The organism is Aeromonas sp. R10-2 (genome assembly GCF_040908445.1).
Lineage (GTDB): Bacteria > Pseudomonadota > Gammaproteobacteria > Enterobacterales > Aeromonadaceae > Aeromonas > Aeromonas veronii.
In genome coordinates, this window is sequence record NZ_JBFODS010000102.1 from 55,415 (window position 1) to 110,462 (window position 55,048).

The 55,048-nt window shown below is 59.7% G+C and carries 56 protein-coding genes and 2 pseudogenes (2 of these 58 cut by a window edge); 35 read left to right on the forward strand and 23 right to left on the reverse strand.

Annotation, left to right across the window (positions count from 1 at the left end):
* Together AB5Y97_RS20175 and AB5Y97_RS20180 are read right to left on the reverse strand one after the other, a co-directional pair.
* A protein-coding gene (locus AB5Y97_RS20175) for an amino acid aminotransferase (protein ID WP_201947016.1) crosses the window boundary here: on the reverse strand, positions 1–337 show its 5' portion. 860 nt of this gene lie to the left of the window's left edge; only the first 337 of its 1,197 coding nucleotides appear in the window; its start codon is at positions 335–337; the stop codon falls past the left edge of the window.
* Between the two features lie 127 nt (positions 338–464).
* The gene (locus AB5Y97_RS20180) at positions 465–740 is read right to left on the reverse strand and encodes a metal/formaldehyde-sensitive transcriptional repressor (protein WP_201947018.1); all 276 of its coding nucleotides are present in this window, start codon (positions 738–740) and stop codon (positions 465–467) included.
* 71 nt (positions 741–811) lie between these two features.
* Here AB5Y97_RS20180 and dmeF point away from each other — a divergent pair.
* A pseudogene (gene dmeF / locus AB5Y97_RS20185) lies at positions 812–1,784 on the forward strand (CDF family Co(II)/Ni(II) efflux transporter DmeF).
* A gap of 46 nt (positions 1,785–1,830) precedes the next feature.
* Here the strand turns inward: dmeF and AB5Y97_RS20190 are convergent.
* Positions 1,831–2,244, reverse strand: coding sequence for a hypothetical protein (locus tag AB5Y97_RS20190; protein WP_005348835.1), 414 nt, complete (start codon positions 2,242–2,244; stop codon positions 1,831–1,833).
* A gap of 261 nt (positions 2,245–2,505) precedes the next feature.
* Between AB5Y97_RS20190 and pulA the strand changes: the two are divergent.
* Positions 2,506–6,571, forward strand: a pseudogene (gene pulA, locus AB5Y97_RS20195) (pullulanase-type alpha-1,6-glucosidase).
* A 210-nt stretch (positions 6,572–6,781) separates the two neighbouring features.
* Here pulA and AB5Y97_RS20200 read toward each other — a convergent pair.
* The gene (locus AB5Y97_RS20200) at positions 6,782–9,235 is read right to left on the reverse strand and encodes a zinc/cadmium/mercury/lead-transporting ATPase (protein ID WP_368158868.1); all 2,454 of its coding nucleotides are present in this window, start codon (positions 9,233–9,235) and stop codon (positions 6,782–6,784) included.
* 184 nt (positions 9,236–9,419) lie between these two features.
* Here AB5Y97_RS20200 and tpx point away from each other — a divergent pair, with 184 nt between their 5' ends.
* Complete coding sequence (tpx, locus tag AB5Y97_RS20205) at positions 9,420–9,920, forward strand: thiol peroxidase (RefSeq protein ID WP_005341463.1); 501 nt, start codon at positions 9,420–9,422, stop codon at positions 9,918–9,920.
* A 58-nt stretch (positions 9,921–9,978) separates the two neighbouring features.
* On the opposite strand, the gene AB5Y97_RS20210 is transcribed toward tpx, so the two are convergent.
* Positions 9,979–10,806, reverse strand: coding sequence for a transporter substrate-binding domain-containing protein (locus AB5Y97_RS20210; protein ID WP_368158870.1), 828 nt, complete (start codon positions 10,804–10,806; stop codon positions 9,979–9,981).
* A gap of 144 nt (positions 10,807–10,950) precedes the next feature.
* Between AB5Y97_RS20210 and AB5Y97_RS20215 the strand changes: the two genes are divergently transcribed.
* On the forward strand, positions 10,951–12,171 hold the full coding sequence (locus AB5Y97_RS20215; RefSeq protein ID WP_368158873.1) for a DEAD/DEAH box helicase: 1,221 nt from the start codon (positions 10,951–10,953) through the stop codon (positions 12,169–12,171).
* 2 nt (positions 12,172–12,173) lie between these two features.
* Here the strand turns inward: AB5Y97_RS20215 and AB5Y97_RS20220 are convergent, their stop codons facing one another.
* The 3 genes from AB5Y97_RS20220 to AB5Y97_RS20230 form a co-directional block, all read right to left on the reverse strand.
* Positions 12,174–12,959, reverse strand: a complete 786-nt coding sequence (locus AB5Y97_RS20220) for a hypothetical protein (protein WP_368158874.1) — start codon at positions 12,957–12,959, stop codon at positions 12,174–12,176.
* Positions 12,956–14,272 carry a sphingomyelin phosphodiesterase gene (locus tag AB5Y97_RS20225; protein WP_368158876.1) on the reverse strand — a complete coding sequence of 439 codons (1,317 nt, stop codon included), beginning with the start codon at positions 14,270–14,272 and terminating at the stop codon, positions 12,956–12,958. Before AB5Y97_RS20225 ends, AB5Y97_RS20220 begins: the two co-directional genes overlap by 4 nt.
* Before the next feature lie 201 nt (positions 14,273–14,473).
* Positions 14,474–15,304 carry a CPBP family intramembrane metalloprotease gene (locus AB5Y97_RS20230; RefSeq protein WP_279499014.1) on the reverse strand — a complete coding sequence of 277 codons (831 nt, stop codon included), beginning with the start codon at positions 15,302–15,304 and terminating at the stop codon, positions 14,474–14,476.
* 120 nt (positions 15,305–15,424) lie between these two features.
* On the opposite strand from AB5Y97_RS20230, the gene AB5Y97_RS20235 reads away from it, so the two are divergent.
* Positions 15,425–16,162 carry a substrate-binding periplasmic protein gene (locus AB5Y97_RS20235; protein ID WP_368158878.1) on the forward strand — a complete coding sequence of 246 codons (738 nt, stop codon included), beginning with the start codon at positions 15,425–15,427 and terminating at the stop codon, positions 16,160–16,162.
* Between the two features lie 67 nt (positions 16,163–16,229).
* Here AB5Y97_RS20235 and AB5Y97_RS20240 read toward each other — a convergent pair whose 3' ends face one another.
* Positions 16,230–16,526, reverse strand: coding sequence for a hypothetical protein (locus AB5Y97_RS20240; protein ID WP_005340323.1), 297 nt, complete (start codon positions 16,524–16,526; stop codon positions 16,230–16,232).
* Between the two features lie 53 nt (positions 16,527–16,579).
* Positions 16,580–16,954: a YacL family protein gene (locus tag AB5Y97_RS20245; protein ID WP_031227767.1), complete on the reverse strand. Its 375-nt coding sequence runs from the start codon at positions 16,952–16,954 to the stop codon at positions 16,580–16,582.
* Between the two features lie 209 nt (positions 16,955–17,163).
* Here AB5Y97_RS20245 and AB5Y97_RS20250 point away from each other — a divergent pair, with 209 nt between their 5' ends.
* From AB5Y97_RS20250 to AB5Y97_RS20280, 7 genes are all read left to right on the forward strand, one after another.
* Complete coding sequence (locus tag AB5Y97_RS20250) at positions 17,164–18,279, forward strand: sugar diacid recognition domain-containing protein (RefSeq protein WP_204382214.1); 1,116 nt, start codon at positions 17,164–17,166, stop codon at positions 18,277–18,279.
* 118 nt (positions 18,280–18,397) lie between these two features.
* Positions 18,398–19,660 carry a GntP family permease gene (locus AB5Y97_RS20255; RefSeq protein ID WP_005340326.1) on the forward strand — a complete coding sequence of 421 codons (1,263 nt, stop codon included), beginning with the start codon at positions 18,398–18,400 and terminating at the stop codon, positions 19,658–19,660.
* A 9-nt stretch (positions 19,661–19,669) separates the two neighbouring features.
* Complete coding sequence (locus tag AB5Y97_RS20260) at positions 19,670–20,803, forward strand: glycerate kinase (protein ID WP_113740084.1); 1,134 nt, start codon at positions 19,670–19,672, stop codon at positions 20,801–20,803.
* Between the two features lie 232 nt (positions 20,804–21,035).
* Positions 21,036–21,599 carry an NnrU family protein gene (locus AB5Y97_RS20265; protein ID WP_257696347.1) on the forward strand — a complete coding sequence of 188 codons (564 nt, stop codon included), beginning with the start codon at positions 21,036–21,038 and terminating at the stop codon, positions 21,597–21,599.
* A 58-nt stretch (positions 21,600–21,657) separates the two neighbouring features.
* On the forward strand, positions 21,658–22,194 hold the full coding sequence (locus tag AB5Y97_RS20270) for a glutathione peroxidase (RefSeq protein WP_257696346.1): 537 nt from the start codon (positions 21,658–21,660) through the stop codon (positions 22,192–22,194).
* 82 nt (positions 22,195–22,276) lie between these two features.
* Positions 22,277–23,212, forward strand: coding sequence for a LysR family transcriptional regulator (locus tag AB5Y97_RS20275; RefSeq protein ID WP_257696378.1), 936 nt, complete (start codon positions 22,277–22,279; stop codon positions 23,210–23,212).
* A gap of 182 nt (positions 23,213–23,394) precedes the next feature.
* On the forward strand, positions 23,395–24,591 hold the full coding sequence (locus AB5Y97_RS20280; protein ID WP_257696345.1) for a NupC/NupG family nucleoside CNT transporter: 1,197 nt from the start codon (positions 23,395–23,397) through the stop codon (positions 24,589–24,591).
* A 101-nt stretch (positions 24,592–24,692) separates the two neighbouring features.
* Here the strand turns inward: AB5Y97_RS20280 and AB5Y97_RS20285 are convergent, their stop codons facing one another.
* The 5 genes from AB5Y97_RS20285 to AB5Y97_RS20305 all read right to left on the reverse strand — a co-directional run bounded on the left by AB5Y97_RS20285 (position 24,693) and on the right by AB5Y97_RS20305 (position 27,689).
* Positions 24,693–25,112 (reverse strand): DUF4426 domain-containing protein, encoded by a 420-nt coding sequence (locus tag AB5Y97_RS20285; protein WP_005340339.1) that lies wholly within the window; start codon positions 25,110–25,112, stop codon positions 24,693–24,695.
* Positions 25,113–25,155: 43 nt separating this feature from the next.
* Positions 25,156–25,458 (reverse strand): DUF167 family protein YggU, encoded by a 303-nt coding sequence (gene yggU / locus AB5Y97_RS20290; protein ID WP_005340341.1) that lies wholly within the window; start codon positions 25,456–25,458, stop codon positions 25,156–25,158.
* Complete coding sequence (locus AB5Y97_RS20295) at positions 25,458–26,009, reverse strand: YggT family protein (RefSeq protein ID WP_005340343.1); 552 nt, start codon at positions 26,007–26,009, stop codon at positions 25,458–25,460. Before AB5Y97_RS20295 ends, yggU begins: the two co-directional genes overlap by 1 nt.
* Before the next feature lie 11 nt (positions 26,010–26,020).
* Positions 26,021–26,845 carry a pyrroline-5-carboxylate reductase gene (gene proC / locus AB5Y97_RS20300; protein ID WP_368158882.1) on the reverse strand — a complete coding sequence of 275 codons (825 nt, stop codon included), beginning with the start codon at positions 26,843–26,845 and terminating at the stop codon, positions 26,021–26,023.
* 142 nt (positions 26,846–26,987) lie between these two features.
* Positions 26,988–27,689 (reverse strand): YggS family pyridoxal phosphate-dependent enzyme, encoded by a 702-nt coding sequence (locus AB5Y97_RS20305; RefSeq protein WP_368158884.1) that lies wholly within the window; start codon positions 27,687–27,689, stop codon positions 26,988–26,990.
* A 39-nt stretch (positions 27,690–27,728) separates the two neighbouring features.
* Here AB5Y97_RS20305 and tapT point away from each other — a divergent pair, with 39 nt between their 5' ends.
* The 4 genes from tapT (at position 27,729) to AB5Y97_RS20325 (ending at position 31,342) form a co-directional block, all read left to right on the forward strand.
* The gene (gene tapT / locus AB5Y97_RS20310; RefSeq protein ID WP_005340354.1) at positions 27,729–28,763 is read left to right on the forward strand and encodes a type IVa pilus ATPase TapT; all 1,035 of its coding nucleotides are present in this window, start codon (positions 27,729–27,731) and stop codon (positions 28,761–28,763) included.
* A 28-nt stretch (positions 28,764–28,791) separates the two neighbouring features.
* Complete coding sequence (gene tapU / locus AB5Y97_RS20315; RefSeq protein ID WP_005357951.1) at positions 28,792–29,901, forward strand: type IVa pilus ATPase TapU; 1,110 nt, start codon at positions 28,792–28,794, stop codon at positions 29,899–29,901.
* Between the two features lie 47 nt (positions 29,902–29,948).
* Positions 29,949–30,722: a peroxide stress protein YaaA gene (gene yaaA, locus AB5Y97_RS20320; RefSeq protein ID WP_252413205.1), complete on the forward strand. Its 774-nt coding sequence runs from the start codon at positions 29,949–29,951 to the stop codon at positions 30,720–30,722.
* A 194-nt stretch (positions 30,723–30,916) separates the two neighbouring features.
* A complete protein-coding gene (locus AB5Y97_RS20325; protein WP_005340360.1) occupies positions 30,917–31,342 on the forward strand; it encodes a hypothetical protein in 426 nt (141 codons plus the stop codon).
* A 360-nt stretch (positions 31,343–31,702) separates the two neighbouring features.
* Here the strand turns inward: AB5Y97_RS20325 and AB5Y97_RS20330 are convergent, their stop codons facing one another.
* Both AB5Y97_RS20330 and arfB read right to left on the reverse strand, forming a co-directional pair.
* Positions 31,703–32,194, reverse strand: coding sequence for a methylated-DNA--[protein]-cysteine S-methyltransferase (locus AB5Y97_RS20330; protein WP_139410921.1), 492 nt, complete (start codon positions 32,192–32,194; stop codon positions 31,703–31,705).
* Between the two features lie 30 nt (positions 32,195–32,224).
* Positions 32,225–32,641, reverse strand: a complete 417-nt coding sequence (gene arfB, locus AB5Y97_RS20335) for an alternative ribosome rescue aminoacyl-tRNA hydrolase ArfB (protein ID WP_021230947.1) — start codon at positions 32,639–32,641, stop codon at positions 32,225–32,227.
* Between the two features lie 201 nt (positions 32,642–32,842).
* Here arfB and glnK point away from each other — a divergent pair, with 201 nt between their 5' ends.
* The 5 genes from glnK to AB5Y97_RS20360 all read left to right on the forward strand — a co-directional run bounded on the left by glnK (position 32,843) and on the right by AB5Y97_RS20360 (position 38,238).
* The gene (glnK, locus tag AB5Y97_RS20340; protein ID WP_005341406.1) at positions 32,843–33,181 is read left to right on the forward strand and encodes a P-II family nitrogen regulator; all 339 of its coding nucleotides are present in this window, start codon (positions 32,843–32,845) and stop codon (positions 33,179–33,181) included.
* 258 nt (positions 33,182–33,439) lie between these two features.
* Positions 33,440–34,447 (forward strand): Fe(3+) ABC transporter substrate-binding protein, encoded by a 1,008-nt coding sequence (locus tag AB5Y97_RS20345; RefSeq protein ID WP_368158904.1) that lies wholly within the window; start codon positions 33,440–33,442, stop codon positions 34,445–34,447.
* A gap of 39 nt (positions 34,448–34,486) precedes the next feature.
* The gene (locus tag AB5Y97_RS20350; RefSeq protein ID WP_368158887.1) at positions 34,487–36,112 is read left to right on the forward strand and encodes an ABC transporter permease; all 1,626 of its coding nucleotides are present in this window, start codon (positions 34,487–34,489) and stop codon (positions 36,110–36,112) included.
* Positions 36,113–36,194: 82 nt separating this feature from the next.
* A complete protein-coding gene (locus AB5Y97_RS20355; RefSeq protein WP_368158889.1) occupies positions 36,195–37,229 on the forward strand; it encodes an ABC transporter ATP-binding protein in 1,035 nt (344 codons plus the stop codon).
* A 103-nt stretch (positions 37,230–37,332) separates the two neighbouring features.
* Complete coding sequence (locus AB5Y97_RS20360) at positions 37,333–38,238, forward strand: Dyp-type peroxidase (protein ID WP_368158890.1); 906 nt, start codon at positions 37,333–37,335, stop codon at positions 38,236–38,238.
* Between the two features lie 90 nt (positions 38,239–38,328).
* Here AB5Y97_RS20360 and argR read toward each other — a convergent pair whose 3' ends face one another.
* The gene (gene argR / locus AB5Y97_RS20365; protein WP_005340378.1) at positions 38,329–38,799 is read right to left on the reverse strand and encodes a transcriptional regulator ArgR; all 471 of its coding nucleotides are present in this window, start codon (positions 38,797–38,799) and stop codon (positions 38,329–38,331) included.
* A 201-nt stretch (positions 38,800–39,000) separates the two neighbouring features.
* On the opposite strand from argR, the gene AB5Y97_RS20370 reads away from it, so the two are divergent.
* The 6 genes from AB5Y97_RS20370 (at position 39,001) to AB5Y97_RS20395 (ending at position 43,960) form a co-directional block, all read left to right on the forward strand.
* Entirely contained in the window at positions 39,001–39,741 is a 741-nt protein-coding gene (locus tag AB5Y97_RS20370; RefSeq protein ID WP_368158891.1) for an ATP-binding cassette domain-containing protein, read from the forward strand.
* A 24-nt stretch (positions 39,742–39,765) separates the two neighbouring features.
* Positions 39,766–40,503 (forward strand): transporter substrate-binding domain-containing protein, encoded by a 738-nt coding sequence (locus AB5Y97_RS20375; RefSeq protein ID WP_005340381.1) that lies wholly within the window; start codon positions 39,766–39,768, stop codon positions 40,501–40,503.
* Between the two features lie 3 nt (positions 40,504–40,506).
* The gene (gene artQ, locus AB5Y97_RS20380) at positions 40,507–41,157 is read left to right on the forward strand and encodes an arginine ABC transporter permease ArtQ (protein WP_043826111.1); all 651 of its coding nucleotides are present in this window, start codon (positions 40,507–40,509) and stop codon (positions 41,155–41,157) included.
* Positions 41,158–41,160: 3 nt separating this feature from the next.
* Positions 41,161–41,823 carry an arginine ABC transporter permease ArtM gene (artM, locus tag AB5Y97_RS20385; RefSeq protein ID WP_368158893.1) on the forward strand — a complete coding sequence of 221 codons (663 nt, stop codon included), beginning with the start codon at positions 41,161–41,163 and terminating at the stop codon, positions 41,821–41,823.
* 221 nt (positions 41,824–42,044) lie between these two features.
* Positions 42,045–42,980 (forward strand): malate dehydrogenase, encoded by a 936-nt coding sequence (gene mdh / locus AB5Y97_RS20390; protein ID WP_368158895.1) that lies wholly within the window; start codon positions 42,045–42,047, stop codon positions 42,978–42,980.
* Positions 42,981–43,375: 395 nt separating this feature from the next.
* On the forward strand, positions 43,376–43,960 hold the full coding sequence (locus AB5Y97_RS20395) for a tetratricopeptide repeat protein (RefSeq protein WP_368158906.1): 585 nt from the start codon (positions 43,376–43,378) through the stop codon (positions 43,958–43,960).
* Between the two features lie 99 nt (positions 43,961–44,059).
* On the opposite strand, the gene hmpA is transcribed toward AB5Y97_RS20395, so the two are convergent.
* Positions 44,060–45,253 carry an NO-inducible flavohemoprotein gene (gene hmpA, locus AB5Y97_RS20400; protein WP_368158897.1) on the reverse strand — a complete coding sequence of 398 codons (1,194 nt, stop codon included), beginning with the start codon at positions 45,251–45,253 and terminating at the stop codon, positions 44,060–44,062.
* Positions 45,254–45,364: 111 nt separating this feature from the next.
* On the opposite strand from hmpA, the gene AB5Y97_RS20405 reads away from it, so the two are divergent.
* A complete protein-coding gene (locus AB5Y97_RS20405) occupies positions 45,365–45,835 on the forward strand; it encodes an Rrf2 family transcriptional regulator (RefSeq protein ID WP_005340388.1) in 471 nt (156 codons plus the stop codon).
* A gap of 40 nt (positions 45,836–45,875) precedes the next feature.
* Here AB5Y97_RS20405 and AB5Y97_RS20410 read toward each other — a convergent pair whose 3' ends face one another.
* Both AB5Y97_RS20410 and ccsA read right to left on the reverse strand, forming a co-directional pair.
* Entirely contained in the window at positions 45,876–47,156 is a 1,281-nt protein-coding gene (locus AB5Y97_RS20410; protein WP_005348906.1) for an HlyC/CorC family transporter, read from the reverse strand.
* A gap of 42 nt (positions 47,157–47,198) precedes the next feature.
* A complete protein-coding gene (ccsA, locus tag AB5Y97_RS20415) occupies positions 47,199–47,987 on the reverse strand; it encodes an inner membrane protein YpjD (RefSeq protein WP_005340390.1) in 789 nt (262 codons plus the stop codon).
* A 202-nt stretch (positions 47,988–48,189) separates the two neighbouring features.
* On the opposite strand from ccsA, the gene ffh reads away from it, so the two are divergent.
* The 5 genes from ffh to rplS all read left to right on the forward strand — a co-directional run bounded on the left by ffh (position 48,190) and on the right by rplS (position 51,702).
* Entirely contained in the window at positions 48,190–49,566 is a 1,377-nt protein-coding gene (gene ffh, locus AB5Y97_RS20420) for a signal recognition particle protein (protein WP_005340391.1), read from the forward strand.
* A 177-nt stretch (positions 49,567–49,743) separates the two neighbouring features.
* Positions 49,744–49,992 (forward strand): 30S ribosomal protein S16, encoded by a 249-nt coding sequence (gene rpsP, locus AB5Y97_RS20425; RefSeq protein ID WP_005340392.1) that lies wholly within the window; start codon positions 49,744–49,746, stop codon positions 49,990–49,992.
* A gap of 24 nt (positions 49,993–50,016) precedes the next feature.
* The gene (gene rimM / locus AB5Y97_RS20430) at positions 50,017–50,538 is read left to right on the forward strand and encodes a ribosome maturation factor RimM (protein WP_005340394.1); all 522 of its coding nucleotides are present in this window, start codon (positions 50,017–50,019) and stop codon (positions 50,536–50,538) included.
* 34 nt (positions 50,539–50,572) lie between these two features.
* Complete coding sequence (gene trmD, locus AB5Y97_RS20435; protein WP_113740097.1) at positions 50,573–51,322, forward strand: tRNA (guanosine(37)-N1)-methyltransferase TrmD; 750 nt, start codon at positions 50,573–50,575, stop codon at positions 51,320–51,322.
* 32 nt (positions 51,323–51,354) lie between these two features.
* Entirely contained in the window at positions 51,355–51,702 is a 348-nt protein-coding gene (gene rplS, locus AB5Y97_RS20440; RefSeq protein ID WP_005313505.1) for a 50S ribosomal protein L19, read from the forward strand.
* A gap of 108 nt (positions 51,703–51,810) precedes the next feature.
* Here rplS and AB5Y97_RS20445 read toward each other — a convergent pair whose 3' ends face one another.
* Positions 51,811–52,134 (reverse strand): isoamylase early set domain-containing protein, encoded by a 324-nt coding sequence (locus tag AB5Y97_RS20445; protein ID WP_005348910.1) that lies wholly within the window; start codon positions 52,132–52,134, stop codon positions 51,811–51,813.
* 80 nt (positions 52,135–52,214) lie between these two features.
* Entirely contained in the window at positions 52,215–52,889 is a 675-nt protein-coding gene (gene mutH / locus AB5Y97_RS20450) for a DNA mismatch repair endonuclease MutH (protein WP_042084339.1), read from the reverse strand.
* A gap of 733 nt (positions 52,890–53,622) precedes the next feature.
* Between mutH and rppH the strand changes: the two genes are divergently transcribed.
* Together rppH and ptsP are read left to right on the forward strand one after the other, a co-directional pair.
* Entirely contained in the window at positions 53,623–54,150 is a 528-nt protein-coding gene (gene rppH / locus AB5Y97_RS20455; RefSeq protein ID WP_005340421.1) for an RNA pyrophosphohydrolase, read from the forward strand.
* A 14-nt stretch (positions 54,151–54,164) separates the two neighbouring features.
* A protein-coding gene (gene ptsP, locus AB5Y97_RS20460) for a phosphoenolpyruvate--protein phosphotransferase (protein WP_335837067.1) crosses the window boundary here: on the forward strand, positions 54,165–55,048 show its 5' portion. 1,396 nt of this gene lie beyond the right edge of the window; 884 of the gene's 2,280 nt are visible here — the first part of the coding sequence; the start codon lies at positions 54,165–54,167; its stop codon lies beyond the right edge, outside the window.

Sequence of the window (55,048 nt, forward strand, 5' to 3'; positions counted from 1 at the left end):
GGTCGGCCCCGATCTTCAGCGCGCCGGAGCCACCGATAGTCTGGATGGTGGCGATACGGCCGGCCTTGACCGCTTCATGGTCGGCACCAAACAGCAGGTGTTGCACTGCGGTGCGGTAGTTGACGGCGCCTTCCATCGGCTGGTAGGGGCGCGGGGCCGGGGCGGCGGCGCGCTGGGCTTCGGCCTGCTGCACCGACGGCAGCAGCGGAATGCGCCCCTGCTCGTCGTAATAGAGGCCAATCCCCAGGTTCACCTTCTGCTCGCGGGTGTCTTTGTGGAAGGTCTCGACTAGCGTCAGGATGGGGTCGCCAGCGTAGGCATCGACGTGTTCAAACATGGGGGATCCTTGAAATTGACTGTCCAGTAAAACCGGCGGTCAGCCGGGCTGGACATCATGGCGCAAAGCTGGCGGTGGCTCAAGCCTGATGCTGGTAGAGCCTGAAGGGATGGCGCCGCGATCCTGCTTACTTCAAATAGGATCGCAGGACGCTGACCACCTGATCCAGATCCCCCAGCCGCTCGGAAGGGGTGGCATCGGGGGCGCCGAGATGCTCGCGCATGTGTCCCTCCAGTACCTCCAGCATCAAGCCGTTGACGGCGCCGCGTATGGCGGCGATCTGCTGCAAAATGGCGGTGCAGTCGCTCTCCTGCTCCAGCGCGCTCTCCAGCGCACCGGCCTGTCCCTTGATGCGGCGCACCCGTGCCAGCAACTTCTTTTTGTCGTGAATGGTGTGGGACATGACGGATCCTCTCGATCAATAAAACTATACTGGGGTATAGTATATTGCATCGTCGCTCTCAGGAGAAATCCATGTCATCCCTCGCTCAATCCCACTGCCATCAACCCGTCATCCACGAGGGCAATCCGCTGGCCGAACAGAAGACACGCTGGGCCGTATTGCTGACCGTCATCATGATGGTGGCGGAGATTGGCGGCGGCTGGTTCTACAACTCCATGGCGCTGTTGGCCGACGGCTGGCACATGAGCTCCCACGCACTGGCGCTCGGTCTCTCGGTGCTGGCCTACCGCGCCGCCCGCCACTTCGCCCGCGACCACAGATTCAGCTTCGGCACCTGGAAGATCGAGGTGCTGGGTGGCTTCACCAGCGCCCTGTTACTGGTGGGAGTGGCTGGGTTGATGCTGTTCGAGTCGGTGTTCCGGCTGCTCGATCCCAGCCCGATCCACTATCAACAGGCGATCGCTATCGCGCTGGTGGGGCTGCTGGTGAACCTCGCCTGTGCTTGGCTGCTCATGGATGATCACGGCCACCATCACCACGGCCATGGGCATGACCACCATCATGAACATCACGACCACGCTCATCATCATGACCATGACGATCACCACGGCCATCAGGATCTCAACCTGCGCGCCGCCTATATCCACGTGCTGGCGGATGCGGCCACTTCCATGCTGGCGATTCTGGCGCTGGTAGGGGGCATGCTTTGGGGGGGCCGACTGGCTGGATCCGCTGATGGGCATAGTGGGTGCCGGGCTGGTCGCGGTGTGGGCCTGGGGACTGCTGCGCGACTCTGGTCGGGTGCTGCTGGATGCCGAGATGGATACCCCGCTGGTGGCGGAGATCCGCGAGGTCATCGCCGAACTGCCACAGACCGAGATCCGCGATCTGCACGTCTGGCGGGTAGGGCAGCAGCAGTATGCCTGCGTGCTCTCTTTGCTGATGGTCAATCCGCTACCGGCGCAGCAGATCCGCGAGCGGTTGGCGATCCATGAAGAGCTGGTGCATGTGACCATCGAGATCGCCAGCAAACAGGATAAATAACGGGGGCCCTTGGCCCCCTGGTTTCAGTGCCGTTGGCACTCTGATGTCAGTGCGGCTGCCCAGTGATCTCATCCTGGGGCTTGTGTTGCCACACAGCGCCGAGCAGCAGCTTGAGCAGCAGCCCAGGCGGGTTGTCCAGCAGCTTGCCCGACTCCAGCAGCAGCTGACCGTCGGCGCGAAACCCGAGGCTGGCATCTATGGTGCCATCCTCCGAGACCACCTGGATCAGGCCATTGAGGGCGGAGCGCTCACCGGGCTGACAGCGCAGCCGCAGTTCGCGGGGTTCCCCCAGCAGGGTGAAGGCGCGGCTCAGCGGGGGCGAGTCTTCATAATCGGGCCAGTTGAAGAAGTGATACTGCTCGGCCAGGGTGCCAGCCTGCTGGCAAAACTGGTCGAACAGCTGCCCGATCGCCTGATACTCCTGATCGAGTCGTCTTGCCTGCTCTTCAATCCGTTTCATTGCTTACTCCTTGTCTATCCACTTGATCAGACATTGCTTTTCTGACCCCGTGACTGCCGTTTTCCAGATATGAGGCCAAATGGCCACGAGGTCTGTGAGCCGGATCGAAGTTTCAGTCTGAAAACGTTATCTTGTTGAAACTGGATGGTTTTTTTCCCTTCCGCTCACATTTGAATCGATTGCCGCTGATTAATATGGCACCGCTTGGCAATGACCGGGTGCTCGACTATCGAGACTAACTACAGCGGGAATTATAAAAATATGGATATGAAAAAGACCAAAGTGGCGCTGGTAACAGCCTCACTGCTCGCGCTTTTGTCTGGCTGTAATGACAATAGCTCTGATGCCTCCGGTGTGAACCCCGTCCCCCCTACACCTGAAGTCACCGATGGGCCTGTCGCTCGCTTGCCCAAGATGGATCCCCCCAAGGAGCTGCTGCAAGCAGGTCCCAACGAGGTAGTCATTGCGCTGGTGGATACCCAGTCGGCAGCCAAGGGGGCCAAGGCTCCGTTTGACAGCCACAGCCTGCACCTTTGGAACAACGATGCCTGTAACGCTACCTCTGATAGCGGCCTGAATACCGGGTGGGATGACAAGAGCAAGACTCCTGCCACTGCCGACAGCTTTGGTCCGGCCTGGGTCGTGCCGCTCAAAAATGTGGAAGGGTGCATCAACTTTATCGCTCGCAACGGCGATCTGGCCAACCTGACCGGCAGCGATATGAAGGTGAGCTTCAGTGAGCACCCGGATCGCACCGTGGCCATCGTCGCGGGCAAGAAAGATCTGTTTGGCAGCCGTGCCGAAGCCTTTACCGCCGCCTTTGGCGTGGCGGGGGCCAGCGCTCATCTGATCGATGGCAATACCCTGATCTGGCAAGGGGGCAAGGACAAGCCCCACGTTCGCCTCTATTACAGCGACTCGGGCACCATCAAGGCCAATGCCGATGGGGTGTTCGATTTCCCCTATATCAGCTTGACCGCGACCGGCCTGACTGCCGAGCAGCAGGCCAAATATCCGCATCTCAAGGATGCTGCCGCCTTCGCCCTGCCTGCCGGTAAAGATCTCAAGCCCCTGCTCAAGGGGGAGCTGGTGGCTATCGGCACCGATGCCGACGGTATCCTGCAAGGAGCCACCCTGGTGCAGAGCGCCGGCGCCCTCGATGCGCTCTATGCGACAGAGGCGACCAAGCTGAGCTATGGCGCCGTGGTAGAGGGTAACCGGGTGACCTTCCGCCTCTGGGCGCCGACCGCCAAGTCGGTCAAGTTGGCCCTCTACAACGCCAGCCACCAGAAGAGTGGCGAGGTGGCCATGACTTTCGACAGCGCCAGCGGCAGCTGGAGTTACGAGGGGGGGCAGCGAGCTGATCGGCCAGTTCTACCGTTACGACATGGAGGTTTACCACCCGCTGAGCCGCAAGGTTGAGCGCTATGAGGTGACCTATCCCTACTCCTTGAGTCTGGCGATGAACTCCGAGTTCAGTCAGGTAGTGGATCTCGACGATCCGGCCCTGAAACCGGAAGGATGGGACAGCCTCAAGGCGCCCCACAGCCAGCAGAACCCCGCCGACATCACCATCTATGAGGCCCATATTCGCGACCTGACCGGTAACGATGCCTCCACCGATGAAGAGAAGCGCGGCAAATTTGTCGGCCTGACCCAGCCTGACTCTGTACCGGTCAACCATCTGAAAGCGCTGGCAAAAAGTGGCGTCAGCCACCTGCACCTGCTGCCGGTGTTCGATATCGCCACCGTCAACGAGGATCCGGCCAAGGTAGCCAATCTCGGCGATGACTTCAGCAAGCTCTGTCAGGTCAATCCGGATGTGAAAACATCTAAATTTGGCGGCTACTGTGGTGGCGGTCAGACCGTGGGAGATGTGCTGGCCGACCTGCAAGGGGGCGACAGCAAGGATAATCCGCAGGTGCAGGAGCTTTCCGGTTACCTGCGCGGCGTCGACTCCTTCAACTGGGGTTATGATCCCTACCACTACACCACGCCGGAAGGCTCCTACGCCACCAACGCCGAGGGCACCAAACGTATTCTGGAGTTCCGCGAGATGGTCAAGGCCATCAAGCAGAACATCGGCATGAACGTGGTGATGGACGTGGTCTACAACCACACCAACGAATCCGGGCTCGGCCCCAAGTCGGTGCTCGACAAGATAGTGCCCTGGTACTATCAGCGCCTCAATCCGGAGACCGGCTCGGTGGAGAACTCCACCTGCTGCTCCAACACGGCGCCGGAACACGCCATGTTCGCCAAGCTGATGGATGACTCTCTGGTCACCTGGGCGCGCGACTACAAGATCGACGCCTTCCGCTTCGACCTGATGGGCCACCATCCGAAAGATCAGATGGTTCAGGCGCTGGCCGCGGTGAAGAAGGTCAATCCCGAGATGTACTTCTACGGCGAGGGGTGGAACTTCGGCGAAGTGCAGGATGATAAGCGCTTCGTGCAGGCTACCCAGAAGCATCTGGGCGGTACCGGTATCGGCTCCTTCTCCGACCGCTTGCGCGATGCAGTGCGCGGCGGCAGTCCGTTCGACGGCGGCGATACCATTCGCAAGACCCAGGGCTTTGGCAACGGTGCCTTCGTCGATCCTAACGAAATGAGCAAGGTGGAGCTGGCAACTGCCTTGCACCAGTCCGATCTGGTGCGGCTCGGCATGGCGGGCAACCTCAAGGAGTTCGTGCTGACCGACAAGGATGGCATACCGAAGAAAGGCGCCGAGATCGACTACAACGGCCAGAGCGCCGGTTATGCCCAGGATCCGGTGGAAGTGCAGAACTATGTCGACAAGCACGACAACCAGACCCTGTTCGACAACCTGATCTACAAGGCGCCTGCCGGAGCCGATCTGGTGCGGATGCAGGGGGTCTCGCTGGCGACAGCCATGCTGGGTCAGGGCATTCCCTTCACCCACGCCGGTGTCGAGCTGCTGCGTTCCAAATCCATGGAGCGGGACAGCTATGACTCGGGCGACTGGTACAACAAGGTCGACTACACCCTGGGCGACAACAACTTCGACAAGGGGTTGCCGCGCAAGGACAAGGATGGCGACAACTATCCGCTGATCGAGCAGGTGCTCGGCAAGCATGCCAAGCCGGGCTCGGCCGAGATGGCGCAGATGGCGCAGATGGTGAGCTTCTATCAGGAGTTGGCGGAGCTGCGCAACTCTTCCCGTCTGCTGCGTCTGGGCAGCGGCGCCGAGGTGATCAAGCGGGTCGACTTCCGCAATACCGGCCCGGATCAGGTGCCCGGCCTTATCGTCATGACGGTGGATGATGGCGTCAGTGCCGGGGCGGATCTGGATCCGGCCATCGACGGTCTGGTGGTGATGATCAACGCCAGCAACCAGAGCCAGAGCATCAGCGATTTCCGTGACGGTAACGATCAGCCGATCGACCTGAGCGGTCTGCAACTGAGCTCTGCTCACCACGCCAACAACAGCATCGCCCGCGATGCCGCTGTCAGTGGCGGTACCCTGACGCTGGGGGCCTGGTCTGCCGCCGTGTTCGTCAAGCCGCAGTCTGGTGCACAGGGCGCGGGCCTGCCGGTCAGCAAGAAGACCGACCTGAGCACCCTGCCACCGTTTGGCAACACCGATGTTTATCTGAAGGGGTTCCTCAATGAGTGGGGCAACACCAACCAGATGACCTTCAGCGGCAACTTTATGTACGAGTTCACTACCGAGGTGAGCACCGACAAGCTGGGTACCACCAACGTCAAGATCGCTGACGCCAGCTGGGGGGCGGTCAACTACGGCAGCTGCAACGACGGTGGCAAGCTGGTGGTCGGCACTCCGCTGACCCTTTGCAAGGGGGGAGAAACCGGCAATATCGGTGTCGATCTGGCCAAGGCAGGCAGCTACAAGTTTGTCTTTACCGCCATGAACAAGGACAAACCGACCCTGAGCGTCAGCTTCACCGAGCCGGTGCAGAGCTGCAAGGTGCTGGATACGGTGGCGGGCAATCCGCTCGGCTACAACCTGTTCGTCAAGGGTGAGCTCTCCAGCTGGGGAGCCCAACCTCAGTACCAGCTGAGCTACAAGGGGATGGACGGTGATCTTGCCATCTATCAGGCTGCGTTCAACTATGCCGGCAGCACCGAGTTCAAGGTCGCCAACGAGGACTGGAGCAAGGAGTACCTGCTCAACGGTGGCGGCGCGGTGAACGCTGAAACCGGCTATTCGTTCGCCTTCTCCAAGGGGGGCAGTGCCAATAACAGCATCACCCTGCCGCAGGGGCTGTGGAGTGTGCTGGTGAAGGTTGACCCGGCTGGCGTCAAGGCGGGCACAGCCGTCATTCAGGAGTGCAGCGTCAAGTAAGCAAGCCATTGAGTCTGGGGGATGGCTCGGCGCCCCCGGGTTGAATTCCACCTCGCCAAGGGTGGGATAACTCCGAGAGAGTAAGCAAAGCGCGACTGCCGACCGGCAGGCGCGCTTTTTCTTTTACGGGGTGCCGTGAGAGGAATGAGAGGAAAAAGAAAAGCCGCCCCGGTTGGGGGACGGCTTTTGGCTGGGATGCCATTGGCTGGCTTAACGCTTGCGCAGCAGCCGCAAGGCGTTGGCGGTCACCAGCGCGGTGGCGCCGGTATCGGCCAGCACCGCAATCCACAGGCCGGTGATGCCGAGCAGGCTGGTGACCAGGAAGATGGCCTTCAGCCCCAGTGCCAGCGCGATATTCTGGTGAATATTGGCCAGTGCCGCCCGCGACAGCCGGATCATCGCGGCAATACCGCCGAGCTGGTTGTGGGTCAGCGCCGCATCGGCGGTCTCCAGCGCCACATCGGTGCCGCCCCCCATGGCGATGCCGATACTGGCCCGCTTCATGGCGGGGGCATCGTTGATGCCATCGCCGATCATGGCAACCTTCCGGGTGCTGGCCAGCTTGGCGATCTCTTCTACCTTGTTCTCCGGCAGCAGACCGGCGCGCCAGCCCATACCCAGCTCGGTGGCGATCGCCTCGGCGGCGTTGGGGTTGTCACCGGTCAACATGATGCTTTTGAGCCCGAGCTGATGGAGTTCTTGTAGCGCGGCCGCCGCTTCGGGCCGGGTCTGATCCCGCAGCGCCAGCAGGGCAACCGGCAACGCCTGAGCATCGCTGCTCTGGCAGAGCACCACAACGGTCTTGCCCTGCCGCTCCAGCGAAGCAATCCGGGTTTGCTGTTCCATATTCAGGGCTGCCACCCGGCTCGGTGCCAGCAGTTGCCACAGTTCACCGTTGATGCGTCCCTCAACCCCCATGCCCGGCAGAGCGCGCAGGTCGCGGGCCTCCGCCAGCGTCAGCCCCTGTTCGGTCGCGTTGGCGACCACGGCGCGGGCCAGCGGGTGGTGGGAGCCCTGCTCGATGGCAGCCGCCAGTGCCAGCAACTCGGTCTCCGGTTGGCCATTGAGGTTCACCAGCTCGGTCAGTTGCGGCTTGCCCAGGGTCAGGGTGCCGGTCTTGTCAAAGGCGACAGTGTCGATATGGGCCAGTCGTTCCAGTGCGGCCCCCCCTTTGATCAGCGCCCCCTGACGGGTGGCGGCGGCCAGTGCCGAAGTAACCGCTGCCGGGGTGGAGATGACCAGCGCGCAGGGGCAGCCGATGAGCAGCAGCGCCAGCCCGCGATAGATCCACTCGTCCCAGCTCTGGCCGAAGGCAAGGGGTGGTACCAGCACCACCAGCAGGGCGACCAGCATCATGGCCGGGGTATACCAGCGGCTGAAGCGGTCGATAAAGCGCTCGATGGGGGCGCGCTGGCTCTCGGCCTCTTCAATAAGGTGCAGGATGCGGTCGATGGCGTTGTTGCCGGGCTCGGACACCACCTCAAGGCGCAGCACCCGATCGGCAGCCAGACTGCCGGCCGGCACCTTGTCACCCTGGCGGCGTTCCACCGGAATGGATTCACCGGTCAGGGCGCTCTCGTCAAACGCACCGAGCTCATCGAGTAGACGGGCATCGGCAGGTAGGCGGGCACCCGGGGCGATTTCGATGATATCGCCGGGACGCAGCTCATCGGCGCCGACCTCTTCCCTCACCTCGCCCTCGGCAGTGGTACGGATGCGCAGCGCCTTGTCGGGCACCAGCGCCATCAGGGCGGTCACTCCGGCCCGGGCACGTCCGGCGGCGTAGGCCTCCAGATGTTCACCCAGCATAAAGAGCAGCAGCACCATGGCCGCTTCGGCGGTCTCGCCGAGAAACAGGGCGCCCACGGCGGCCACCGTCATCAAGGTCTCGATGGCGAAGGGGGAGCCGCTTTTGGTCAGCGCCCACGCCTTGCGAGAGATAGGCCACAGCCCCCAGAGGGTCGCCAGGGTAAAGAGCGGCTGACCGAACTCGCTCGGCAGCAGGGCGGCAACCAGCATCAGACCGGCCAGTGACAGGGGCTGCCAATATTTGCCCAAAAAGTTACCGAATAGATTGCCCTGCAGGGGCTGTTGTGAAGCTTGCTTGCGGCCAGCTGCCTGTTTGTCAGCGCTTTCCCCCTTGAGCTGGAAACCGGCGGCCAGCACGGCGGCGGTGACGGGATCGGGGGAGAGGCCGGGGGCCAGATCCACTACCAGCTTCTCGGTGGCAAACAACACGCGTGCCTGTTGCACGCCGCTCACCCGGCTGACGGCGGTCTCGATCTTGCGGGCGCAGCTGGGGCAATCCATCCCCAATACCTGCCAGCTATGGCGGCTGTTGCCTTGCTCCGGCGCAACCAGCGGGTCGGCAGGGGGCATATCATGTTCATGTTCATGTTCATGCTCATGTTCGTGAGCTGGCGATAAGGGGGCGTTGCAGCACGCTTGATCGTGGCAGCTTCCTCGGGGAGGCTCTTCATCCCTGGGGGATTCATTGCCGTCACGGGATGCGTGCTCATGAGGCGTCTGGGTTGAACAGCAACTGACGGGCGTGGTGTTGTCGCAGCAGTGGCTATCGTGGTGATGCTCACTCTGGCCGGGGGCCGCCTTGCTGACGGCCTTGATGGGGGCGGCGTGCTGATGATTGCAGCAGGATTTGCTCATGATGAGTCCCTCTTGATGGATCCCGCCCCTGCGAGATCCCTGATTACCGAGAAGGAGTCTAAACCTTGGTGTTAAGTCCAAGGTCAACCCCTTTATATCCCTTGTCTTCGCGGGTGTTTGTCTGGTCCCGCCGCCCCTATACTGATCACCCGGATTTTTACTACACCAATAAAGGACATAACACATGAGCAACTCAGTCACTCTGCAAGGCAACCCGGTCTCCGTCGCTGGTCACTTCCCGGTCGCCGGTGAGCAAGCCAAGCCCTTCTCCCTGGTGGCCAAGGATCTCTCCGACGTGACCCTGGCAAGCTTTGCCGGTCAGCGCAAAATCCTGAACATCTTCCCGAGCGTCGATACCCCGACCTGCGCGACCTCTGTGCGCAAGTTCAACGAGCAGGCCAGCGCGCTGGAGAACACTGTCGTGCTGTGCATCTCCGCCGATCTGCCGTTCGCCCAGTCCCGCTTCTGCGGCGCCGAAGGTCTGGACAAGGTAGTGACTCTCTCCACCCTGCGCGGTGCGGCCTTCATGGAAGATTACGGCGTTGCCTTCTCTTCCGGTCCGCTGGTCGGTCTGACCGCTCGCGCCATCGTGGTGCTGGATGGTGACAACAAGGTGCTGCACAGCGAGCTGGTCGCCGAAGTGGCCGACGAGCCGAACTACGCTGCTGCGCTGGCCGTGTTGTAAGGCTGCAAGCCATAAAAAATCCCGCTTCGGCGGGATTTTTTATGCGGGAATTGTCTGTTCAGGGCGTAGCTGGCGGGGTGGTCGCCGGTTCAACCTTGTTGGGTGGGGAGGGTTGCCACTCCACATAGGGGCGGTGGATCTTCTCGTAGATCTCGGCCAGTTTGCCGGTGGCAGCCAGCTGATCGATGGCTTGCCGGAGAAATTCGTCCATCTCATCACCTGCAGCCCCTTTCTGGATGATGAAGACATCCTCGAAATCCCCGAAAAATTCTCGCCTGATATTGGTAAGCCCCAGCTGCTTGAGCATCAGGTCGGCCTCCTCTTGCGCCCAGACAAAGGCGTCGATACGGCCGCGTGAGAGCTTGCGCAGTGACTGCTCGATACTCATCGAGCGCTGCACCGGGAAGGGCATATAGTCGGGAACCGCCTCGATTAGCAGGTCCCGTTTGGTGGGCACTATGCCGTAGGCCATATCCGTGGTGACCGGATAGGCCGTATTGCTGTAAATCACATGGGCAACCTTGCCAAAGCTGCGGGTGCTGAAGCGATAAGCCAGCATATCGATATCCTTGAGGTTGCGGATGGCGGGCAGCCCCAGATCAGCCTTGCCGGAGATCACCCCAGCCATGGCACGGGCGATGGGGTAGATGGTGATCTTGATGGTTACATCGGGGTAGAGATCATCGATGGCGTGTACCAGATCGACAAAGGGGCCTGTCTTGTCGGCATTGATCAGCCCTGGCAGCTCGCCAAGGTGGGCATTGAGGATGCGCACCTGTTTCGGCGGCTCGGGGGTGGCGTCGTTTTCCGGAGTCTGCGACAGGCCGAGAGTCGCGCTGCCGAGCAGGGTGACCACGAGCAGCAGAAGGGGGATGTGTCTGGTCATGGCGTGTCTCTCTTGGTGATGGGTCAGCTCAAGTGTAGTCAGCCCGTCGCCAGCGCCCCTCGGCCAGGCCATCATGGATAGGGTTTTACTTCTCGGCCCCTGCTCACTAGACTTCGCCTCCCACTTCTTTGTTGCCGTAGCGCCATGACCTTTAGCGAACTTGCCCTCCATCCCGCTCTGCTTGCCTCTTTGCCCGCCACCTTGCAGACGCCGACCCGCATCCAGCAGCTGGCCATTCCGGCGGCGCTGGCGGGACAGGATCTGCTGGCGCTGGCCCAAACCGGCAGCGGCAAGACCCTGGCGTTTGGCTTGCCGCTGCTGCAACGGCTGGATCCTGCCTCCAGTCAGGTGCAGGGTCTGGTGCTGGTGCCAACTCGCGAGCTGGCGATTCAGGTCACTGTTGCGCTTAAAGAGGGCGTCGAGGCGCTGGGGCTGCGCATCGTGACGTTGTGTGGGGGCGTTGCGCAGGAGCGGCAACAGGCCGAGCTGGCGCTGGGGCCACAGCTGCTGGTCGCCACGCCGGGGCGGCTGCGGGATCTGCTGACCCAACAGTTGCTGGGGCTGGATGGTTTGCAACTCTTGGTGCTGGATGAGGCGGATCGCCTGCTGGAGATGGGCTTTGCTCCCGACATCAAGGCGCTGCTCGGCTTTATTCCGGCGGATCGCCAAACCCTGCTCTTCTCCGCCACCTTGCCTGCCGAGCTGGAGGTGCTGGCCAACGGCCTGCTGCGCGATCCTAACCGTATCGAGGCAAACCCCCTTAACAGCGTGGTAAACGAGATCGAAGAGCGGCTCTATCTGGTCAACAAGAGCAGCAAGGTGCCGGCGCTCATCAGCCTGCTCAAGGAGCAGGCATGGCCGCAGGTGCTGGTCTTTATCAGTGCGCGGGATGATGCCGACGGTGTGGCCAGAAAGCTGGCCAAGGCGGGCATTGCGGTGGCCGCCCTTCATGGCGAGAAGGAGCAGGCGGTGCGCGAGCAGGCGCTCGGCGATTTCAAAGAGGGCAAAATTCGGGTGCTGGTGGCCACCGACCTGATGGCGCGTGGCATCCATGTGGAGGCGCTGCCGGTGGTGATCAATCTGGATCTGCCCGCCAGCGCCCCTGTCTATGTACACCGCATTGGTCGTACCGCCCGGGCTGGCCGCGAGGGGCTGGCCATCTCGCTGGTTTGTCATGGCGAGAGTGACATGCTGCAAGCTATCCGCACCCTGACCGGCCGCGAGCTGCCGTTGGGCGATCTGGCCGGATTCCCGGTCACCGACCAGCCTGCCAGCGGGGAAGGCAAGCGCCCCCCGCGTGACAAGCAGGCCAATCGCCGCACTCAGGCCAAGCGCAGCGTCAAGCAGTTCAAGGGCAAGCGCTGACCTCAGGGTTTGCCTTGCTCCCGCGCGAAGAAGTCACGACGCCACTGGCTCAACACCTCCTCCTTGTGTTGTTGCCACAGCGCAGGCTCCATCTGCTGTTGGCTGGCCGCCAGTTGCTGCTCGAGCTCGGCCAGCTCTCGCTGGTAGCGGCTGCGTTGATCGAGCTGCTGCTGGCGCGCCCCGGCAAACGCCAGCGTGGCTTCGGCCTGCTCTGCGGGCAGGAAGTGATGGGCCTGGGTGGCCAGCTCCTCATCTCCCCACAGCTGACGAGCTTGCTGCAGGCGGGCATCCGGGTTGAACAGCTCCACCGCCAAATCCGGATGATCCGCTGCCCACCGATCCTGCAAGCGGCTGAGGGCGTCCAGCCGCTCTGCCAGCGGTAACTGCTCGCTCTCCTGTGCCAACTGATCCAGCGCCAGGGCATAGCGCCCTTGTAACAGGATCAGGCTCTCCCCCTCGCTCAGCCACCCGGCCTCTGTTGCTTCCAGATTGCTCACACGCTGCGCCAGCGGCAACTCGTTGTCGCTGATCTCGCTGGCAAGCTGGGTGATCAGTTCATCCGGCATCGCCTGCCAGCTGCTGGGCACCTCTTTGCTTTTGCCATCCATCCCCTCAGCGTTTGGCATGCGGGGAGGCGGGCTTCCCGGTTCTGCTGGCAACTGCACATCGGCCGGAGAAGGCGTCGCCGACCGTTCTGGCGATATCGGGGACTGCTCTTCCTGCCAGCCCAGATTCACCAGCAAAAGGGTCAGGAGCGCCAGCGCCAGTATCCCGTAACGGCGAGTCATCGGCTGATCTCTCCCTTGACCGGGAAGTGGTCTGAGAGGTTACTGGCGGGCCAGAGGCTGCCATCGCTGCTGCGCGGGATCCAGACCGTGTTGAGGTTGTGGCTGGCGCTGCCGTATTCCCGGCTCACTACCAGATAGTCCAGATACTCTACGTTGGCGCCACCGGAGAGCGGGTCACCGGCATAGGGGTTGATCCTGGGGTCGAAGGTGGCTTCGGTATAGCCGCCATAGGCGGGTTCATGGGCGTTCAGATTGGCCAGCATGTTGGCGTAGTCATCGGCAAACTTGCGTTTGTTGACGTTGAAGTCACCGCCGTAGATGACGGTGTCGCTGGCGGGGATCTTGAGGCTGGCTGCCAGAGAGCGGATCTGACCGAACTGGATCTGGCGCAGCTTGCGGGCCTCGTCGGTGTCAAAGCTGGCGGTGTGGGTGGCGAACAGGTGCCACGCCTTGCCCCCCTTGATCACCTCGGCGTACATCACCCCCTTGTCGGCGAAGCAGTCGGTGCCGGTGCATTGGGGATAGACCAGCTGGGCCTCTCGCACTATGGGATAGCGGCTGACGATCACCACGCCGCCGTCGTGGATGTTGACCCCGGGCTTGTCGAGCACCTTGGTCTGGTAGGGGTACTCTTTCGCCAGCGCCTGCAAAAAGCCCTCGCGGCGGCCATCAAATACCTCTTGCAGCAGCAGGGCGTCATAACCCTTGAGATAATCAGGCAGCAAGGTCAACCGCTCGCCGATGCTGGAGGCGATCACCGGCAGCGCCCAGACGTTGTAGCTGGCCACCTTGAGCCTGTTTTCTGCCGGTTCTGGTTGCTCCCGTTTTTGGGGAGGCGTGATCATATAGTGCAGATCGTCGTAACGGCCGGTGAACTTGGCGGCAAAGGCCAGCTCTTGTGGCCCCGCAACGCGATGGATCGCCCGATCGTTTTGCCAACCGGATGCGCCGGTCGGCGTCTCGCCACCGTGCTGCAAGGTGGTGTTCCACCAGGTTCCCTCCATCAGCTGATTGAGCCGATAGACGTCGCCAGCCGCTGTGGTCACGCGGGTTTCGAACAGATAGCTCTTGCCCGCTTTTACCCCCTCATAGCGATTGAAGCTGAGCACCATGGCGCTCTCCCACGGGCCCAGCTCGGTGCGGTGCTGGCTCCACTGACTGCCGGGTTGCAGCTGGCCGCTGCCGCTTTGGCGGATGTCGATCTGAAGTGGTTCAGGACTGTTGTTGGTGAGGTAGACATCGGTATCGGCCAGTGCCAGTTGCGGGAACTGGCTGACCAGCAGCAGGGCGGCATAACTGAGGGTTTTCTGCATCACAGGATCCTTTTGGTTGCAGGGCAATGGAAAGTGACTGTTATGGCGAATGCAGAGGTCAGTTTGTTTACATTTTGGTTACAAGTAAATGAATTGGTTTTGTTTGGAGCTTTTTGGAGGTGTAAAGTGAGCGAGGCAGCACGCTTAAAGAGAGGGAAGAGTGAGTGAAGGCGCCCGTGTCGGGCGCCTTCATTTCAGGAGTTAGCGGTGGGCCAGCGGGTAGGTGAAGAGCGCCAGATGGGCGAAGTTGAAGGCGAAGTGGATCAGGATGGCCACGGAGAGTCGCCCACTGAGCTGGAATGCCAAGCCGTAGCAGCAGCCTGCCAGGGTCGCAAACAGCGCCAGCAGCGGGCCACCGGGCAGGTGGATGGCGCCGAACAGTAGCGCGGCCACGACGATGCCAATCCAGGGGCGGTAACGCTCGGTCAGCTCCTGCTGGATCGCGCCGCGAAACAGCGCCTCTTCCGCCACACAGGTGAACAGCAGATTGTTGAGGGCAAACAGCCACCACCAGTGGGGCAGACCCACTTCCGGTTTCAGTGCCCCCAACTGCCAGGCGATGACCAGCAGGGCTCCCAGCGGCAGTAGTAACAGGGCCAGCGGGCGCCAGCGGATTGCGCCCCCCTTGCCCAGCAGCATCGGGCAGGCCAGCAGCAAGCCAAAGAGCAGCAGCGGCTTGTCGAGGTTCAGATACATGTTGAACGGCACGCTGGCGGGGCCTGCCAGCGCCTGATCCAGCGCCTTGAGATTGTTGAAGCCGGGGATTAGGTGCAGGGTCAGCGCAATCGCCCAGAGGATCAGCACCACTCTGGTCACCATCGCCCAGCGGGCGGGGAGGGTTGGCGCACGCCACGCCAGCAGTAATCCTGCGACCGAGACCAGCAGGGCGGGTAGCGTCATTCGCTCAAGCCACAGTGCCAGCAGCAGGGAGAGTCCCAGCAGGGCAAAGGCGGGAAGACGTTGGCGGAAGAGGGCAAGCAGCACGGCCAGTGCCAGCGCGCCCCAGATAAATGAGTCGGGGAGGGGTAACATTGGATCTCCTTGATCGAGGCAGGCGGCAACCTTAACAAGTGGGCGTCAGCAGGACAACCGCGCAGGAGGTGGTCGGATCCCTTCTCTATACTCATCAACAGGGTAAAGGGAGAGCAGCTGATGAAGCACTGTCTGTGGTTGTTGTGTTGTTGGTGTGTCTGGCTGCAGGCCGCACCCTTGCTGCTGGTGACCGGTGAGTTCACCCCCTATACCGGCAAGGCCCTGCCTGAAGGCGGCGAGAGCACCCGGCTGGTGACGACCCTGCTGCAAGAGGCCGGGTATCGAGAGCTCCAGGTCGACTACCTGCCCTGGCCCCGCGGCTATCAGTTGACCCGCAATGGGTTGGTCGCGGGCACCTTCCCCTACGCCTGGACTGCCGAGCGGGCCAAGCTCTTCCACTACAGCGCTCCCATTCATATAGATCGCCTCTCCTGGTTCACCTATCGGGGGAGCGAGGCCATTCAGGCTGGCCGCTGGCAAGGGCTGCGAGTCTGCATTCCGCTGGGGTGGAGCACCAGCCATGCCGACGGGGTGATCAAGCGTTTCGGGCTGGATCTGCAGCGCCCCAAGACCCTGGCACAATGTCTGCAGCTGCTGGATCGCAAACGGATCGATCTGCTGCCGATGAACGAGACGGTGACCCGGGATGCCAGCCGTCAGCTGTTTGGCGATCCCTGCCATCTGCAGGCATTGCCCCACTTTCGCCAGAGCGACACCTTTTACCTGATCATTTCACGGCAGTACCCGGAGGCCGCCAGCCTGCTTGAGCGCTTCAATCATGCCCTGGCTGCCGCCCGTGCCGATGGTCGCTATGACCAACTGGTCTCCCGAGCCGGAAAGGGGATCGATTGCCGTTGAGAGTGCCTAGGCGGAAAACAAAAAGCCGGAGCAGTGGCTCCGGCTTTCTTTATGCCTTCAGGGGCGATTAGCGGCCTGATTCGGCGATCACGCGGGCGATGATATCGGCGCGCTTGCTGGCTTCCAGTTCGCCCAGGGCGATCAGGCCAGCTTTGAAGATGACGTTCTTCGGCAGGCTGACGTCGTCCAGCGTGGCGATCGCTTCAACGTGCATACCGTTCAGACGGCTGGCATCGCGCGGGCTCAGGTTGACCTGAGTGTTCATCACCTGCTTGCCTTTCTTCTTGGCAGGTGCAGCCGCTTTCTTGGTGGATTCCTGTTCTTCGTCTTCCGGCAGTTCGTCATCAAAATCGTAAATAGACATAGTCAATCCTGTTGAGTTAGGCAAAAGGGCACATTTGCCCGGCATTGGGTCAATCAGCCCATATCCTCGTTACGGATAAAGGCGCGCCAGGAGCCGAGCACCTGGGCAAAATCTTCCAGCCCGCACATGGCCAGCTGTTCATCATCGTAGTAGGCGAGATCGTCAAGATCCTCACCCAGCTCGATATTGAGGGCGTTGGCTTTCACCTCCGCCTCTTCATGGGTCAGCAGCAGGGAGTAGTCACCGCCGTTGAGCCGATATTCGACTCGGGTGCGGTTGGAGAGCTGATCAATGATGGAGAAGAGCTCGTCGAGCTTCTCCTCATCCTTGCCAACCTCGTCGATCAGCCACTGACCGATGGCTTCATGGCCCATGGAGAACCGGGCGCGATAGCCACCAAACGGGTCGCGGCGAAATTCATAATCCATAGCACAGTCCAGATCGGAGGGATGGGCCATCACGGGCAGGCGGGTGCAAGCACGCAATTCCTGCTCCATGGCGGGGCACACATCGGGTAAAGTGGCCTATTCTAGCGATCCCCCTCTCGCTTGTCTTGATGATGTGGCATCTTTGCGCCAATGTGCTCTGAATCGACCCATGGTGACGTAGCCAGATCAGCCCCTTGTCCGGAGATGTTATGCAGCTAAACGATAATCTTGCCCGCCAGATCGTCGCACGGGCGATGAAGATCCTGTCGTTCTCGGTCAACGTGATGGACGAACACGGCCTCATCATTGCGTCCGGCAATCCGGAGCGGCTCCATCAGCGTCACGAGGGGGCCGTGCTGGCACTGACCGAAAACCGGGTGGTGGAGATCAGCGAAGCGACCGCCCGCGAGCTCAAGGGGGTGCGTCCCGGTATCAACCTTCCCATCGCCTATCAGGGGGAGCTGATCGGGGTGATCGGCATCTCTGGTGATCCGGACATCGTTCGTGCTTACGCCGAACTGGTGCGAATGACGGCAGAACTGATCCTGGAGCAGGCAGCGCTCACCGAGCAGTTGCAGTGGGACAAGCGCCACAAGGAGGAGCTGGTGTTGCAGCTCATTCGTGGTGAGGGGCGAGTTGATCAATTGCAGCAGGCGGCCCGCTTTCTCGGACTGGACTTGGCCCAGCCTCGGGTGGTGGCCGTGCTGGCGCTGGAGGAGGCGGATCCGGCGCGTCTGCGAGAGCTGGTCCATCAGCTGGAAAATCCGGAGCGGGACAATCTGGTCGCCATCAACGGGCTCGACGAGATAGTGGTGCTCAAACCGGCGCAATTGAGTGATGGCGTCTGGCAATCGGCGCAGGAGCGCAGCCGGATCAAGCAGTTGCTGGCCCGCATTCCCCACTTCAAGGTGCATATCGCGGTGGGCGATTACTTCGCCGGGATCGACGGGCTGGCGCGCTCATACCAGACGGCGCGAGATACCCTGCGCCGTGGCATGCGGCAGGCGCCGCGCAAACAGGTCTACTTCTTTGAGGACTACCGTTTGCCGGTGCTGCTGGGCAGTCTGGCGGACTCCTGGCAGGCGGATCAGCTGCGCACACCGCTACAGAAACTGGCCCGGGAAGATGGCAAAGGGGCGCTGCAGAAGACCCTGCGCCACTATTTCTTGCAGGATTGTGATCTGCATCGCTGTGCCGAAGCTCTGTTCATTCACCCCAATACCCTGCGTTATCGGCTGGGGCGGATAGAGCAGATAACCGGGTTGAATTTCAACAAGTTAGACGACAAATTTTTGCTCTATCTCGGTCTTAATCTCGACTTGTGATTGTTAGTTTGGACAAAAAACCACTTTTAAATGACGCAATTTTTGGTTTTTAAGCCAAAGTATTCTGATTGCAGATCTCCATAATGGCGGCCATTCACTCCCATTGAAGGTGTCCGTCATGATCCCGGTTACAGCCCTTGGCGCCATCGCAGCGCTCTCCATCGCCATCATCCTCATTTTGAAGAAGGTGCCGCCCGCTTACGGCATGATCGTGGGGGCTTTGGCCGGTGGCCTGATTGGCGGTGCCGATCTGACCCAGACCGTCGCCCTGATGATCGGCGGTGCTCAGGGGATCACCACAGCTGTGATGCGGATCCTGGCGGCCGGTGTGCTGGCGGGCGTGCTGATCGAATCGGGCGCGGCCACCACTATCGCCGAGACCATCGTCAAGAAACTTGGTGAAACCCGCGCACTGCTGGCGCTGGCGCTGGCAACCCTGATCCTGACTGCGGTCGGCGTATTCGTGGATGTGGCCGTCATCACGGTCGCCCCCATCGCGCTGGCCATCGCCCGCCGTGCCGACCTCTCCAAGGCGGCCATCCTGCTGGCGATGATCGGCGGTGGCAAGGCGGGTAACGTCATGTCCCCCAACCCCAACGCCATTGCCGCGGCTGATGCCTTCCATCTGCCCCTGACCTCTGTGATGGCGGCGGGCATCATTCCGGGTCTGTTCGGTCTGGTGATGGCCTACTGGCTGGCCAAGCGGCTGAACAACAAGGGCAGCAAGGTGGCCGCCGACGAAGTGGTGAGCTTTGCAGGTGCCAAGTTGCCAGGCTTTGCCGCCGCCATCAGTGCACCGCTGGTCGCCATCCTGCTGCTGGCCCTGCGTCCTGTTGCCGGTATCGTGGTGGATCCGCTGATTGCACTGCCCCTCGGTGGTCTGGTTGGTGCCCTGATGATGGGTAAATTCAGCAAGGTGAACCAGTTTGCGGTCTCCGGTCTTGCCCGCATGGCGCCGGTCGCCATCATGCTGCTGGGTACAGGTACCCTGGCGGGCATCATTGCCAACTCCGGCCTGAAAGATGTGCTGATCAGCGGCCTGACCGCCTCCGGTCTGCCCTCCTACCTGCTGGCGCCCATCTCCGGTGCCCTGATGTCGCTGGCGACCGCCTCGACCACCGCCGGTACCGTGGTGGCCTCCAACGTATTCAGCTCCACCCTGATTGAACTGGGGATCAGCAGTTTGGCCGGAGCAGCCATGATCCATGCCGGTGCCACCGTGTTTGACCACATGCCCCACGGCTCCTTCTTCCACGCCACCGGTGGCAGCGTCCACATGGGGGTGGGTGAGCGCCTGAAACTTATCCCTTACGAAACCGCAGTCGGTCTGACCATTGCCACTGTCTCCACCCTGATGTTTGGCGTGTTTGGCCTCGCCTAAGGAATTGATATGAAAATTGTTATTGCCCCCGATTCATTCAAGGAGAGTCTGAGCGCCATGGCGGTGGCTGATGCCATCGAGGCCGGTTTCAAGCAGGTGCTGCCGAACGCCACCTACGTCAAATTGCCGATGGCCGATGGCGGTGAGGGCACGGTGCAATCGCTGGTGGATGCCACCGGTGGCCGCATCCTGCCGGTCGAAGTGACTGCGCCCCTTGGCAACAAGGTGCAGGGCTTCGTCGGTCTGCTGGGTGATGGCGAGCGTGCCGTCATCGAGATGGCCGCCGCTTCCGGCATCCATCTGGTGGCGCCCGAGCAGCGCAATCCGCTGCTCACCTCCAGCTTCGGTACCGGTGAGCTGATCCTGGCCGCGTTGGAGATGGGGGTGAAGCACCTGATCCTCGGTATCGGCGGCAGCGCCACCAATGACGGCGGTGCTGGCATGATCCAGGCGCTCGGTGGCAAGTTGCTCAAAGCCGATGGTTCAGCCATCGAGCTGGGTGGCGCAGGTCTCAGTGAGCTCGCGACCATCGATCTGAGCGGTCTGGATCCGCGTCTGGGTGAGCTGGTTATCGAGGTGGCGTGTGATGTGAACAACCCGCTGTGCGGCCCGAAAGGTGCCTCCGCCGTGTTTGGCCCGCAAAAGGGGGCGACTCCAGAGATGGTTGTCGAACTTGATGCCAACCTCTCCCGTTATGCCGACTGCATCGAACAGGCCCTTGGCAAGCAGGTGAAGGATATTCCGGGGGCGGGTGCCGCCGGTGGCATGGGTGCCGCGCTGGTTGGCCTGCTTGGCGCCGAGCTCAAGCCCGGCATCCAGATCGTGATTGAAGCCCTGAAGCTGGCCGATGAAGTGGCCGATGCGGATCTGGTTATCACCGGCGAAGGGCGCATCGACAGCCAGACCATCCATGGCAAGACGCCAATAGGTGTCGCACGTTGCGCCAAGCAGTTCGGCAAGCCGGTGATCGGCATCTCCGGTTGCCTAACCGACGATTGCGGTGTGGTACACGATCACGGGCTGGACGCGGTATTCGCCGTGGTCAACCGCACCATGTCCCTGCCGGAGGCGCTGGAGAGCGCCAGCACCAATATTCAACTCACTGCGCGCAACGTCGCGGCGCTCTATCAACTCAAGGGTTGAGCCGGTTCGGCCGATGGGCGCCATCGGCCACTCAATATCCCCGTATGGGGCATCTCCCATCTCGCGAGATGTCTGACTGCCCTGGCACTTATTTGCCGATCCATCGTGATCGGCTCTTTTCTTTCTGCTCCTTTCTCTTGCCATACTTTTGACTCCATGGGTCCGCGCGGTTTTGATAGGCGCAAATCTCCCTTTACGGCATAGTGGTCGTACCAAGTACAAGGAGAGACTCATGTTCCTGCTGACCCTGGGGGTTGCGCTGTTTACCCTGATCCATCTCTACCCCTGTTTTGCGGTGGCCCATCGGGCGCGGCTACGCGAGCGGCTGGGTGAGAATCGCTACAAGGGGCTCTTCTCCCTGCTGGTGTTTGTCGCCATTGCCTGCATCATCGCCGGTTGGCGGTCGGCCAGCTCGCTGCCGCTCTACTTCCTGCCGGAGTGGGGGCCGATGACCATGACGGTGATGATGCCCTTTGCGCTGATCCTCTTCTTCTCCGGCCAGGGGCCCAACCATCTGCGCCGCTGGCTGGTGCATCCCCAACTGCTCGGTACCCTGCTCTGGGCGGTGGCCCATCTGCTGGCCAACAGCGAGGCTCGCTCTCTGGTGTTGTTTGGCGGCATCGGGCTGTGGGCGCTGGTGAGCATGGTCTGGATTTCGGTGCGGGACTGGCAGCGATATCCCCGTCCGGCGGCCAACTGGACGGGCACCGGCATCAGCGTCGGGGCGGGCCTGGCTGCCACCGCGCTGCTGGTGTTCTGGGGCCACGGCTGGCTGACCGGCATTCCCCTGCATTGAGAGTGAACAGCGGCTCTGGTAACCGCGTATGATGGACAAAACAAAAGGAGTCTTGGCGATGAAATGGTTCACTCTGTTGCTGTTATTGGGGGCCGGCGCGGCCTCTGCGGCGTGCCCCGATTATTTCAATGTGGAGATGCGGGAGCTAAACAACTCTCAGCGCCATAACCTCTGTCAGCTGACCGAGGGCAAGGTGGTACTGGTGGTCAATACCGCCTCCTACTGCGGCTACAGCGGCCAGTTCCGCGATCTGGAGAATCTCTACCAGAGCTACAAGGATAAAGGGCTGATTATTCTGGGTTTCCCCTCCAACGATTTCTGGCAGGAGGCGGGCAACGAGACCAAGACCGCCGAGGTGTGTCGCCGCGACTATGGCGTCACCTTCCCGATGTTCAATCGGGTAGCGGTGCGGGGCTCCGATGCTGTGCCACTGTTCAAGGGGCTGGCGGCGGCCGCTGATGGGGATGAGCCGAACTGGAACTTCCACAAGTATCTGGTGGGGCGCGATGGCAAGCTGATCGCCAGCTACGGCGCCAACCAGAATCCGGCTGACGATCCCCTCAAACTGCAGATCACCCGGGCGCTGGGGCTCTGACCCTACCCCTTGGCGGGCGGCTCTGGAATAATGGGCTCCCGCCACTCAATCCGGTTATCTTGTGCTGCAACGTCTTCCTCAAATGGTGATCTTCGATGCGCTGGTGCGCGAGCAGGGGATCTCTGCCGCCGCCCGTCGTCTCGGGGTCTCCAAGTCCCATATCAGCAAGCAGCTGGCGCTGCTGGAGACCACTCTTGGCGCCCAGCTGGTACAGCGCACCACTCGCCGCTTCGTCCTGACCGAGCTGGGCCAGGAGTATGCCCGTCACTGTCATGCGCTGGTGGCGGTGGCGCAGGAGGCGGACTCCATGATCGCCGAGCGGCGTGGCAAGGTGAGCGGCGTGCTCCATCTTGGGGTGGGCCAATCTTTTGGCCGCTTGCACGTCATTCCCCATCTCAAGGCGTTTCAGGATCGCTATCCCGAGTTGGAGCTGGAAGTCTCGCTGTTCGACCACAGAACCAATTTGGTGGATGAGGGGCTGGATCTCTGGCTCACCACCTATGAGGACAAGCCGGAAGGGCTGGTGGGACAGCGGCTGGCCGACATTGGCTTCGTGGTGGCGGCTTCGCCGGATTATCTGCTGAGCCACGGCACGCCGCTTCATCCCAAGGATCTGGCCCAACACAACTGCATCACTTACCAGAGTCGGGAGCGGCGCTATCACCAGTGGTCGTTTCGCCAGGGCAAGGAGCGCCAGACGGTGCAGGTGGCGGGCAACTATCGGGTGGATATGGCGGAGGCGGTACGCGATGCGGCACTGGCCGGGCTCGGCATCGCCTATATCGCCAACTACTTGCTGGACAAGGAGTTGCAGAGCGGCAAGCTGATCCCGGTGTTGCCAGGGTGGCGACCGAACCAGCAGATGGCGGTACACGCCGTTTATGCCCGGCGCGAACATCTGGATCCCAAGATCCGTCTCTTCATCGATTTCCTCAAGGCCCGCTTTGGCCCCGGCCCCTATTGGGAGCAGCGACTGGCCCCCTGGCTCGGGGGTAAATTGTCCGGCGGTGAGGAATGATTGTTTCCATTTAAGAACTCTCGATTTCTCCTGATACTAAAACCGAACCAAATCAGCCAGTTGGCGCAACCGATATCGTGCAAACGTTTTTTCTAACAGGGTTGTAACCAAGCGGACTTGCAGTGACGTGGGGAGAGGCGCAGAATCCGCGCCCATCTTTTGCCCCACCTGATGGAGTCCCTATGATTGCCCTGCTCGGCATCCTGAGTATCCTGGCGCTTGCCGTCATCTGCTCTGATAATCGTCGTCGTATCCCGTTGCGAACAGTTGGCCTTGCCCTCTGTCTGCAAGTCATGTTTGCCGGTCTGGTGCTTTGGCTGCCTGCCGGTCAGCAGGTGCTGAACGGGGTCAGCGAGAGCGTAAGCAGCGTGATCGGTTATGGTCAGGAGGGGATCGCCTTCCTGTTCGGTGATCTGGCCAAGTTCAAGTTGGGCTTCATCTTTGCCTTCAACGTGTTGCCGGTCATCATCTTCTTCTCTGCGGTGATCGCCATCCTCTACCACATCGGTATCATGCCGCGGGTAATCGCCCTGCTGGGTGGTGGCTTGCAGAAGCTGCTGGGTACCGGCCGTGCCGAGAGCCTCTCCGCGACCGCCAACATCTTCGTCGGCATGGTGGAAGCGCCGCTGGTGGTCAAACCCTACCTCTCCAAGATGTCCGATTCCCAGTTCTTCGCTGTGATGAGCTGTGGTCTCGCCTCCGTCGCCGGTGGCACCCTGGTGGGTTATGCCAGCCTAGGGGTTGAGCTGAAATACCTGATCGCGGCAGCCTTCATGTCGGCCCCTGCCGGTCTGGCGATGGCCAAGATCCTGGTGCCGCCGGGAGCTGAAGAGGTCGATCACCATCAGGATGTAGAGATCCCCCGCGCCACCAACGTGATTGAGGCGGCGGCCGATGGTGCCATGTCCGGCCTCAATATCGCGGTGGCAGTCGGTGCGACCCTGCTGGCCTTCGTTGGGGTGATCGCCATGCTCAATGGTCTGCTGGGTTGGGCTGGCGGTCTGGTGGGGCTGGATCTGAGCTTCCAGATCATTCTGGGCTGGCTGTTTGCCCCCGTCTCCTGGCTGATCGGGGTACCCTGGGATCAGGCGCAAGCCGCTGGCGCCCTGATCGGCACCAAGATCGTGGTCAACGAGTTTGTCGCCTTTATCGGTCTGGTGCAGGATCAGACCCTGAGCGAGTCGAGCAAGGCCATCGTGACCTTCGCCCTGTGCGGCTTTGCCAATATCTCCTCCATGGCGATCCTGATCGGCGGTCTGGGCTCCATGGTGCCGGAGCGCAAATCCTTCATCGCCCGTTACGGCATGCGCGCCATTCTCTCCGGCGTGCTGGCGAACCTGATGAGCGCCTGTCTGGCCGGTCTGTTCCTCGCCCTGTAACAGTCGCGGTACGGAATAGATGTAACAAGGGCGCCCTCATGGCGCCCTTGTCATATGGATAAAATGAAGCCCCGACCTTGATCGGGGCTTTTTGTTGGTGCTCAGTCTACGTAGAAGGTCTGCTGGAAGCTGAGGTTCTGTTGCTGCCCACCGCCCATGATCTTCAGGGTGAACTGATAGGTGTCTTCGTTGCGGTAGGGGAGGGTCGCCAGATAGTAGATGGCATCCCCCTCTTTTACCTCCTGAAAGTTCAGGGTGCGGATGGTGCCGGTCAGGTTCTTGGCCTCACCGGTGATCCCCACGGCTTGCGCCACTTTCTGCTTGTCCTGTACCGCGATATTGATGATGGCGTTGTAGCGGCTGCGCTCCAGTCCATACGCCTTGGCGACTTCTGGTGTAAGGAAGCTGGAGTTGAAGGCGTTGTAGTGCACCAACCAGGGCCCCAGCTCCTTCATCTGTTCTGCCTTGAGCGGCAGTGTCATCAGCAGTGCCAGCAGGCCACTCATCCAGGCTGTTTTCATCTGTCATCCCTCTCATATCTACGGTTGGCGCAGGCCGATTCATTCAGCCTTGCGTGTCATTCAGCAGTGCACTCACTTCTTGCGGCAACTGTTTGGGGCTGTCGATGGCGACGGTTTTGTGTCGCCCCAGCTCGCCCCGCACTATGGTGATCTGTCCCTTGGCCACCTTGAACTGCTTGGCCAGAAACTTGATCAGATGGCTGTTGGCCTGGCCATCGACCGGCGGCGCCGTGATGGCCACTTTCAGCTCTTCGCCATGCAATCCGATGATCTGATCCCGACTCGCCTTGGGCTGGATCACCAGATGCAGTACCAGTTCATCCCCTTGTTGCAGGACGGCTGGCATCAAATCATCCACCACAGCTGGCCGAACAGGTCACCCAGCAGGTAGTTGATGGCTTGCAGGCCGATAAAGGCGACCAGCACCGAGAGATCCAGTCCGCCCAGTGCCGGCAGTACGCGGCGGATAGGGGCGAGGAACGGCTCGGTCAGCTGATGCATCACGTATTCGATGGGGTTGCGGCCCTGGCTGACCCAGCTCAGGATGGCGCGGATCAGCAGTACCCAGAAGATCATCGAGCCCGCTTTCTTCAGCACGGTCAGCGCGGCAAACAGGCTGATGCTGAGCCAGTCCGCCAGCAGCACGTTCATGCTCTTGAGCAGGGCCAGCTTGAGGAAGGCGACAGCCAGCGCCAGCACCACGGAGGCGAGATCGATGCCGCCAAAGCCAGGGATAACGCGGCGCAGCGGGATCACCAGCGGATTGGTCAGCTTGACCACCATCTGGCTCATCGGGTTGTAGAAGTCGGCGCGGGCCCACTGCAGCCAGACGCGCAGCAGGATCACCATCAGGTAGAGATCGAAAACGGTGTTAATCAGAAAGTAAGCAGTGTTCATCTGGGCTCCTGTTAGAAGAGGGTTTCCATTTCGGTGGCGCGAGCAACGGCCGCCTGCATGGCTTGCGCAGTCAGCGGCATCAGCCCCTGCTGCTGGAATGTCTTGATGGCTTCGGCTGTGGTGCCGCCCTTGCTGGTGACCTGCTCACGCAGGGTTTGCAGCGCCAGCTCAGGGTTCTGCTCCACCATGGTGGCTGCGCCCAGTGCGGTCTGCTGCACCAGCAGGCGTGCCTGATCGGGCGAGAAACCCATCGCCTCCGCCTCTTCGGCTATCGCCTGCATAAAGAGGAAGAAGTAGGCCGGAGCACTGCCCGCTGCGGCGATGACGCCGTTGATGCCGGACTCCTGCTCCACCCAGAGGGTCTTGCCGACCGCCTGCATCATCTGCTCGGCAAAGTTACGATCCACGGCGGCAATATGTTCGGGTGCATAGAGACCGGTCATGCCCAGACCCAGCAGGGCCGGGGTATTGGGCATGGTGCGGATGATGCGGTCGTGGCCACCGGCCATCTCGCCAAGGCGCGCCACCTTGATACCGGCCGCGATGGAGATCAGCAGCTTGCCCTCAAGGGAGCCCAGCTCTTCAACCAGTGCTGCCAGCATGCCGGCCATCAGCTGCGGCTTGACTGCCAGCACGATCACTTCGGCATCTCGGGCCGCCTCGGCATTACTCTGGGTGATGCGAATGCCATGTTCGCTCGCCAGCGCCTCCAGCTTGGGCAGACTGGGGTTGGCAGCAGTGATCTGCCCGGCGGGATAACCCGACTTGACCAGTCCGGCGATGATGCTGCGGCTCATGTTGCCCGCGCCGATAAAGGCCAGCGTTCTATGCTGCATCAGATGCTCCTGTAGCACATGGGGTCGCGGCGGGGTGGGTGCGGCCTGCACCACCTGACGCCAGAATTCGGTGTTCCATCAAACGCTCCTGTTGATGAAGTCGTGGCAAGAGGCGGACGTATGGGTTATCCGCTGGCCTTGCCTATGAGTAGTCACGGGCGCCGAAGATGGCGGTGCCGACCCGCACCATGGTGCTACCGTGGGCGATCGCCAGTTCGAGATCTTCGGTCATCCCCATCGAGAGGGTATCCACCGTGGGGTATTGTCGCGCAAGCTCGGTGAACAGAGTCTGCATACGGACCATTTGGGCGGCCAGTACGCCCTCGTCGCTGGTGTGCTCGGGAATGGCCATCAGTCCCCGCAGCACCAGTCGCTCACTTTGAGAGACCAGCTCGGCAAGGCGGAAAATCTCTTGTTCCGACGTTCCGGATTTGCTGCTCTCTCCGCTAATATTGATTTGCAGACAAACATTTAGCGGTGCCATGCTGGCGGGACGCTGGTTGTTGAGGCGGTCGATCAGCTTGTCCCGATCCACGCTCTGCACCCAGTCAAACCGTTCGGCGACCAGTTTGGATTTGTTCGATTGCAAAGGGCCGATAAAGTGCCACTCTATGTCGCTATATTCCGGCTGCTGGCGCAAGGTATCGATCTTGGCCGCTGCTTCCTGGGCGTAGGATTCGCCAAAGCAGCGCTGACCTGCGGCATGGGCAGCCATGATGGCCTCGACCGGCTTGGTCTTGCTCACGGCCAGCAGGCGGATCTGCTGCAGGTTGCGGTTCGCCCGTTCGGCGGCCTGGGCAATGCGTTCCTTTACCTGAAACAGGTGCTGGGCAATCTGGTTCATATTTCGTTAGTGATCTTGTGATGGGAGAATGACAAATCTATGGATATCACAGAGTTATTGGCTTTCAGTGTAAAGCATAAAGCGTCGGATCTACACCTGTCCGCCGGGGTTCCCCCGATGATCAGGGTTGATGGCGAGGTTCGCAAGATCAATTTGCCCGCCCTGGAACATCGGGAAGTGCACGCCCTCATTTACGACATCATGAACGATCACCAGCGCAAGGAGCTGGAGGAGAATTTCGAGGTCGACTTCTCGTTCGAGGTGCCCAATCTAGCCCGCTTCCGGGTCAACGCCTTCCAGCAAGCGCGCGGTTCCGGTGCAGTATTTCGTACCATCCCCAGCACCGTGCTGAGCCTCGAAGATCTCGATGCGCCGGAGATTTTCCGCAAGATCGCCGAGTTCCCGCGTGGTCTGGTGCTGGTGACCGGGCCGACCGGTTCCGGTAAGTCGACCACGCTGGCGGCCATGGTCAACTACATCAACGAGAACTTCCATCACCATATTCTCACCATCGAAGACCCCATCGAATTCGTCCACGAGAACAAGCGCTGTCTGGTAAACCAGCGGGAAGTGCACCGGGATACCAAGAGCTTCAGCAACGCTTTGCGCTCAGCACTGCGGGAAGACCCGGACATCATTCTGGTGGGCGAGATGCGTGACCTTGAGACCATTCGTTTGGCCATGACCGCCGCCGAAACTGGCCATCTGGTGTTTGGCACCCTGCACACCTCGTCGGCGGCCAAGACCATCGACCGTATCATCGACGTCTTCCCCGGCGCGGAGAAGGACATGGTGCGCTCCATGCTCTCCGAATCCCTGCGGGCGGTCATCTCCCAGACCCTGCTCAAGCGTATTGGCGGTGGCCGGGTGGCGGCCCACGAGATCATGATGGGCATTCCTGCGGTCCGTAACCTGATCCGGGAGGACAAGATTGCCCAGCTCTACTCGGTGATCCAGACCGGGATGACCCACGGCATGCAGACCATGGATCAGAGCCTCAAGCAGCTGGTGAGTCGTGGCGTGGTGGCATCCCTCGATGCCAAGGCCAAGGCTGTTGATCCCAACAGCATTTAAGCGACTCGCACCCAGGGAGGGATAGATGATGAATCTGGATGATCTGCTGAGCGAGCTGGTCGAGCGAAAGGGATCGGATCTGTTTGTGACGGTGGGCTCGCCGCCCACCCTCAAGGTGAATGGCCATCTGGTGTCGCTGGGGGGGGAGGCGCTCGACAAGAAGGGGGCGCTGACGCTGGTCAGGGATACCCTCAGCAGCGATCACTTCGAGCGCTATATCCGCACCAAGGAGGCCAACTACGCTATCTATCGCGAGGTGCTTGGTCGTTTTCGGGTCAGCGCCTTCTGGCAGCAGGAGCTGCCCGGTATGGTGGTGCGGCGTATCGAGACCCGCATTCCCACCTTTGAAGATCTGCAGCTACCCAAAATCCTGCAAGAGGTGGCGATGGCCAAGCGGGGGCTGGTGCTGTTTGTTGGCGCCACCGGGGCGGGTAAATCGACCACCCAGGCGGCGATGATCGGCTATCGCAACCAGCATGCCGATGGTCATATTCTGACGGTGGAAGACCCGGTGGAGTTCGTCCATCAGCATGGTCGCAGTCTGGTGACCCAGCGAGAGGTGGGGATCGACACCGAGTCGTTCGATGTGGCGCTGAAAAGTTCGCTGCGTCAGGCGCCGGACGTGATCCTGATCGGCGAGATCCGGAGTCAGGAGACCATGGAGTTTGCCCTGCAGTTCGCCGAGACGGGACACCTTTGTCTTGCCACTTTGCATGCCAACAATGCCAACCAGGCGCTGGATCGCATCCTCCATCTGGTGCCGCAAGACAAACACCGCCAGTTCCTGTTCGATCTCTCTTTCAACCTCAAGGCCATCGTCGCCCAGCAGCTGGTGCCGAGTATGGATGGCAAGCGGCGCTGCGCTGCGTTCGAGATCCTGCTCAATACCCCGCTCATCACCGACATTATCCGCAAGGGAGAGATGCATCGCCTCAAGGAGGTGATGACCAAATCGACCGAGCTGGGTATGCAGACCTTCGATCAGGCGCTTTTCAGCCTGTTCTGCGCCGGCCAGATTGGCTACAGTGAGGCACTTGCCCACGCCGACTCGGCCAACGACCTGCGACTGCTGATCAAGCTCTCCGGTCGCGAGCGGCTCGGCACCGGCACGCTGGACAATGTGACGCTGGATGAATGAATCATGGGGCCGCTCTGCCGTTCGGCCCCTCGCCATAAAGGAACGTTATGCTGATTGTGGTTTCCCCGGCCAAGACGCTGGATTACGAGTCACCGCTGGTGACACCCCGTTTCACCCAACCCGAGCTGCTGGATCACTCTGCCGAACTGATTAGCCGGGCCCGCCAACTGAGCCCGGACCAGATCGCCACACTGATGAAGATCAGCGACAAGCTGGCCGGTCTCAATGCCGCCCGTTTTGCCGAGTGGCAGCCAGATTTCACCTCCGCCAACGCCCGTCAGGCGCTGCTGGCTTTCAAGGGGGATGTCTACACCGGTTTAGCTGTAGAGGATTTCAGCGAGGCCGATTTTGACTTCGCTCAGGCACACCTGCGGATGCTCTCCGGCCTCTACGGCGTGCTTCGCCCCCTCGATCTGATGATGCCCTATCGACTGGAGATGGGGACCAGGCTCGACAATAGCCGAGGCAAGGATCTCTACCAGTTCTGGGGCGAGGTGATCACTCACCACCTCAACGACGCGCTGGCAGCGCAGGGGGATGAAGTGCTGATCAATCTGGCCTCCGACGAGTATTTCAAGTCGGTACGACCCAAGAGCCTGAAAGGGCGGATTGTCACACCGGTGTTCAAGGATGAGAAAAACGGCCAGTTCAAGATCATCAGCTTCTACGCCAAGAAGGCGCGCGGCATGATGGCTCGCCACATCATCAAGCACCGTCTGACCGAGGTGGAGCAGCTGACCGGTTTCAACGCCGAGGGTTACTACTTCGTGCCGGAAGAGTCGGACGCTAATACCCTGATGTTTAAACGCGCCGAAAATTAATTACAAAAAGAGGGAACCAATCTTTCGACCCGCGGGTCTGAATATGTGAATCCTCTGTTGTAAGCACTTTTTATTCGCCGACGTTTGATACGTCGGCTTTTTTATTGCCGTTTTTATTGTCCATCGATTGCCTTCGCCGGGACTATGTGGTTCAGATAGACTCAAGACAGGGAGCGAGTCGTCGTGAGGTGAATATGGAACAGAAAAATGCCATTCGGCAGGTTGCCGTCCCTTGGGCTCCGTCCCGCCAGCTACCGCCCGGTCTGGTTGTGGCCGAGCTGCATCAGGATCTCTGGAGCGACTCTCTGACCATCATGCTGGGGCGGGCACGCAGCATCGATCTGCCCCCGCAAATCCTCTGCCGGGTCTATTTTCGCCATATCTATGCCCTGCGGGTCATCGAGGATTGCGATCTGGCCGAGGGGAAGGATAGCCACGCCATCGAAGAGCAGATCCAGCTCATCACCCCATCCCGTTTTGCCAGCTGGTTCCATCAGGAGTCGGACGGTCTGCATCTGGATGAAGATCTGCAGCACTATCGCATCTCGACCTGGGATTATTGCGCCGATGTGCTGACCTCCTCGGCGCCGGAACTGCAGTTCCTGCCCCAGAGCGAGTAGCCAGCTGTTACATCAGAGGCGAAGGATGATCCTTCGCCTCTTGGTTTTTGGGCAGGTGCAGATTTTGTGGCGCTCAGGCCACTCAACCCGGGTGGTAGCCTGTTGTGTTGGCACAAAAAAAGCGCCTCAGAGGAGGCGCGGGGAAAAAGACAGATTGGAAGCGTCACATGGGTGCTACTTGAATCAGCGAATGAGCCGTGCCATTCAAGTATGGAGCCATCATGCCAAGCTCAATCTGAAGTAGTTCTGAGGCGATTCTTCATTTTCTGTTCATCTTGTCAGCAAAGTGTGGCCACTGGCTGAAAGCCTTTTCATTCTGGTTGCGATATTGCCCCGTCCCTCTCCGAGGCGCTCATCGTCTCATGGGGCCAGCTCGAATGCTGTGCCTACCTGTTCCAGTGCCAGCAACCAGCGCTTGATGGGAATGCCGCCAGCATAGCCGGTCAGCTCGCCGCTGCGTCCGATCACTCGATGGCAGGGTACTATGATGCTCAGCGGATTGCGGCCATTGGCAGCGCCCACCGCCCGCACTGCCTTGCGATTGCCTATCGCCTGGGCAATCTCGAGATAGCTCACGGTCTCGCCATAGGGGATATCGCACAAAGCATTCCACACCGTTTGCTGGAACGGGGTGCCCATCGCTGCCATGGGCAGATCGAACTGCTGCAATTTTCCGGCGAAATAGGCGTTGAACTGGGCAAGATAGGGGGCCAGTGCCTTGTCATCCCGTTGCCAGTCAGCCTGTGGCATGACGGGGCGCTCCCCGTGCATGAACTCCACGTGGCGCAGGCCATCCTGATCGATGGCGACCAGCAGGGGGCCGCGGGCGCTGTCGCAAAAACTGTATCTCATCGGCTGACATCCTTTGGGGGCTGGGGGGGCTCAGTCCAGAACCGGTTTGCCGCGGGCGGACTTGATATCCCCCTTGCGTTTCTTGGCATCGACCCGTTTGCGCTGGGAGCTGCGGGTCGGCTTGGTGGCATGGCGAGCCTTGGGGCGCCAGGCTGCTTTCTTCAGCAACTCCACCAGACGACTCATCGCCTCCTTGCGGTTCATGTCCTGGCTGCGATGGCTCTCGACCCGGATCAGGATAAAGCCATCGTGTACCCGGCTATCGCTCAGCTTGTCGAGACCCTCCTTGTAGAGGGGCGTCAGGCTGGGAGAGTTGCGGTAATCGAAGCGCAACCAGACGGCGGAGTCGGTCTTGTTGACGTGCTGTCCACCGTTGCCCTGTGCCCGCATGGTCTGAAATTGCAGCTCATGCCAGGGAATCGTGACGCTGTTGGAGATAACTAACATGCTGTTTTGCTCTTGTTTGGTGCATACCCGCTGACCGCTGCAGCATGGTGCCTCATTATGGGGCGTGCTGGCCGGTTATGGGGATGTGCCTGACGAATGGCGCCGGCATTAAACTCTATCTATATGAAATAAAACAATAAAAATACTTGGCATAAGAATTGAAAACCGATTCATGACACACCATGGATTGGGAGCAACCAGATGAAGCTGATTAGTGCGATTATCAAACCGTTCAAGTTGGACGATGTCCGCGAGGCTATTGCCAACCTGGGGGTGGAAGGGCTGACCGTGTCCGAGGTCAAGGGATTTGGCCGACAGAAGGGACACACCGAATTATACCGGGGAGCCGAGTATCAGGTCGACTTCCTGCCCAAGGTGAAGCTGGAGATTGCTACCGCCGATGATAACGTGGAAGGGGTGATCGAGGCGATCTGCAAGGCGGCCTATACCGGCAAGATCGGCGACGGCAAGATTTTTGTCTACGACTTGCTGCAAGCGGTGCGCATCCGCACCGGTGAGAGTGACGACGAGGCGCTGTGATGAACCGCATCCGTGACGTACAGATCTGTTGACCTCCCGATCTCGGGGAATCCCGATGGAGTGAGCGCTTATTGAAGCCTGATCAACATAACGTTTTGCTCAGAAGAGGCCGAATGGGATTCCATCCGGCCCTTTTCATTTATGGGCGATTAAATATGTGATGTGGCGACGGCGAGCTTTCTTGATCCGCTTATAAGATGTATGCAGAATGCAAACGGAAATCGTTATCACTCTGTATAGCTAATCAAGGAATGGATGATGAAAATGAAGATGTTGGCACTGGCTTTCTCTGCGTTGGCAGCTCAGTCGGCATTGGCGGCCGGGGAAGTGAATGTCTACTCCAACCGGCAGGATGAGCTGATCAAGCCCATCATCCAGCAGTTCGAGAAGGAATCTGGCATCAAGGTGAACGTGGTGTTTGCCAAAGAGGGGCTGAACGAGCGTCTGGAGCGGGAAGGCAAGCTCTCTCCGGCCGACCTGATGCTGACCGTCGATATCAGCCGTCTGACCGGTCTGGTGGACAAGGGGCTGGTGCAGCCGGTGGATAGCAAGATCCTGCAGGAGAACATCCCCGCCATCTATCGTGATCCGGAGAATCGCTGGTTCGCGCTGACCACCCGGGTTCGCGCCATCTACTCCAGCAAGGATCGCCTCGGCAAGCTCGACACCATCAGCTACGAAGATCTGGCCAAACCGGAATTCAAAGGGAAAATCTGCACCCGCAGCGGCAAGCATGAGTACAATGTGGCGCTGGTCTCCTCCATGATTGCCCATCACGGCATGGCCGAGACCAAAACCTGGCTGGAAGGGGTCAAGGCCAACCTGGCGCGCAAGCCGCAGGGCAACGACCGGGATCAGGTCAAGGCGATCAAGGATGGTATCTGTGACGTGTCGCTCGGCAACAGCTACTATCTGGGCGCCATGTTGAAAGATCCGGCGCAGAAGTCCTGGGCGGATGCAGTCTATATCAACTTCCCGAACCAGGCTGACCGCGGTGCCCACGTCAACGTGAGCGGCGTGGCCATGACCAAGTATGCCAAGAACAAGGCCGAGGCCCAGAAGCTGATGGAGTTTCTGGCTGGTGACACCGCCCAGCACATGTATGCGGACGTGAACGCCGAATATCCGGTCAAGGCTGGGGTCGAGCCTTCTGCCATGGTCAAGTCCTGGGGCAGTTTCAAGTCTGACGCACTACCGGTCAGCGATTACGCCAAGCACCGCAAGGCCGCCTTGCAGTTGCTGGATGAAGTGAAGTTCGACTTGTAATCAGATGGGGCCAACGGCCCCATCAACATCTGTGGTCTCATGAAAAATTTTGGATGGATGACCGGCAGCTGGGCCATCGCCCTGCTGCTGGGTTTACCGGTTATAGCCCTGCTTTTCTCTGCCTTCTCGGCTGAGGGGGAGCTGTTTCGCCACCTCGCCGATACCGTGCTGCTCGATTATCTGGGCAATACCCTGGGGCTGGTGGTCGGCGTAGTATTGCTCAGCTTGCTGTTTGGCGTGCCTACCGCCTGGCTGGTGGCCATGTGTCAGGTACCGGGACGGCGCGCTTTGCAGTGGGCCTTGATGCTGCCAATGGCCATGCCCTCCTATATCGTCGCCTACGTCTATACCGACTTGCTCGACTACTCGGGCCCGCTACAAGCAGGGTTGCGAGCGCTCTTTAGCTGGAACAGCCCTGCCGATTACTGGTTTCCTGCCATTCGCTCCCTTGGTGGCGCCGCCTGGGTGCTGGCGCTGGTGCTATTCCCCTACGTCTATCTGCTGACCCGCGCCTCCTTTCTGGAACAGTCGGTCAGCCTCATTCACTCCAGCCGTCTGCTCGGCTGTACCCCGTGGCAGAGCTTTCGCCGCCTCAGTCTGCCGCTGGCGCGCCCGGCCATCATGGTGGCGGTGTCGCTGGTGGCCATGGAGACGCTGGCCGATTTTGCCACCGTACACTTCTTTGCCATCAACACTCTTACTACTGCGGTCTATGACACCTGGCTCGGCTACGGCAGTCTGGCCACCGCGGCCAAACTCTCCTGCCTGATGCTGCTGGCTGTGGTGCTGCTGATCGCGCTGGAGCGCCGCTCGCGCAGTCGGCAGCAGGTGTTCCAGAAGTCCATGGGCCATGAGCAGCCGCTGCGCTATCCGCTCAAGGGGATGAGTCGCGCTCTGGCCGCTCTCTGGTGCTGGGGGCTGGTGCTGGCCGGTTTTGGCCTGCCGTTCGTCATCCTGCTGGACTACGGCGTGCGCTACTTCGAGTTGTCGTGGACGCCGGAGTTTGTCCGCTTTGCCGGCAACAGCTTGGCTATCTCGGCGCTGACCGCCCTGCTGGCGATGGGGATTGCCCTGCTGCTCGGCTTCTTCCGCCGCCTCGATGGCGGGTTCAAGAGTTTACTGCCGCTGCGTATGGCCGCCATGGGGTACGCCATGCCGGGCACCGTGCTCGCCATCGGCGTGCTGGTGCCGCTTACCGCCCTCGATTTTGCCATCAACGATCTGGCCGATTGGCTCGGGCGTCAGGGGCCGGGCTTGCTGCTGACCGGCACCATCACCGCCATCGTGTTCGGTTATCTGGTACGCTTCGTGGCCATCGCCATCGGCTCGGTGGAGAGCAGCATGGGCAAGATCTCCCCCAGCCTCGACATGGCGGCCCGTTCCCTAGGACAAGGGGATGGCGGCATGCTGCGGCGGGTCCATCTGCCGCTGGTGCGCCGCGGCCTGTTTGCCGGTGCCATGCTGGTGTTTATCGAATCCATGAAGGAGCTGCCCGCCGCCCTGCTGCTGCGGCCGTTCAACTTCGATACTCTGGCGACCCACGTTTACCAGTTTGTCTCGGACGAGATGCTGGAGCGCGGTGCACTGGGTGCCATCGTCATCGTGCTGGTGGGGTTGTTGCCGCTGATCTGGGTCAACCGCACTCTGGACAGTCCGGGCCACTGAGGCGCCGCGTCGGTCAATGAAATTGCATGCGGTGTGCTGAACCGAAAGGCAGCGCACCGCCAGAAACGAGAGGAAGTCAGCCTTGTCCTGTTTGCAGGTTGAAAATGTCAGCTGCCGTTACAACGGCCGCAATGTGCTGGAGCAGCTCTCCCTGACGGTGGCAGACAACGAGATCGTCTGCCTGCTGGGGGCCAGTGGCTGCGGCAAAACCACGCTGCTCAAGGCTATCGCCGGCTTGCTGCCGTTGGCAGAGGGCTCGATTTGCCTCGGTGATACCCTGCTCGACGGGCCGGGTGCCAGCATGCCGCCCGAGGCGCGCAATATCGGGATGATCTTTCAGGATTACGCCCTCTTTCCCCACCTGACGGTGGCCGACAACGTCGGCTTTGGCCTGACCAAACTCGATCGCCGCGCCCGCCAGCAGCAGGTGGACGAGGCGCTGGCGCTGGTCAATCTGCAGGGGCTGGGGGATCGCTATCCGCACCAGCTCTCCGGTGGTCAGCAGCAGCGGGTGGCCATCGCCCGGGCGCTGGTGTGCAAGCCGCGGTTGATGCTGCTGGATGAGCCCTTCTCCAACATCGATACCCAGGTGCGGATGAAGCTGATCCTCGAGATCCGCGCCCTGCTCAAGCAGCAGGGGATCGGCGCCATCTTCGTCAGCCACAGCAAGGAGGAGGCGTTCGCCTTCGCCGATCGGCTGGCGCTGTTTCGCGCCGGTCACATCGAACAGGTGGGCCAGCCGGAGCAGCTCTATCGCCGCCCGCAAAACCGCTTTGTGGCGGAGTTTCTCGGCGGGGTCAACTATCTGGCCGCCGAGGTGGTGGACAGCCACTGCGTGCGGACGGCGCTCGGGGTCATTTGTGGCAGCGAGCCTCATGGCCGGGCGGTGGGCGAGCAGTTGCAGCTGATGCTCCGCCCCCAGCAACTGCTGCTGGAGAGCGCCGCAGATGGGGAGCTCAAGGTGGTGGAGCAGCAGTTCCTCGGCCACCACTGCCGGGTGCTGTTCGAGTGTGGCGATCTGCAGCTGGAGGCGAGCATTGGCGAGCCCCTTGATGGGATGCGGGCACGGATCAAGGTTGCCCCCCATGGACTGGTGTTGTTTGACCCTTTGCCCTGAACGCGTGATATCGTCGTGAAATCAAAGAACTGGATCCACTCTGGTTTATAATCGCGCAACGCAAATAGCCCGTAACGCTAACGCCTACTCAGGGGAGAGATATATGAAAGCCCAAGCCGGGATCTGCGCAGAGCCGAATCTGCACGCCCTCTATCTGATGTTCAATCGCACCGGCGACGCCGCCGAACTGGTCGGCCGTCTGGCCAAACTGCCCGCCCTGTGGCAGGCGGTTGCCGCCGATTTCCCCGATGCCGGGTTCAGCGGTCTGGTTGCCGTTGGCGCCGATGCCTGGGATGGTCTCTACCCTGCCGCCCGTCCGCCCCAGTTCCGCAGCTTTATGGCGCAATCCGCCAACGGTCAGGAAGCCCCCAACACCCCGTTTGATCTCTTTATTCAGCTGCGCGCCGATCGGGTGGATGTGCTGCACCACGCCGGTCACCGTGTGATGGCACTGCTGGCCGGATTGGTCGAGCTGGCCGAAGAGGTGCGCGGTTTCCGCAACCTGGATTTCCGTGACCTGACCGGTTTCGTTGACGGCACCGAGAACCCGCAGGATGAGCACCGTGCCGAAGTGGCGCTGGTGGCCGATGGCGAGTTTGCCGGTGGCTCCTACATCCACGTTCAGCGCTGGGTACACGCCATGAGCGACTGGGAGAAGCTGGCGCAGAAAGAACAGGAAGACATTATCGGTCGAACCAAGCCCGACAACATCGAGTATGAGTCTGCCGCCAAACCGCTGACCGCCCACATCAAGCGGGTCAACCTCAAGACGCCGAAAGGGGAGTCCATGGAGATCCTGCGCCAGAGCATGCCCTGGGGCACCATGACCGAGCAGGGGCTCTACTTCATCTCCTGCTGCCGCACTCAGCAGCACTTCAACGCCATGCTGGCCAGCATGTACAAGGGGGAGGGCAGCCACTTCGATCATCTGCTGCGCTTCACCAAGGCGGTGACCGGCGCGGCTTTCTTCGCCCCATCTGAAAGTTTTTTGATGGCGCAGGGTAAATAAGCCCGCCTGACGAAGCTGCAGAAAACAAAAATCCCGGCCAAGGCCGGGATTTTTCGTTCTGGCGTGACCGCTATGATGCGGTGGCGGCCATTACGGCGTCTGTTCGAACAGCTCGAGAGCGGAGAGGTAGAGCTCTTCGATATCGGTGTCGCTGGTCGGGGTGATGAAGATAGTGTCATCACCGGCGATGGTACCGAGGATCCCCTCTGCCTTGCCGAGGGAGTCGAGCAGGCGGGCGATCAGCTGGGCTGCGCCCGGGCTGGTGTGGATCACTACCAGTGCGCCGTTGTGATCGACGTCCAGTACCAGATTCTTGAGCGGGCTGGAGGTGGTGGGCACGCCCAGTTCCACCGGCAGGCAGTAGACCATCTCCATCTTGGCGTTGCGAGTGCGAACAGCGCCGAAGCGGCTCAGCATGCGCGATACCTTGGACTGGTTGATATTTTCGAAACCCAGCTCTTGCAGGGCGGTAACGATTTCTGCCTGGGAGCCAAAGCGCTCTTCTTTCAGCAAGGCTTTAAAGGCCTTGGCCAGTTTTTCTTGCTTGTCGTTGTGTTTCATCTTGGTCTCACGAATGAGGAGGTGTGGCGGCCTGTGCAGCACAGGCGGCAGATACGAACAGCGGGGCCATTTTGCATTCATATGCCGTTTTTTGCAAGGAAGCGGCGCTTGTTCTGCATATTGATTCAAAAATGGCTTGCATCAACCTTTATTAGGGATAGAATCGGGATGAAATTTTGAAAACTTATTCAATTGGGCTGTATGGGTATTGAATTAATAGGTATCGAGAAGTCCTGGCACAAGGTGCCGGTTCTGCAACAGGTCAGCTTTCGGACATCCCCCGGTGAAACCTTGGTGTTGCTGGGCCCGAGCGGTGCTGGCAAGAGTTCCCTGCTACGGATGATGAACCTGTTGGATACCCCGGATGCGGGTGTTCTGCGGATTGGTGAAAGTGAATTTTCTTTCCCGAACTCCCTCTCTGCTGCCGAATTCAACCGCCAGTCCCAACTGCTGCGTCGCAAGGTGGGGATGGTGTTCCAGCAGTACAATCTCTGGCCACATCTCACTGTGATGGAGAATCTGATTGAAGCGCCGGTCAAGGTGCTCGGCATGAGCAAGGAGGACGCCATCGAGAAGGGGGCCTATTTGCTGGCCCAGCTGCAACTGGCCGACAAGCGCGATGCCTGGCCGGCACGTCTCTCCGGCGGTCAGCAGCAGCGGGTGGCCATTGCCCGTACCCTGATGATGGACCCGGAAGTGTTGCTGTTTGACGAGCCGACTGCGGCGCTGGATCCCGAGATCACCAAGGAGGTGGCCGAGATCATCCGTAACCTGAGCCAGACCGGCATTACCCAGGTGGTGGTGACCCACGAGGTCGACTTTGCCCGCAAGGTGGCCAGTCAGGTGATTTATCTGGAGAAGGGGCGGATCATCGAATCCGGCACCGCTGCCATTTTCCAATCCCCGCAAACCAGCCGGTTTGCCGAATTCTTGATGCATTGATATTGAATCGATAAGGAAGCTGTCATGAAAAAGAGTCTGTTGTTGGTTGCTGCCATGGGCCTGTTGAGTACCTCCGTCATGGCCAAAGAGATCAAGTTCGCCACCGAGGCCACCTACGCGCCGTTCGAATACCTGGATGACAAGAACGAGTTTCAGGGTTTTGACATCGATCTGGCGCGCGCCATCTGCGAGCAGGCCAAGCTGGAGTGCAGCTTCCACAACCAGGCCTTTGACAGCCTGATCCCCAGCCTGAAATTCCGTCGCTACGATGCCGCCATCGCCGCCATGGACGTAACCCCTGAGCGGGCCGCTCAGGTCGATTTCTCCGACATCTATTACGAGAACTCGGCAGTATTCGTCGCCAAGAAAGGGGCCTTCAAGGGGCCGGAAGAGATGGTCGACAAGACAGTCGGCGTGCAGAACGGTACCTCTCACCAGTCCTATCTGGTGGATAACTGGGTGAGCAAGGGTCTGCTGACCGTGCCGTACGCCAGCTACCAGAGCGCCTTCCTCGACATGATGAATGGCCGTACCGACGGTGTCTTTGCCGATACCGCCGTTGCTGCCGACTGGCTGAAGCAGCACAAGGAGTATGCGGTGGTGGGTGCGCCGGTGACCGATGCCAAGTACTTCGGTACCGGCTTTGGCATCGCGGTGGCCAAGGGCAATCAGGAGCTGCTGACCCAGCTGAACAAGGGGCTGGCCGAGATCAAGGCCAACGGCACCTATCAGAAAATCTTCGACAAATACTTCGCGCAGTAAGCCATGTTGAGCCTGTTGTTGGATGCAGCCTGGATGACCCTCGGGCTGGCCTTGGCATCACTGGTCGGGGGCATGGTATTGGCACTGGCGTTCAGTGCCGCCGAGCTTAGCAAGCAGCGTGCGCTGGTGTGGCCGGTGGCCACCCTGACCACGCTGATCCGTGGCCTGCCCGAGTTGCTGGTGGTGCTGTTCATCTACTTCGGTTCGACCCAGGTGCTGTTCCTCATCACTGGCGAGTATGTGGAGTTCAGTCCGTTCGCCTGTGGCGTGCTGGCGCTCTCCCTGCTGTTCGCCAGCTATGCGACCCAGACCCTGCGGGCGGCGCTTAATGCGGTGCCTTCAGGTCAACGGCTGGCGGCGCTGGCGTTGGGGTTGAGCAAGAGCCACATCTTCTTTCGCATCGTGTTGCCGCAGGCGTGGCGTCACGCCTTGCCGGGCCTCGGCAACCAGTGGCTGGTATTGCTGAAAGATACCGCGCTGGTGTCGCTTATCGGGGTGAACGAGATGATGCGTCAGGCGCAGATGGCCTCGGCCAGTACCTATGAACCTTTTACCTGGTATGCCGCCGCGGCCCTCATCTATCTGGCTATCAGTCTGGTTAGCGAGTACGGCCTCGGGCTGGCTGCCCGCTACACCCGCCGCTACGGAGGCTAACTGATGCAAGAGTATCTCGTTACGTTGCTGGGCGGTCTTGTCACCACGCTGGAGCTGACCCTGTTCAGCCTGCTGCTGGGGATTGTGTTGGCAGCCCTGATGACCTGGGCGTTGGAGCTGCGCCTGCCGGTGGCGACCCAGCTGGTGCAGCTGTGGGTGCTGCTCTTTACCGGGACGCCGCTGCTCATTCAGATCTTCCTGATTTACTACGGGCCGGGCCAGTTCGAGTGGCTGAAAGCCAGCCCGCTCTGGCCGCTGCTCAAGCAGCCCTGGTTCTGCGCCGTGCTGGCGCTGGGTCTCAACACGGCGGCTTACTCCACCCGGTTGTTCAAGGGGGCGCTCGATGCCATCCCGGCTGGTGAGGTGGAGGCGTGTCGTGCGCTTGGCTTTAATGGCCGCCAGACCTTGTGGATGAAGGTGCGTCATGCTGCCCGTCATCTGGTGCCTGCCTACTCCAACGAGGTGATTCTGGTGCTCAAGGGGAGCTCCCTCGCCAGTACCATCACCATCATGGACATCATGGGGCTGGCGCAGGGATTGAACGCCCAGACCTACGATACCCTGGCTGTGTTCGGGGTGGCTGGTGGGCTTTATCTGGCGATGAACGGATTGTTAACAATTGGTTTTCGCTGGTGTGAAAAACGGGCGCTGGCATTCCAATCCTGAGACCCTCAGATCTACCTCTTTATGGTAAGGAGAAGTGCAGAAAAACTGTGCTTCTCCTTCAACTTTTTGTATTTCCCTCCAATTTTTGCTCCCGCATGTTTCGTGGCTCACAGAACCCGTGACTGCAACTGTTATCAGATTGTTTTTTATGGGGGGATCCATTAAGGTTGGGCGCACAACAACAAACAACCTTAAACCTACGCTTAAACATGGAGTTGATCATGAAAGTTGCCGTTCTGGGTGCCGCTGGTGGCATCGGTCAAGCCCTCGCTCTGCTGTTGAAAAACCGTCTGCCGGCTGGCTCCGAGCTGAGCCTGTATGACATCGCCCCGGTTACTCCGGGTGTGGCCGTTGACCTCAGTCATATTCCTACCGACGTCGCCATCAAGGGCTTCTGCGGTGAAGATCCGACTCCTGCGCTGGTTGGGGCCGATGTGGTGCTGATTTCCGCCGGTGTGGCACGCAAGCCGGGGATGGATCGCTCCGACCTGTTCAATATCAACGCCGGTATCGTCAAGAATCTGGTCAAGAAGTGCGCGGCCACTTGCCCGAAAGCACTGATCGGCATCATCACCAACCCGGTCAACACCACTGTGGCTATCGCCGCCGAAGTGCTGAAGAAAGCCGGTGTCTATGACAAGCGTCGCCTGTTCGGTGTCACCACCCTGGATGTGATCCGCGCCGAGACCTTCGTGGCCGCTGCCAAAGGGCTGAACATCGACAAGGTTCGCGTCAATGTGATCGGTGGTCACAGTGGCGTCACCATTCTGCCGCTGCTCTCCCAGATTGAAGGTGCCTCCTTCACTGCTGAAGAAGTGGCTGCCATGACCAAGCGCATCCAGAATGCCGGTACCGAAGTGGTTGAAGCCAAGGCTGGTGGCGGTTCCGCAACCCTCTCCATGGGTCAGGCGGCTTGCCGTTTTGGTCTCTCCCTTATCAAGGGTCTGCAGGGCGAAGCCAACGTTGTCGAGTGCGCCTACGTGGAAGGCAACGGCGAGCACGCCACCTTCTTCGCACAGCCGGTACTGCTGGGCAAGAACGGCGTCGAAACCGTACTGGATTACGGCAAGCTGAGCGCCTTCGAGCAGGAAGCGATGGAAGGCATGCTGGCTACCCTGAAAGCCGATATCCAGCTGGGTGTCGATTTCGTCAAGTAAGCGGGTCAACCGTGCCAACAAGGGAGCTTCGGCTCCCTTTTGTATTGATGAGATCCGCCCGGCAGGCTAAGGGGATGGGGCTTGGTGCCGATAACAGAGTGCAGCAGGAGATCCTTATGATGAAACCCCTTACCCTTCTAATTCTTGTCGGTGCATTCACCGCGCCCCTCTATGGTGCCGAGGTGGTATCGGCTGCCGTATCGAGCGATGCGCCTGCAGCAAGTGCATCGGCACCGACCGCAAGCAGTGCTGCGGTGGCAACGACCCCTGTCTCTGCTGCTACGCCAGCTCCCTCTGAGGCAGTCCCCGTCTTGCTTCCGGCCGAGCCGGTCACACCCGTTGCCAGCAGTGGCGAGGGGGCCGCGCCGCTGCCAAAACCGGCGGAGCCTGCCGCAGTGGTGGCGCCTCCCGCACCTCTGGCCGCTGGCGAGTTGCAGGCGGTGCCGCTCTATCGTCAGGATGAGCTGCTCAACTGGATTGAGCAGGGGCGTCACCTCACTCAGGTGAAGCAGGATCGCTGTCAGCTGACTCAGGATATCGAAGCGCGCGCCTCGGTGATGAAGATCCCGGCCTATCAGTTCCTCTGGGGGGATATGCTGTCGTGGGGTGTCTGTACCAAGGCCAACGCCGAGCTCGGGGTGCAATATATGTGGGAGGCGGCCAATCAGGGGTTGGCGCCAGCGCTGGAGCAGCTGGGCCGCTACTACTGGAAAGGAACTTTGGTGCAGAAGGATTTGGTGCGAGCCGAGACCCTGATGCGCGAGGCGGCCAGCCTCGGTTTTCTGCGGGCTCGCATCGAGTGGGTCGAGATGCTGCTGCAGGGGATGGGCAGTCCGCTCGATTATGAGGACGCCTATCGCTGGCTCCATGGCTCCGTCATCGGTGACAAGGCGCTGCACCAGAAGGCGGCGAGTCTGCTCAACCGTCTTGGCAACAGGATGCCGGCCAACGTGGTGGCCCGCGCCAAGGCGATGCACTGATCCAAAAAAATGACCCACAGATCTGCACCTGTGGGTCCGGTTCCAGCCGCCGTGCCATGACAGGCCGGAACCTCCCTCTGTTATATGGCTGCCTGCGCCTTAGAGATCTTGGTGGGGGCCAAAAACTTCGTAATGGAGCTGCCCCGCTGGCACCCCAGCCGCCAGCAGCTGCCGCTTGATCTCCTGCATGAAGCCGACAGGGCCACAGAAGTAGTAGTGGGCCTCTGGCGTGATGCGCTCCTTCACGGCAGTCAGATCCATGGTGCCGGCCAGGTCGTAATCTTCACCCTGTACATCGCTGGCTTCCGGCTCCCGATACCAGACCCGGCTCAGCAAGTTGGGATGCTGGCGGGATTTTTGCTGAATATCCTCCCGGAAGGCGTGTACAGCGCCCTGTTCGCAGGCGTGCAGCCAGGTGACATCAGCCTGATGGCCGTTCGCCAGTAGCTGGTTGAGCATGCTCATTATCGGCGTCACGCCGACACCGGCGGAGAGCAGTACCACCGGGGTCTGGCTGTCGGCTTTCAGGTAGAAATCGCCGGTAGGGGGCATCACCTCAATCCTGTCACCCGCCTGCAGGTGATCGTGCAGCAGGTTGGAGACCTGACCCTGCGGTTCACGCTTGACGCTGATGCGGTAGTCCTGCCCGTTGGGGGCATCGGAGAGGGAGTACTGGCGGATTTCCTGATATTCCAGCTCGGGGTGAACCAGCTTGATGCTGAGGTATTGGCCCGGTTTGAAGGTCAGTACCGGCTTGCCATCTTCCGGCGCCAGCAGGAAGGAGGTGATGAGGTCGCTCTCGGCTCGCTTCTCCTTGATGATGAAGGTGCGGGTACCTTGCCAGCCGCCATCCTGATTGGCCTTCTCCTGATAGATCTCCTGCTCGCGGCCGATGAAGATGTCGGCCAGCACGCCATACGCCTTGCCCCATGCCTCCAGCACCTCTTCGGTGACCGCACTTCCGCCCAATTCTTTGAGCGTGGCCAAGAGATGACTACCTACAATGTGATATTGTTCCGGCTGGATCAGGAATCCGGTATGTTTGTGCGCAATCCGCTCGACCGCACCGGCGAGCGCTCCCAGATTGTCGATATTCTTTGCATACGCGGCGACTGCATTGAACAGGGCCAGCGGCTGGCCGCCACTGCGTTGGTGGGCCAGGTTGAAGATATCTTTCAGCTCCGGGTTATGGCTGAACATCCGCTGGTAGAAGTGCTGGGTGAGGGCAGGGCCTGCCGATTCGAGCAGCGGAATAGTGCTTTTGATGACGGCAACGGTGGTTTGATCTAGCATAGGGGCCTCGTTCTAATTGAACATATAAAATGTCATTTAATAAGTGGCATCCTAGATGTTTATTTGATTTGAATCAATACTCCACTTTTCGCATCGCGCTAATCAGGTTTTATGAGACTAACCAGTTATACAGATTTTGGATTGAGAGCCCTGCTCTATCTTGCCACCCTGCCGGAAGGGGAGTTGTCGAGCGTTGCCAAGGTATCGGCCTTGTATGGCGTTTCCCGCAACCACATGGTGAAGGTGGTCAATCAGCTGGTGAAGCTGGGCTATCTGCAATCCCAGCGGGGCAAGAATGGCGGTATTCGTATGGCTTGCGATCCCGCCACCATCAATATCGGGCAGGTGATCAGGGCGCTGGAAGGCAATCTGGACGGCATTGACTGTGGCTCGCCCGCTTGTCACATCGTCTCTGTCTGTCTGCTCAAGAGTGCGCTGAAAGAGGCGATGGATGCGTTTCTGGCGGTGATGGACAGCTATACGCTGCAAGACCTGCTGGCCAACCGTGACGAGCTACAGAGGGTGTTTGGCGAGTTGATCCCGACGCTGGTGTTGGAGCCGGATGATGAAGATGAACAGTGACAATGAGCAATAGAAAAGGGCTGCCACTGGCAGCCCTTTTTCAATCTTGCGAATCCGACTCCGCCCGGTACGATGCCGGCATAATCCGCGCCATCTTGACCATGTTGTTCTCCACATCGAGGATCTCGATAGGATAACCGGCCAGCCGGATCCCAATGTTGGGCTGGGGGATCTCCTCCAGATATTCGAGGATCAGACCGTTGAGGGTACGCGGGCCGTCGATGGGCAGGTGCCAATTCATCTCCTTGTTCAGCTCACGAATATTGGCTGAGCCTTCGACCAGATAAGAACCATCTGACTGGGGGTGGATCTCGTCGCTCGGCGCTGGCGTCATGGAGGTGGTGAAGTCGCCCACTATCTCTTCCAGAATATCGTCCAGAGTGATTAGCCCCTGAATGTCGCCGTATTCGTCGACGATCAGGCCAATTCGCTCCTTGTTGCGCTGGAATTTGGCCAGCTGCACGTTGAGCGGCGTTCCTTCCGGAATGAAGTAGATCTCGTCCACTTCACGCAATAGACTCGATTTGTTGAACTGGTCCCTGGCTACCAGCCGCAGGGCATCGCGCGCGTGCAAAAAGCCGACAACGTCGTCGATATTGTCGCGATAGAGCAGGATCTTGGTGTGAGCGCAGTGGGCCAGCTGGCGCTGGATGCTCTTCCAGTCATCGTTGATGTCGATGGCGTAGATATCGCTGCGCGGCACCATGATGTCCTCGACCAGCATCTTGTCGAGATCCAGAATGCTCAGCAGCATCTCTTGATGACGCTGGGGGATCAGGTTACCCGCCTCATTGACGATGGTGCGCAGCTCCTCGGTGTTGAGGGAGTCATCCTTGTTAGGATTGATCTTCAGCATCTTGAGCAGGCCGCTGGTGATGCCGTTGATCAGCCAGACCAGCGGCGAGAGCGGCACCATCAGCCCCTTGAGGATCCAGGAGGCGGGATAGGCGATCTTCTCCGGAAACATGGCTGCCAGGGTCTTTGGCGTCACTTCACCGAATACCAGCACCACCAGAGTCAGGCCGAAGGTAGCGATGGCGACCCCGAGATCACCAAACAGCCGGATACAGACGATAGTGGCGATGGCGGAGGCGAGGATATTGACCAGATTGTTGCCGATCAGGATCAGCCCCAGCAGGCGATCGGGGCGGGCGAGCAGTTGCTCGACGCGACGTGCGGCTTTGTGTTTGGTCTGTGCCAGATGCCGCAGTTTGTAGCGGTTGATGGACATCAGGCCGGTTTCGGCACTGGAGAAAAAGGCGGAAAGAAGGATCAAGATAACGAGAACAATCAGTAATGTACTCGTTGAGATGCTGTCCAAAAAGGGCTCCTGTTGGATGGTATGGCTAAAAGAGTATAGGTGTCAGCTCAACAGCACTTCTTTGACGAAGCGACTGCCAAAGTAGGCAAGAGTCAGGATGAAGCTGCCGATCAGACTGAGCGTGATGACTTTGCGGCCGCGCCAGCCATAGGTGTGATGACCCCACAGCAGCAACACGTAAACACACCATGCCAGGATGGAGAGCACGGCCTTGTGAGACTTGCCCTGGGCGAACATATCTTCGAGGAAGAAGAGGCCGGAGGCGATGGAGAGTGTCAGTAGCAACACCCCTGCAGAGATCAACTGAAACAGCCGTTTTTCCACCGTCATCAGTGGCGGCATGGCTGGCAGGTTGCTGATTTTTCTCGATTTAAGCTGCTTGTCCAGACAGGCGAGCTGCAGCGCAAACAGACAGGCGATCATTAATACCGAGTAGGCCATCAGGGCGAGGCCGATGTGCAGCAACAGCTGGGGATGGGCCTCCAGATGGGTTATGTAGCGACCCGGGATCAAGGCGCTGGCAGCCAGCAACAGGGCCGAGAAGCTGTAGACCACCGGCAGCAGGATCCAGCCGTTGAAGCGGCGGGTCACGCAGGTCATGAAGCAACTGATGATGAGGCTGACCAGCGAGGCAACGTTGAGCATGCTCAGGTTCTGGCCGTAACTCTGCAATACCTCTGAACCGAGGGCGCTGGCGTGGGCGATCAGGGCCAATCCGATACAGGCAAACAGGGAGCGCTGTCCCACCGGCTTGGCGCTCAGTAACAGATGCAGGGAGGCGATGATGGCCAGCAGATAAAACGCCAGGGCCAGAACAGAGATTACGATCATAACCAGGTCGTTGTTGCACAAGCTTTTGAGGGTAAGAGAGGCAGTATACCTTGCACGAGAAGTGCTCGCCAGTTGTGCAACGGCCGATCTGCCCATATATAGGGAGAAGGTCCCTGCTGCTGCGGTGCGGTGAATAATCGTCCTCGCGCCCGCTCTGGGTTATAATGCCCCCAATTTATTACGCCAAGAACCGGAATCCGTCATGTTTGAGAATTTGACTGAACGACTCTCGCGCACCTTGCGCAATGTCAGTGGCCGTGGTCGCCTGACCGAAGACAATATCAAGGAAACCCTGCGTGAAGTCCGCATGGCGCTGCTCGAGGCGGATGTCGCCCTGCCGGTCGTGCGTGATTTCGTGGCGCGTGTCAAAGAGCGCGCAGTCGGGCAGGAAGTGGCCAAATCCCTGAGCCCGGGCCAGGCATTCATCAAGATTGTGCACGGTGAACTGGTCACAGTAATGGGTGAGGCCAACGAACAGCTCAACCTGGCTGCCCAGCCGCCAGCGATCATCCTGATGGCCGGTCTGCAGGGTGCCGGTAAGACCACCACAGTTGGCAAACTGGCCAAGCTGCTCAAAGAGCGCAGCAAGAAGAAGGTGCTGGTGGTCAGTGCTGACGTTTATCGCCCAGCAGCGATCAAGCAGCTGGAGACCCTGGCGAGCGACATCGGCGTCGACTTTTTCCCGAGCGATGCCAGCCAGAAGCCGGTCGATATAGCCACCGCAGCCATCGATCAGGCGCGCAAGAAATTCTATGACGTGGTGATCGTCGATACCGCCGGTCGTCTGCACGTTGATAGCGAGATGATGGCCGAGATTCAGGATCTGCATGCCACCATCAAACCGGTCGAGACCCTGTTCGTGGTGGATGCCATGACTGGTCAGGATGCCGCCAACACCGCCAAGGCGTTTAATGAAGCGCTGCCGCTTACCGGTGTGATCCTCACCAAGGCGGATGGTGACGCCCGTGGTGGTGCCGCCCTGTCGGTGCGCCACATCACCGGCAAGCCGGTCAAGTTTATCGGTATGGGTGAGAAGACCGATGCGCTGGAGCCGTTCCACCCGGATCGTCTCGCCTCCCGCATCCTCGGTATGGGCGATGTGCTGTCGCTGATCGAGGAAGTCGAGCGCAACGTCGATAAAGAGAAAGCGGCCAAGCTGGCCAGCAAGGTCAAGAGCGGCAAAGGCTTCGATCTGGAAGATTTCCGCGAGCAGCTGGCCCAGATGCGCAACATGGGCGGCATGATGGGGATGCTCGACAAGCTGCCCGGCATGTCCGGGCTGCCGGATAACGTGAAAGATCAGATGGATGACAAGCTCACCGTGCGGATGGAGGCCATCATCAGCTCCATGACGCCCAAGGAGCGTGCCCACCCCGATCTCATCAAGGGTTCCCGCAAACGCCGTATCGCCGCAGGCTCCGGCATGCAGGTGCAGGACGTGAACAAGCTGCTCAAGCAGTTCACCGAGATGCAGCGCATGATGAAGAAAATGTCCGGTAAAGGCGGCATGCGCAAGATGATGAGCCAGATGAAGAACATGATGCCCCCCGGTTTCGGTGGCGGTCGCGGCCCGTTCTGATCCGGCCTGCGTGTTGATGGGGGTCTGCTGCGGCAGGCCCCTTTTCATTGCCGCTCTGCGCAAAAAATGGCTGGCTTGGTTGCAATTATTACGAATCCAAGTAGAATTACGCGGCTTATTTTAAGCTAGGGTCCGCGTGTTTGCGGGCCTTGTTCATTAGATGTTAATGAGGACGATATGGTAACCATTCGTTTACAACGTGGTGGCGCGAAAAAGCGTCCGTTCTACCAGGTAGTAGTTTCTGACAGCCGTTGCGCCCGTGACGGTCGCTTCATCGAGCGCGTTGGTTTCTTCAACCCGGTTGCTGCTGGTCAAGCTGAAAAGCTGAACCTGGACCTGGCTCGTATCGAGCATTGGGTTGCTACTGGTGCCGCTGTTTCTGACCGCGTTGCCAAGCTGATCAAAGACGCTAAAAAAGCTGCTTAATCAGCCCAACGGTAAGGAGTTAAGGTGGAAAAACCTGTAGTTCTGGGCACCCTGGGTACCGTTTATGGCATCAAGGGCTGGCTTAAAGTGAACTCCTTCACCGATGTTGCCGAAGCGATTTTCGATTACAACCCCTGGCTGATTAATCAGAACGGGGCGTGGCGTGAAATTCGGGTTTCATCCTGGAAACGTCACAATAAGGGTCTGATCTGCAAACTCGATGGTATCGATGTGCGCGAAGATGCCCTGGCATTGACCAATGTCGAGATTGGCGTACCCGCCGATCTGTTGCCTGCGTTGCCTGAAGGTGAGTTCTACTGGCGTGACCTGATTGGTTGCTCCGTGGTGACCACCAAGGGATACGACTTGGGCAAGGTGACCGAATTGATGGAAACCGGCTCCAACGATGTGTTGGTGGTTGAGGCCAATGTAAAAGATGCCTTTGGTGCAAAGGAGCGGTTGATTCCGTTCCTGGAAGAGCAGGTGATCAAGAATATTGATCTGACTGCTCGAACAATCGAAGTTGATTGGGATCCTGGTTTCTAGTTTCCCGCGCTAACACGGGTGCCGGAGGTTTCTTATGTGGATTGGGGTCATTAGCCTCTTCCCTGAAATGTTCCGAGCCATTACCGAGCACGGGGTAACGGGTCGGGCCGTCAAGAGTGGCCTGCTGCAGATTGAGTGCTGGAACCCCCGGGAGTTTACCCACGACAAACACCGTACGGTCGATGATCGTCCTTATGGTGGTGGGCCCGGCATGTTAATGATGGTTCAGCCGCTGCGTGACGCGATTCATGCAGCCAAGCAAGCGGCGGGAGACGGGGCGAAAGTCATCTATCTCTCTCCTCAGGGACGCAAGCTGACTCAAGCGGGCGTAACCGAGTTGGCGACGAATCAGAAACTGATTCTGGTAGCCGGTCGATACGAAGGTATCGATGAACGCGTGATACAAACCGAAGTCGACGAAGAGTGGTCTATCGGGGATTACGTGTTAAGTGGTGGCGAGTTGCCTGCCATGACCCTGATCGATGCGGTTTCGCGTCTGGTCCCCGGGGTTTTGGGTGATCAGGCCAGTGCCGAGCAAGACTCCTTTACGGATGGCTTGCTGGATCATCCCCACTACACTCGGCCGGAGGTGTTGGATGGATTGGTGGTGCCCGAGGCGCTGACAAGCGGCAATCACGAAGTGATTCGACGCTGGCGTCTCAAGCAATCGCTCGGACGGACCTGGCAAAGAAGGCCGGAACTTATTAACAACCTAGCTCTGACTGACGAGCAAGAATCACTTCTTGCCGAGTATGTCCGCGAAGTGCGTGACAGCGTTAAGTAGAGTTTTCAGTTTATCCTAGGTAAGGAAAGACAATGAGCAAGATTATTCAGCAGCTTGAACAAGAGCAACTGCGTACCGACATCCCGGCTTTTGCCCAGGGCGACACTGTACGTGTTCAAGTTCGTGTTAAAGAAGGTGGTAAAGAGCGTCTGCAGGCTTTCGAAGGCATCGTTATTGCCAAGCGTAACCGCGGTCTGCACTCTGCTTTCACCGTTCGCAAGATCTCCAACGGCGAAGGTGTTGAGCGTGTATTCCAGACTCACTCTCCGCTGATCCACAGTGTAGAACTGAAGCGTCGTGGTGATGTTCGCCGCGCCAAACTGTACTACCTGCGCAACCTGTCCGGCAAAGCTGCTCGTATCAAAGAGAAGCTCAACTAATTCGATTCGAATTGGTGTCGGTATGTCGGCAAATAGCTCGACAGGTAGTGAAAAGGCTCGCCAATGGCGAGCCTTTTTTGTATCCGTCTATTGGCTATCTGGGGGCCGTTACTGGATGACCCGAACTACCGAGTTGTCGCGTCCGAAGGGGCCTGGCACATAGTCGTCGGCTGCCCAGTCATTCTCGTAGAGGGTTTCCCCTGCCGGAGTGATGAGCTGGTAGCAATATTCAAAGTAGCCCGGGCCGTCGGTCGGCAGATTGAGGGTGGCTTTGAACTCGCCGCTCTTCATGCGTTTCAGCTCGACCGGTTGCCACTGAGTGAACTCGCCGATCAGCATCACCTGTTCCGCCCCTGCAGCCGCCTCTTTCTCTACGGCAAAGGTCACCTTGACCTCGGGCTTGGACTTCAAAAACTGTTTGATCAGTGGCATGACGCCTCCTTGTCTGTGAGTTAAAAATGGCTCCTGTCTATTTTTATACCACCATATGACAAAGATGTTGATAAGGCAGATCAAGTCGGCAAGGCAAAATAGCGTTGCAGCAGACTGTGGGTGAAGTCGATCTTGAGATAGAAACCGCGGGGCAGGGTCATGATGGGTTGACCGTCGCGGCCGATGGCGCGAGTCAGCGCCTTGTTGTTGGCCGCCTTGGGCCGCAGTTGCATCACCTGGCCGTGGCGTGCGCTGATCTGCTCCACTTCTCCCAGCACTATCATGTCCATTAGCTCCTCCCAGTCCTGACGCAGTAGTCGATCTTCCTCTTCATTCGGGCTCCACATCAGTGGCATGCCGACTCGCCGCTCGCCAACCGGGATCTCGCGACTGCCTTCCACCGGGATCCAGAGCACCCGGGAGAGCTTGTTGCGCACGTTGGATTCCTCCCAGCGCTGGCCGCTGACGCCGATCAGCGGGGCGACGCAGACGAAGGTGGTCTCCAGCGGTTTGCCTTGAGGATCCACGGGGATCGTCTTGAGTTCGATCCCCAGCTCCGGGAAGTCCTGCTCCGGCTTGCTCCCGGCGCTGGCCCCCAGTTGCAGCTCGATCAACTGGCCGACCCACCCCTTGTCACGGCGCAGGTCTTTGGGCACCGCGACACCAGCCTCGGCGGCCAGCTGCGCCAGCGTGAAGCCGGCCATGGCATAGGCGCGGCTCAATAACTCCTGCTCGGATTGGGGATTGCTTGGCATAGTTGGCTCCATCTTGCTCGCCATATTCTAACAGGGGAGGATCCCGAGAAGGATCGCTGTTTTTATAACCGATCCTGAGTGGATAAGATCAAATGCAGAGAATTTGGGGGCTATCAGCTCATCGTGATGATTTTAAAGGGTTTTGTCTGTTTTATCGAGCAGTAAGCCAGGTCTGGTTTGACCTCGAAATAGTTGTCCAAGGGTTTGTGCATGATGTTACACACAGTTATCCACAGAAATCTTGGATAAGTGGATGAAAGTGGTTGGAGTCGCTGATATGTTACAAAAAATTGTGAATGCCACCCCATTTTCACAGGGTAAACCGGGTAGATATTGTGCCACTCCTGTGGATAATTTCGCCGCGGTGGATCTTTGAGCAGTTGAACTTGTTCACAATCCGGATCATGGATCTGACTCTTGGGGGAACATGGATCTAGATCCAGTTGTTTTATCTCAACCTTATAAAAAATAATGGTTTTTTATATTTTATGTCGCGTGGTGATACGGAGGGGTACTTTTCGCGTACAGTTAAAAAGTACTGTATATACCCGTTTGCTAACAGCTTTATGCACAGCCTGGGTGGGCAACTTGGGGGCGCGGATCCTTGGATTTGTTTATAAGTATGTTTGAAATTGAAAGTTATTCATGAAACAGGGGATTCACTCCTTGTTTGCTGCCACGGAGTGAATGTGGAACAATCTCCTTATAGATTCAGCCTTTATAAGGTGATCACGTGATTGATGGCGACGGATTTCGTCCCAATGTCGGTATCGTGATCTGTAACCGTGAAGGACAAGTGTTGTGGGCTAAACGCTATGGGCAGCACTCCTGGCAGTTTCCGCAGGGGGGGGTTGATGATGGTGAAACGCCAGAGCAGGCCATGTATCGAGAGCTGTATGAGGAGATTGGCCTCAAGCCCGAAGATGTGACCATCATGGCCACCAGTCGTAACTGGCTAAAGTACCGTTTACCCAAACGTCTTGTCCGCTGGGACAGTTCACCGGTCTGTATTGGCCAAAAACAAAAATGGTTCCTGTTACAGCTGAATTCGGGCAAGGAGTCGCGGATCCAGTTCGGCTGTCATGGCCATCCCGAATTTGACGACTGGCGTTGGGTCAGCTTCTGGTACCCCGTGCGTCAGGTCGTTTCGTTCAAGCGGGAGGTTTACCGCCGGGTCATGAAAGAGTTTGCCCCGCTGGCGATGCCGGTGCCGGCAGTGCAGGTCAACAAGAAGGATGGGCGGCGCAACCGCGCCCGTTAAGGAGCACAGATTAGTTGTTAACGGAACTGAGACGTATCGTCGAGAGCATGGCCGAGGCCAATACCCTCGAGCAGGCCTTGCAAGCATTGGTGAGCCAGACCCGGCACGCCATGGCAGTGGACTGCTGCTCCGTCTATGTCTCGGAACCCGAGGTGCGCCGCTATCGCCTGGCGGCTACCGACGGCTTGGCCCCGTCCGCGGTTGGCAAGGTGACCCTGCCCTACGAGCAGGGCATCGTTGGTCTGGTGGGTCAGCGGGAAGAGCTGATCAACCTGGCCGATGCCCCCGCGCACCCCAGTTTCAAATTCCTGCCCGATGTGGCCGAAGAGGCGTTCCGCTCCTTCCTCGGCGCTCCCATCATGCATCAGCGTCAGGTGGTCGGCATTCTGGTGGTGCAGCAGAAGGAGAGCCGCCGCTTCGATGAGGGGGAAGAGTCCTTCATGGTCACCCTGGCGGCCCAGCTGGCGGCGCGGATCGCTCAGGCGCAGGCCAAGGGGTGGTTGCAGAAGACCGACTGGAGCAAGCCGCTGCGCGGTATTGCCGGTGCCAGCGGCATCGCCATGGCCAAGGCCTGGGTGTGGCGGCCCCGCAAGGCGCTCTCGTCAATTACCCCGCGCAAGGATGAAGACCATGCCAGCCAGCTGGCGCGGCTGGAGCTGGCGGTTGAGGAGGTGCGGCACGACTTGGAGAGTCTGGCGCTGCGTTTTCGCGAGAGCTACAGCCAGGATTCGGTGGCGATCTTCGATATCTATCTCCATCTGCTGAACGATCCCGGCTACATCAAGCCCATTCGCAACAAGGTGAGCAAGGAGCACTGGACTGCGGTATCTGCGGTCAAGCTCATCAGTGATCGCTTGATCGAGCAGTTCAAAGGGATGAAGGATCCCTACTTGCAGGA

Excerpts from the sequence above, each read along its gene's own strand:
- AB5Y97_RS20180 (WP_201947018.1), bottom strand. The coding sequence starts at position 740 with ATGTCCCACACCATTCACGACAAAAAGAAGTTGCTGGCACGGGTGCGC.
- AB5Y97_RS20190 (WP_005348835.1), bottom strand. The coding sequence starts at position 2,244 with ATGAAACGGATTGAAGAGCAGGCAAGACGACTCGATCAGGAGTATCAG.
- AB5Y97_RS20200 (WP_368158868.1), bottom strand. The coding sequence starts at position 9,235 with ATGAGCAAATCCTGCTGCAATCATCAGCACGCCGCCCCCATCAAGGCC.
- tpx (WP_005341463.1), top strand. The coding sequence starts at position 9,420 with ATGAGCAACTCAGTCACTCTGCAAGGCAACCCGGTCTCCGTCGCTGGT.
- AB5Y97_RS20210 (WP_368158870.1), bottom strand. The coding sequence starts at position 10,806 with ATGACCAGACACATCCCCCTTCTGCTGCTCGTGGTCACCCTGCTCGGC.
- AB5Y97_RS20215 (WP_368158873.1), top strand. The coding sequence starts at position 10,951 with ATGACCTTTAGCGAACTTGCCCTCCATCCCGCTCTGCTTGCCTCTTTG.
- AB5Y97_RS20220 (WP_368158874.1), bottom strand. The coding sequence starts at position 12,959 with ATGACTCGCCGTTACGGGATACTGGCGCTGGCGCTCCTGACCCTTTTG.
- AB5Y97_RS20225 (WP_368158876.1), bottom strand. The coding sequence starts at position 14,272 with ATGCAGAAAACCCTCAGTTATGCCGCCCTGCTGCTGGTCAGCCAGTTC.
- AB5Y97_RS20230 (WP_279499014.1), bottom strand. The coding sequence starts at position 15,304 with ATGTTACCCCTCCCCGACTCATTTATCTGGGGCGCGCTGGCACTGGCC.
- AB5Y97_RS20235 (WP_368158878.1), top strand. The coding sequence starts at position 15,425 with ATGAAGCACTGTCTGTGGTTGTTGTGTTGTTGGTGTGTCTGGCTGCAG.
- AB5Y97_RS20240 (WP_005340323.1), bottom strand. The coding sequence starts at position 16,526 with ATGTCTATTTACGATTTTGATGACGAACTGCCGGAAGACGAAGAACAG.
- AB5Y97_RS20245 (WP_031227767.1), bottom strand. The coding sequence starts at position 16,954 with ATGGATTATGAATTTCGCCGCGACCCGTTTGGTGGCTATCGCGCCCGG.
- AB5Y97_RS20250 (WP_204382214.1), top strand. The coding sequence starts at position 17,164 with ATGCAGCTAAACGATAATCTTGCCCGCCAGATCGTCGCACGGGCGATG.
- AB5Y97_RS20255 (WP_005340326.1), top strand. The coding sequence starts at position 18,398 with ATGATCCCGGTTACAGCCCTTGGCGCCATCGCAGCGCTCTCCATCGCC.
- AB5Y97_RS20260 (WP_113740084.1), top strand. The coding sequence starts at position 19,670 with ATGAAAATTGTTATTGCCCCCGATTCATTCAAGGAGAGTCTGAGCGCC.
- AB5Y97_RS20265 (WP_257696347.1), top strand. The coding sequence starts at position 21,036 with ATGTTCCTGCTGACCCTGGGGGTTGCGCTGTTTACCCTGATCCATCTC.
- AB5Y97_RS20270 (WP_257696346.1), top strand. The coding sequence starts at position 21,658 with ATGAAATGGTTCACTCTGTTGCTGTTATTGGGGGCCGGCGCGGCCTCT.
- AB5Y97_RS20275 (WP_257696378.1), top strand. The coding sequence starts at position 22,277 with ATGGTGATCTTCGATGCGCTGGTGCGCGAGCAGGGGATCTCTGCCGCC.
- AB5Y97_RS20280 (WP_257696345.1), top strand. The coding sequence starts at position 23,395 with ATGATTGCCCTGCTCGGCATCCTGAGTATCCTGGCGCTTGCCGTCATC.
- AB5Y97_RS20285 (WP_005340339.1), bottom strand. The coding sequence starts at position 25,112 with ATGAAAACAGCCTGGATGAGTGGCCTGCTGGCACTGCTGATGACACTG.
- yggU (WP_005340341.1), bottom strand. The coding sequence starts at position 25,458 with ATGCCAGCCGTCCTGCAACAAGGGGATGAACTGGTACTGCATCTGGTG.
- AB5Y97_RS20295 (WP_005340343.1), bottom strand. The coding sequence starts at position 26,009 with ATGAACACTGCTTACTTTCTGATTAACACCGTTTTCGATCTCTACCTG.
- proC (WP_368158882.1), bottom strand. The coding sequence starts at position 26,845 with ATGCAGCATAGAACGCTGGCCTTTATCGGCGCGGGCAACATGAGCCGC.
- AB5Y97_RS20305 (WP_368158884.1), bottom strand. The coding sequence starts at position 27,689 with ATGAACCAGATTGCCCAGCACCTGTTTCAGGTAAAGGAACGCATTGCC.
- tapT (WP_005340354.1), top strand. The coding sequence starts at position 27,729 with ATGGATATCACAGAGTTATTGGCTTTCAGTGTAAAGCATAAAGCGTCG.
- tapU (WP_005357951.1), top strand. The coding sequence starts at position 28,792 with ATGAATCTGGATGATCTGCTGAGCGAGCTGGTCGAGCGAAAGGGATCG.
- yaaA (WP_252413205.1), top strand. The coding sequence starts at position 29,949 with ATGCTGATTGTGGTTTCCCCGGCCAAGACGCTGGATTACGAGTCACCG.
- AB5Y97_RS20325 (WP_005340360.1), top strand. The coding sequence starts at position 30,917 with ATGGAACAGAAAAATGCCATTCGGCAGGTTGCCGTCCCTTGGGCTCCG.
- AB5Y97_RS20330 (WP_139410921.1), bottom strand. The coding sequence starts at position 32,194 with ATGAGATACAGTTTTTGCGACAGCGCCCGCGGCCCCCTGCTGGTCGCC.
- arfB (WP_021230947.1), bottom strand. The coding sequence starts at position 32,641 with ATGTTAGTTATCTCCAACAGCGTCACGATTCCCTGGCATGAGCTGCAA.
- glnK (WP_005341406.1), top strand. The coding sequence starts at position 32,843 with ATGAAGCTGATTAGTGCGATTATCAAACCGTTCAAGTTGGACGATGTC.
- AB5Y97_RS20345 (WP_368158904.1), top strand. The coding sequence starts at position 33,440 with ATGAAAATGAAGATGTTGGCACTGGCTTTCTCTGCGTTGGCAGCTCAG.
- AB5Y97_RS20350 (WP_368158887.1), top strand. The coding sequence starts at position 34,487 with ATGAAAAATTTTGGATGGATGACCGGCAGCTGGGCCATCGCCCTGCTG.
- AB5Y97_RS20360 (WP_368158890.1), top strand. The coding sequence starts at position 37,333 with ATGAAAGCCCAAGCCGGGATCTGCGCAGAGCCGAATCTGCACGCCCTC.
- argR (WP_005340378.1), bottom strand. The coding sequence starts at position 38,799 with ATGAAACACAACGACAAGCAAGAAAAACTGGCCAAGGCCTTTAAAGCC.
- AB5Y97_RS20370 (WP_368158891.1), top strand. The coding sequence starts at position 39,001 with ATGGGTATTGAATTAATAGGTATCGAGAAGTCCTGGCACAAGGTGCCG.
- AB5Y97_RS20375 (WP_005340381.1), top strand. The coding sequence starts at position 39,766 with ATGAAAAAGAGTCTGTTGTTGGTTGCTGCCATGGGCCTGTTGAGTACC.
- artQ (WP_043826111.1), top strand. The coding sequence starts at position 40,507 with ATGTTGAGCCTGTTGTTGGATGCAGCCTGGATGACCCTCGGGCTGGCC.
- artM (WP_368158893.1), top strand. The coding sequence starts at position 41,161 with ATGCAAGAGTATCTCGTTACGTTGCTGGGCGGTCTTGTCACCACGCTG.
- mdh (WP_368158895.1), top strand. The coding sequence starts at position 42,045 with ATGAAAGTTGCCGTTCTGGGTGCCGCTGGTGGCATCGGTCAAGCCCTC.
- hmpA (WP_368158897.1), bottom strand. The coding sequence starts at position 45,253 with ATGCTAGATCAAACCACCGTTGCCGTCATCAAAAGCACTATTCCGCTG.
- AB5Y97_RS20405 (WP_005340388.1), top strand. The coding sequence starts at position 45,365 with ATGAGACTAACCAGTTATACAGATTTTGGATTGAGAGCCCTGCTCTAT.
- ccsA (WP_005340390.1), bottom strand. The coding sequence starts at position 47,987 with ATGATCGTAATCTCTGTTCTGGCCCTGGCGTTTTATCTGCTGGCCATC.
- ffh (WP_005340391.1), top strand. The coding sequence starts at position 48,190 with ATGTTTGAGAATTTGACTGAACGACTCTCGCGCACCTTGCGCAATGTC.
- rpsP (WP_005340392.1), top strand. The coding sequence starts at position 49,744 with ATGGTAACCATTCGTTTACAACGTGGTGGCGCGAAAAAGCGTCCGTTC.
- trmD (WP_113740097.1), top strand. The coding sequence starts at position 50,573 with ATGTGGATTGGGGTCATTAGCCTCTTCCCTGAAATGTTCCGAGCCATT.
- rplS (WP_005313505.1), top strand. The coding sequence starts at position 51,355 with ATGAGCAAGATTATTCAGCAGCTTGAACAAGAGCAACTGCGTACCGAC.
- AB5Y97_RS20445 (WP_005348910.1), bottom strand. The coding sequence starts at position 52,134 with ATGCCACTGATCAAACAGTTTTTGAAGTCCAAGCCCGAGGTCAAGGTG.
- mutH (WP_042084339.1), bottom strand. The coding sequence starts at position 52,889 with ATGCCAAGCAATCCCCAATCCGAGCAGGAGTTATTGAGCCGCGCCTAT.